The sequence below is a fragment of the Paenibacillus sp. JT31N11 genome (assembly GCF_056269285.1).
Genome location: NZ_JBWDNQ010000028.1, coordinates 1 through 57,158 on the forward strand (window position 1 = coordinate 1; position 57,158 = coordinate 57,158).

A 57,158-nucleotide genomic window follows, 5' to 3' on the forward strand; every position below is an offset into this window, starting at 1 on the left:
CATGCCGTTTCATCAGTGATTTCCAACCTTGTATGACGTCTTGGGGCTGTAAGGTACACACGTCCTCGGGTGTAGGAAAAAGACGAAGTGTGGCCAATGAACCCGTGCACATGATGTTTTTGAAGACTTGCCGCAGCTCCGGGAAAACCACGTCGACCCAGCGATGAATTTGGTTCTTCGCACTCACGAGTCTCTTCACGACAAAGTCGCGATTGGAGAGAAAGACACGTAGTTCTTCAAAGGCTGCTGGTGTCGTACGAGTGAAGGAGTAGTATCCGTTTTTGACCATGTCAGCGATGACCAGAGCATCCTTTTTGTCGCTCTTGGATGGTGTATTGTCGCGGTTCTCCTTGTTCTTTTTCACCAGATGTGGATTGACGAGAACGACTTCAAATTGGCGATCCGAGAGCCACTTGGATATGTTAAGCCAATAATGTCCGGTAGGCTCCATGCCAACTATGGCCGCCGTTAAAGCATGGGCAGATTGCAGCGTCTGGATCCACCGAAGAAGATTGTGAAAACCTTCTTCATCATTCGAGAAGGATAGGGGATTACCAAGCACAATACCTCGAAAGTTCACAGCTCGTGCGACATGTGTTTGCTGGGCGATGTCAATCCCGACAACTAGATGTTGGGCCGAAATTTTTTCAAGGAGTTGATTTTGTTTGTCCTGCGATTTAAACTTCATAGTAGAGCGTCCTCCTGGATGATGGGATTTAAAGGGCTATGACCCGTTGCGTACTCCCATCGTACCGAGGCGCTCGTTTTTTTGCAAAGCGGTAATTTAACGCTCTACAGGAATGCTATCGTACCCGCTAGCTTAAATCAGTGTAGTAAATATCCTTTTGTTTAAGCCAGTTGACGATTATATTTTTAAAAGTTTTTGTTGGCAATTCGCAAAATGCTTCATTATCAGAATAAGGGTCCATAATCTTTACAGATGTATCATTAAGCTGAATTATAAAGTATTTCACATTGGTGAGAGTTGTATCTTCAACCTTCCCATTTAATATTTCATTTATTGATTCGATTAGACGGACACCCTTCTCATCTTTATCTTGAAGATTTGTCCCAATAAATGCTTCTAACAAATCGTAACCTTCACAAGTTCATCCCTTAACCCCTGAGAATCTTCCTATTTAAACTCATCTTATCCGTGAGGAATTCATGTAGTGATACTGAAGCCTCTTGAGCCATCGGCGATAATCGTAGAGATATGGATTGCATTCTGCAGCAGCTCCGCTGACTTGTTCGGACCGGAGGCGAATAAGCGCTTCGAGTCTGCCCGTTAATTCAATAGAAAAAGGAGCACAGTATCGCCCAGTGCGGCCAGGTTATGCGCCTGCGCTACTGCCTCGGCTAGCCCTTCGCAGTGAACGATAGGCGGGCAAATCGGCACTTTGCGCGCTGCAGCCTCGATTTGATGGCCGCTTCCTTACGTCTCAAACACAAAATCCTTTAATGTAGATCTGGCATAACGAATTCAGGGACTATATGATAATTATCTAATTCATCCATATGGACCCACTTATTAATAAAACCATCTTCAACACCTGTAAACTCACTTTCCTGAAGATAAATTGAGAAGAGGCAAATGAAAAAGCCTCGGAGTAATTCCCCCGAGGCTTCCGTCTCACCGATTTGTATCTGCTTACTGTTGACTAGCCAGGTAATTGGCAAGTTGCTCGAACGTGCCTTCGAACCCTTGTGCAACCATCGGTGCCATCGCGTCGAATGCTTCCTGTTCCTCAGCAGAGGCATTGAGCGGTCCGCCCTGCAGCGTCAAAACCGTCGTTCCCTCGTTTTCTTCGAGCGTTAGAATATTCAGAATCTCAAGCGGCCAGTTCGGATTGAACGGGGCGCGAACGGTGTTCCCTTCTTCATCGGAAAAGGATTGGACCCATACCAGTTTCTCCGGCGCCTGCACTTCCTGGTAAACGAACTTGCCCCACATGGCGTGCTGCCCATCTGGAGACTTCTGGCAGCCAAGGAACATACCGCCGGGACGGACGTCCATCTTTCCCACTTCAAGCGAGAAACCCTTGGGTCCCCACCAATTGCCAAAATGCTTCGGATCGGTCCACACCTTAAATACCAGTTCACGAGGGGCGTTAAACTCACGTTTTAATAAAAGTCCTTGTTGTTGGTTGTTCATTAGATTTCCTCCTTGGGATTTAGGGATGATTCGTTCTTTTCAAATGAATGAGATAATCGGATAGACGTTCAAAGCGTTCTTCCCACATGCCGCGAAATGATTCAAGCCAATCATCCATCTCTATTAAGGGTTCCGGGCGCAGTCGGTAGATTCGCCGGTTGGCGTCCACCCGTACTTCAACAAGACCTGCTTCACTCAAGATTTTCAGATGTTTGGAGGCCTGCGGTTGCCGAAGTTGCAACCGATCCGCTATTTCCCCGACCGTAAGCGGACCTTCGCGCAACAGTTCGATGATCTGCAATCGGTTGGGTTCCGCGAGCGCGTTCAAGGTTGTCGTATTCATTGGCCCCTCCCGATGAGATGATTTCTGTTACAGTGTGCTGGAGGCTTGCTTCAGAAGCCCCGACAGCAAGGCAAGATCCGGAGTGTCGCCTTCCCGCAATTTGATCCACTTCCGTTCGGCAGGCCCTTCAAATCCCTTCGGAAAGTCGATGCCGTTTGCATTCATGATCATGAACGCAATGGCGTCCTTTGAAGGCGAAATAACCGCTGCATACTGTCCGTTTTTCAGAAAATGAGGTTTCTTGTACTGAATGCGTTCTTCGGCTTCCGGAATCGTCTCATGAACCATGTCCCTCAGGGTCGAACTGAATCCACCCTGCCATTTCGGCAGATTTTCGATGTAGGCCGTAACTTCCTGATTCATTTTGTTTTTTCCTCCTATTGGATAGTTCATTGCTTATGGAGTAAATATACCACTCCCGGAATATTCCCGTCAAGGAATATATAAATTTTTCCTTATTTATGCCGATTCAACCTGAACTTCTCCCACCGCGTAGTGCCCGGACTTCTGAAAGACTGCCACGTTCCTATGTACTGGAGAAGTGAAGATCGGGTCTAATGAATTTTTACATGCTAACCTGCCCATAAGAAATAGGCTGCCGCCGGCGGCAAAAATATAAGAACTCCCCATGTCTGGAGAGTTCATTTTATGAGTAATGTATCAATATTTTACCAATTAAATTAAGGCAGCTAGCCACTTTCAAACATTCACGTTTCCTTGCAAATCAAATGCACCTAAGCTCATTCCCGGTGGAGAAGCATTACTATAGCCTACCGGAAATACCGGGTCTACTGTGTCGGTCGGACTTCCGTACCCGTTGGGAAAGTTAAAAGTATTCGTGTATACTTTTATTTGATTTGCTGAAGGAATAAACGTTCCCCCTCCTGCAAAATATACAGCAAGTCTTGTTGGAAAGATATTCACAATGGAATTGTTTTGGATCAGAATATTATTCATTAGAGCGTAATTCACTCTAGCAAATAAAATAATGGAGCTACCCGAACGATCTTCATGATCTACGCTGTTGTTCTGAATAATTAAACTAGTCGGACCTTCAAGAATACAGAAAAAGTTTACGAACTGAGTAAATCTGGTCATCGTGTTACCTGTTACATTTATTACGCCTGATACCGTATATGAAGCTATATTAGGTTCAAATACGATAGCTCCTATACTGGTACTTCCTCCCCTAAACGTATTATTGAGGATATTCGTTGTCCCTCTTACCATTTGAAATCTCAAACCTTGGGTATTAACAGCATTATGAATGAATTCATTGTTATCCAATGTCATATTTTCCGCCCAGATATATCCACTACGTGTTGTCCCTTCGATTATACTATTCCGAATCGTTATATTATTGTATAGCTGCGCCAGCGTCCTGAGCGGGACTCTAAACACTGCGTTATCTCCTGTCACTGCCCTATTGCTTATAATATGCAAGCTGTCGACCATAACCTGATCAGCTTGGATGACGAGTCCATTCAGGTTCGTTGAGGGATCGAATACGATCTGCGGAGTGGAAGCTGCTAATGTTCCGTTTAAAGATAATGACTTGGAAATGATGAGCTGAGTGGCTATGTTGTAAATACCCTCCAGGACATATACGGTACCACCTTGTGCCACAGCAGTGATTCCTTCCTCGATGGTTCCGAAAGGAGCTTCCAGGCTTCCATTACCCCCAAAGGAACCCGCTCTTACATAAATATTAAAAGGATCCGAAGTGATTTGAGCAACAGCATTCAAAGCCCGGTTCGTCACTTGTAAGGTCGTTATATTAACGGAAGCGGTCGCCATTATTTCAATTCGGTAATTGTGAATTCCGGGAGGAGGACTATCCAGCCATGTGATATTGGGAAAATAGGTATCACTCGTTGTGGTAGCAGTACTTAATTGTCTGACACGATTGATAGGTGCACTTGTAAGCAAGGTCGGTAAAGTGCCTAATCGTCGTAAAATATAGGAAACATCAAGTGTATGGGCAGTAGAGTTTGAAGTGATGAAGAACAATCTGAATGTGGAATCCAATTTGATGCTCTCCCCTTCAACCGTCGATAAAGGCGGGAGCTCGAGAGAGACTACCGTATTTACTGGAAGGAGGGAGATTGTATCGTTCGCTTGTGCTGCGAATAAACTAGAGCCCACTCCTGACGGTCCTTGCTCTGGCCCTGCTTCTCCCTGAGTCCCTGCTGGTCCTGCTGGTCCTGCCAGTCCATCTGCACCAATTGCTCCTGCAAGTCCTGCTAGTCCTTCAGGTCCAAGTGCTCCTGCAAGTCCTTCGGGTCCAAGTGCACCAATTGCTCCTGCAAGTCCTGCTAGTCCTTCAGGTCCTAGAGCTCCTGCAAGTCCTTCGGGTCCAAGTGCGCCAATCGCTCCTACAAGTCCTGCTAGTCCTTGGGGTCCAAGTGCTCCAGCGAGCCCTTGAGGTCCAGCTTCTGCAATTGCTCCCGCAAGTCCTCGAAGTAATTGCTGTCCTTTAGGCGGAGGACACTTTTTACAAACTATCTTTTTAATTACTCGAAGACGACGTTTCTTTTTTTTTTCTTTTGGATGATACACAATTATGGTTTTCTTTTTACAACGTTTTTTTTTATCGGGACAACTCAATAACTACACCTCCCTATAAGATGGTTCAGTGTACGTGAGTTGTTTAATTTAGGTATGGACAAATAACTGGCTATTGGCTAGACTAAAAACTATTTCTGGAAAAGATTAGGCGTTTGTAAACAATATTCAAGATGTCCGGGCTCGAGCATGCTGCTGATCCCACCAAGCAAGCGGCCGCGCAGCGAGCTGCTCTTTTTAGATCTTCACAAAGTTAAAAGGTAACAATGATGAGATACTTCAACTCCTTTTTCTTTCGCTTGTTGTTCCATATACAATCACTTCACAATTTGCGATAAATTTCACTAGAATTGCTATTTTACTTATTGGGACGTCTGATCCTATTGCTATTAGCGGCTAGGGCTTTCTAGTTATTCACCCACACCGATTCTTTTGGTTCCACATATGTTGTGAGAGTACACACCAATCGAATTGAGGGAGTGATAGCTATGCCCGGACTGCTACGCACAGTCAACGGAACGACCACCCTTTTTGCAACAGCAAGCATAAAATCCAAGCAAGAAGGCATATTAAGCGCGAATATCGAATTGGTTTTAAACGCCAGTCGAGGTGTCTCCGACATCATCCTAAACATTACGCAGAATGCATGTAACTTAGTAACACTCAAAATACAATCTCTGAATCGCACAAGCAGCAGACTCACTGCTTCCTTTGGTAAACAAGTGAACGGCGTCTCCAGTGCCAACATCATTCTCCAAGATAAGAACAGCAATATCACTGCTAGAGGATTCATTAATAAGAAAGCAATCGTTCCCGTTAGACTTGAAAGCGGCTGTAAATGTGGTTGCTCTTCCACCCGTACAAAAAAAATAAGATTCAAAGACGGCACAACATTAAAGATCAGCATCGATAAATCGCTCCAACTTGCCCTGAAACGACTATTTACTAAACTTGAGCGTGTATTAAAAAAGCTAACTCCGCAGAGAGGCAAAGGCGCGACCGCTGATCCCGAATGCAATGCAAGATGTATTCGTATTGGAAACTCCTGCCGGGCTGCATGCGGCATCTTCGCTGTCTTATGCACTCCAATATGTTTGAGCGCGCAGGCGGTTTGCCTCATTAGCTGTTTGCCGACATAGCGGTTGAATATCACTCGTTGCCTATTTGGTTCGTTATAACGCGAAAAAGGCCAGCAACAGACCACTTGCTCATAAACTGTCATAAATAAGCTCCCATCGATAATAATTATTTTATCTCTTACTTGTAGTGATAGGCTCTTATATTTTGCCTGCTCCACCAGAGTAATATGAAATAAGAGAGAAGTTCTATCCAAAGAAACCACTCCATTGGCAAGAGTGGCTTTGTCTTTATATGCTGATATAAATATTCTGGTCAAAATAAACTTTGTGCTTAGATACATTACGGTGACCCTTATCACAATAATGATAAATAGTCTTTCCACCACGCTCTACTGCCCGTTATCGTAGCGAAGGGCTGCGCGCGGCAGCCCTTCAGCATTGTGCTATCGTATCCGTCGTATTAACTCTGCGCTAATTCAACACGATTCCGAACCCCATACTCAAAAGGACCACGGACATCAGACCTAAGATAACTCCCAGTGCCAACGATTTAAGCGTAAACCAGCGGAATTGCCCCGGCTCTGTTTTATCGATTTTGTGAATGCGGTATAGGATGGCCGAGTTGCCCACTAGGGTAAAGATTAAAACTAGAATAGCCATAATCGTCCAAAACCCGGACACATCCCGAATTTGCATGGGATCGTCATCCCTTATGCGAGTAAAGGCCACTAATTGATTCCCTAGCAACAACGTAAAGGCAAATAGTCTCACGATCCGCCCTTTTCGATCTTGCTTCTTGCCTAACTTTTCCCGTTCATATTCCGCAATTTCACGCATAAACCGGGGGCCGTGCATGAAGAGCAGATGCTTCGGAAAAAAGAGGCTCCAAATTTCAAAAAGCAACAAGGCCCCATACAAAAAAACGCCTACAAGATAAGTGTCCGAAGGCGACGGCTCTAGAACAAGTAAGAGACCGCCGGTTAATGGGATGAGGATGCAAACACATGCATTGATGAAAAAGATTTGTTTCACGCGCAAGGATTTAAGTCTACTCGTGTCCAGGCTGACCCACTCCTATCCGGCCCATTTTACAGCACCGCCCCATTTTACCATATGAAGGAATTTTGGGGGATAGGAGATTAGTCAGGACCTGATGGAGGGTAGCGAATTATTTCTCCCAAAAGTGTAACTTTGCCGCAACAACTTAGCCCCACTCGACCCTTCAGCACGTAACAACTCGCACCCACTCGCACCTTATTTACTGGTTGACAATAACTTTATCCCAATCCCGATTTGTCGCCTTGTTCGCCCGTGAATTTCCAAAAGAACCAATATGCATTAATTGGTGGCTATCTTAAAAATCTTGTTGAGCAAATCCGCCCTCTTGCGTAACACGGCTGCCGATCACTGACCGGCATGAATACTACGGTCTACCAAGCTGCTTCCTCCGCCAAGATACCTTGAAACAACTTGATGGCATCCGCCTTGGTTTCTTCCCCTAAATCATCCCTGATCCACACGTTTCGAGCGCACTCAATTAGATCCTGAAGGACCCTTTCCAAGCGGTAGTAGGTGAGCGCCTTCTCATCAACCTCTACGGCTCCGTACCCCTGAAAAAATGCCTGGTCATGTGGATGACTGACAAAGATGAAATCACGCTCTTTGGGAGCGAACATCACCTCGTCCCAATCGATTACAAACACTTGCCCAGCCTGATCTCGGATCAAATTGGCCGGATGCAGGTCCGCGTGACATATTACATACGGGATTGTTCGCGATTGGAGCAACCCTGCCAGCTTTTCCAATAAGGTCAACTTCGTGTGTATCATCAACCTATGCTCTACCCAAGAAGCATGAAGTGTACGCTCCAATGTACTTCCGCCTTCAAAGAGTGCAAGTTGATCCTCAAAGGTTCGTATCCATCGAACATATTCCGTCGGATCAAAGGTCTCCTGCCGGAGCGATTTAAATCCTTCAGGAGGCAAAATGATCTGGTGAATCCGTTTAAAGATGGTCCCCAACTTATTCCACTGCTCGGCTGACATCCCCTTGAAGCTCGACTCCCCATTGATAAAGGGATAGACAACGACAGTCCAATCCTCTGAATGAGTCCACAGGATACCGCTTCTGGTAGAAATGGGAGCCACGACACATGTAATCCCCTGATCGTTGAGATATCGAGGAACCAGATATTGTGGTTCGTATAAAGGCCTGGACGTGACTTTGAGCAGATAGGCAGTTCCCTGCTCGCTAACCATATGATACACTGCGGAGCTGTAATCAAGTCCCAGCGGAAGAAACTCAAGTGTGGCGGGAGTCAAATCATACTGCTCCTTTAGACAGGATCGAAGGTGTCCCTCTGAAATCCTCGGTGAATTACGCATAGCTCCATTCATCCCTTACTGTATATAGTTAAATATCTCATAGCACGTATATCATTAGTCTAAAAAACTCCATAATTGGCAAGTAAGCGGCAAATAGCTGCTCCGATCCCTGCTGTTCGAGGAAAATAAGGTTTTAGACTGCCGCTTTCTCATTCAACTTTATCCCATAAATATGGAATTATCCAGTTTAGGCAAATCAGGCATTCTCGGACGACTCCTTCGATTTGGTTGTTGTATACAACATAATTAGAATTTCGGCGTTCGATCTGTCAAGACATTTTTAAATACCTGACGGAGGCGGGCTTTCTGCGCACAAAAAGCCGCCTCTTTCGGCGGCTCTCCGGTCAATATGCAACTGTCATCTTGCGACGGCTGGTTAGAGATTAAGTACTAGGCTCTGATCCTGAGCATCCGGACAATAGCCGATGCAGCTTCCGCTCGGGTGGACAAAACCTGCGGCGCGAATTTGTTATCCGCAATGCTCCCGGCAGCGATGATGCCGTTTTCTCCGGCCGTGGCTGCAGCGGCTTTCGCCCAATCCGGAATATCCGCATCGTCGGCGTAGCCGGTGTGCTGCGAAGGGCTCATTGGGAGTCCGGATCCGCGCATGACCATTGCAATCATCTCCGCGTGCGTAATGTTCGCGTTCGGCCGGAATGTGCCGTCCTCATATCCGCTTATGATGCCGAGCTGCACCGCCTGAGCGACCGGTCGGGCTGCCCAGACTCCGATATCCTCCTTATCCGCAAAGAAAAGCGGCGAACCTTCCGCTGCCGGCATCAACCCATTCATAAGCATGACCGCAAATTCGGCACGGGTTACGCGGTTATCCGGCCGGAACGTGTCGTCCGGATACCCGTTCACGATTCCGATTGCTGCTGCTTCGGCGATTTCCGTACTCGCCCAATGACCCGAAATATCGGTAAATCCCGGAGCGACGACAGGTTCTTCCCCAGCCGGAGGCTTACTTTCCGGTCTTGCGGTTACCGTCACGATGCAGTCGAAGGTGAATCCTCCATCCTCCGTCTTGACGGTTATTTTGGCCGTGCCCGGTCCGATTCCCGTCACCTTCCCCGTTTGATCCACCGCAGCCACCGTATCGTCGCCGCTGCTCCATCGCACCCGCTTGTTTACGGCGTCTTCCGGGACGACGTTTGCCGTCAACGTCGCGCTGTCGCCCGCCTGCAGAGTCATAGTCCGCTCGCTTAGTCCTACGCTGCTTGCGGCGACGGTACCGAGCGCGAACAAAGAATCAAACGATGCCGTATAAACCGTGTTGTCGCTTCCGACAGTAGGATCGAACGCCCCGAAACCGTTCGCATTTTTTTCCCACTTTAATTTCCCCGAAGAATCCACCGCGTACAGCATCGAGTTGTCGGCTCCCGCATAAATCGTGCCGTCCGCGCCGATCGCCGGAGTCGTTCTGACTTTATTATTTCCGGTCCCCAACGCCCATTTGATCGTCCCGTCCGAATGGATAGCCATCAGCTGCTTGTAGTTGCCGGCATACAGCGTGCCGTCCGCTCCGATGGCCGGAGAGCTGTACAGCTCGTAATTGTAGCTCCAATTTTTCGTACCGTTGGGACTGATGCTGTAAAGCATAGCTCCGTAAAAATTTTTAAACGAATTCACATAAATCGTTCCGTCGTCTCCGATTACGGGACCTTGATATATGGGCTGATTTGTTTGATAGCTCCATTTCTTCAAGCCATTCGGTTTGATCGCATAAAGATTGCCGTCGGTCGTTCCCGCATAAATCGTACCGTCCGGCCCTACCGCGGGGGAGGCTACGGAGCCTCCCGTAACATATTCCCATTTCTTCGTCCCATCCGGATTGACGGCATACAGCTTCGTATCATCGGATCCGCCTACAAAGACCGTCCCATCCGCCCCGATTGCCGGCGCGGAAAACGATCTTGAAAGTAGGGGAACAAGACCCGATCCTCCTCTTATGAATTCCCATTTCTTCGTCCCGGCGGGATCAATGGCGTACAATTTATGAATATTGTTTGCATTCACGTAGATAGTGCTGTCCGATTCGGAGACGGAGATGTCTTTCGGATAATCCTCCAGTTGAATCTCCCACTTTTGCGTTCCGTCCGGCCCGATCGCGTACAATTTATAGTCGTTCGTGCCCGCATAGATCGTTTTGTCCGGACCGATGACCGGAGAAGCGGTCAGGTTGCTGCCCATTTTCTTTTCCCATCTGACGATGCCCTGAGGATTGCCGTTTAATAAGGAAGGATACGGTTTGGTGATGGATTCGATCAAATTGGGTTCAGCCCGTTCAGACTTTACCTGGAGCTTCCCCTCCGCCACCGCGGCAGCTGAGGGGAGCGATCCGGAAATCGATGCCGCAGCCGACAAGAGGAGCAGCCATCTTAACCGCTTGACCTTCATGCAGTTTCATCCTTCCGTCATGTATTGAACAGCCGACCGTACAGACAACGACATCAAGCTTGGCGATTGTATTCGGACTAAATAAAAAATCCCCCTTTTGATTCATCCTAAAGGAGGGAGCGCTTCAAAAGCGTTTCAAGCCGTATAAATAATGATCGATCTCTTCCAGCATTTTCGGAGTCATCCTTTAGGAGCGCGTGTAACCGGTCAGCTGAAATCAAAAGGCAGACCCTCCGAGGATCTGCCTTCTCTCTGTTTCGATGACCAGTCCAATGTTTAACGACAAGAACATTTAACGTCGTTTCATCGTTGGCCTGGTTCATTCAATTTACTCATCCCATTTGGAATGAAGGACATGATGGCAAAAGTTAGGGCGCTTATATCCCGCTTTCGCACACGTCGGCGTTAATCGATTGCAAATTTTGAAGCTGCTTCTTCGGCTTCTTTATATGCTTTCTGTAAGACTTCATCTTTATCTAATATAGAGGTTCCTTGAACCCGAAGTATTTCATAATCCTCAATACCAAGAAAATTAAACATCGACTTCAAGTACTTATGTGAGTATTCAACTTCGGTATACCAGTCATTATTGGTATAAATTGCTCCACTTCCTTGTATGACAATCATACTGCGTCCATCCTTAAGAAGACCCACTGACCCATTTTCGGTGTACTTGAATGTTTCCCTTGCAATCATAATATTATCCATATAATCTTTTAATTTTGACGGAATATTAAAGTTATGCATTGGATATGCGATTACATATTTATTTGCGCTTTTAAATTGTTGTAATACCTCGTTCATACGCCCGGTTACTTCTTGCTCTTCGCTTGTTAACTCTTCTCCATTTCTTTGTCCCCATGCGCTTAAAACAGTTTGGTCTATCATGGGTATAACGTCACTGTATAAGTTTATTTGTTCAATAACCTCGTCATTAGAATGATGCTCTTTATAGATTTTCAAGAAGTAATTTAATACATTTAGACTGAATGAAGAAGTAGAGTCCACTTCTGGGTGTGCATTAATGACTAGCAGTTTGCTCATTGAATGGTTCCTCCCTTTGTTTTTAGTTTGTCCATCAAAGAAGACAACTGAAGAAACATATCTGTGACAATGATCTATAAAAAATTTAGGATTGCCTTTCGAACAAACGGGCAAACGGGCAGCACCTTGAAGTTTGTCCGGATTCATCATGACATATACACGAGAAATGGCCGAACCGTCAGGATTTAAAGCGAGGGAGTAAACGGCGAACGGTTTACCATCAAACATCACCATAAATCTGTCATGGCCATTGACCACTACCTTCTTGAATGGAATAGGTCAGCAAATCCTGGACGCGATTCCGGCCAGTAATCGGGTTAATGGCAGCTCTTACTTTGCCGCCGCCGTCTGTCAGCAAGATGGCGTCTTTACTAAGTAATTCAACAATGGTTGCGGTATCTCCAGCGCGAAAAGCTGCGCTGAACGATGCACTAAGTGCCTGGAATTCAGGTTTTAATGGCGAAATCGGCAGCCCGGCTCTGAATTTTATCCGTACCCTATGCTGTAATCTTAAACTTAAGAATAAAGAAGGTGGCAATTGGATTTCCAATTGCCACCTTCTTTATTCTAACCAACAAAAATGACTCCCCCATATTCATCTATTCCTTAAACTAAGGGGCCATCTACGGTATTTCCATCTTGGTTTGGCATTTCAAAGATAACTGACCAACAAGGATATCTACTTTTATTAATCTTCAATAGTGTCAGTTTAAACGCAGGAGACCGGTTCTCATTATTGCCCCAATAAACGGAAAGGCGGCTCAGCTCGTCCAGCCGACGAACGTTGAAACTGCTTGGGACCGGCAACACGTAAGGAAGATGTCGGTGCTCCAGCTGATAGACAATTCGAAATAGAAGCAGGGCAGAATATGAAAAAACTGCCCTGCTCTTCTTATTACCCAATCATTGATTCTCGATTCTATTTTATCCTACCGACTCCGCATATCCGATATCCCGGAATAGCTTCCGTTCGGTGCAGCAATGCTCAAGCGTTTTCATAACGTCTTCGGGTATACCCTGCGGATAAATGCGATCCAGATCCATTAACAGCGCCCCGACTACCGGTTCGAACCGTGCGTTTATACAGTATGCCCCGGGTATTTTTCCCTTGAGGTGTTTTTCAATAAGTTCCTGAATGATGTTGTCGCCCTTACACACGCCTCCCGAAATGACCACAGGCAGCGGACTGTCAACGATATTCAGTTTTTTTGCGGCAACCACTACATAATTAGCCAAAGCGGCGCAAAATTGATCAATGTACTGCAGCGACACGGCGTCTCCGAGACGTATGGCCTCAAAAAGCAACGGGCAGAATTCCTTATACACCGGCTGTTTGGGAGGCTCGTCTTCGGTTCGGCCCGTCGTACAGAGCATATAAAACTCCTCTACGGAGGAAAAACCCGTAAAATCCAGCAAAAGGCGCGTTAGTTCGGTTTCCGGCGCAAGGCCGGCGCTGGCGTCCACCACAGCGTCCACAATGAAGCGGCCTATGGCGTCGCCGCCCTGATGTATGTTCTTTAAATAATAGGCATACTCATAACTCTGGCCTTCCTTGTTATAGACCGCGCAGTTGGCGCCTGAGCCCAAGCAGATGACTGCGCAATCGCGCCCGATAATCTCAGTTCCGCCCCTAAGCGCGCCTATGCAGTCATTAAAGTAAGAAACATTCTGGACGCCCAAAGTCTCGCGAAGATGTCTGACTCCAAGGGGAAATTCAAACGACCAATCCGCTCCGGAACAGTTAGCGGATACCCGATCTATTTTTGACATGGGCAATCCTGCGTCGGCGAGAGCTTTGTCCGCGGCGAAACGGATACGTACCATTTTAAATATCCGCCTTTCCAGCGCTTGATATATCCATTCCTTGTCGTCTCCAAAGCCCAAAATATTGCCCTGGTGGTCGGCGATGATAGCATGGGCTTTCGTTCCACCTAGATCAACAGCTAATATCAATGACATGATTAACACTCCATTTTATTTACTGAAAAAGTTCGGCAGGTATGCGCGGTTAGCCTCCAACACACGCTTTAACAGTTCTTCCGCCACATCATAGTCGCAAGAGTAAGTGACAAAGCCAGTACGGCGGTTTCTTAACCATAGAGACAAGCCCCCAAACCGCCCAAGACGGTTTTTGAGGGCGTTTTTTGATCGAATTCAGGGTGGGCGCTTACATCGAGTCCAATGGGATTTTAGCGATGACGGCGCTTCTTACGTCATCATGCTCCTGCATGGTACAGGCGATATACAGGAATCCTTCCTGCTCGCAGGCGCAGGGATAAAACCAAATCCCCCCCCGGCCATCGAATTCCGCAGCCCCGCCTTCGAATAACTTATAAACTTTTGTGTATTCCACCTCTCCCGGTTCGGTGAGAGCCATGCAGAGCAGACCGCGTTTAAAGTAGCCCTGATCGTTGTTGTAAATCATGTAGCGCCTGCCATCGGACAGGATGCCTGCGAACATTTTGCAGTTTCCGACCGGCATGTTAATTTTGGCCGGCTTTGACCAGCTCTCACCGTAATCCCCGCTCGTAAAGACAAAAGACGCTCCGCTTGTGGGATCGCCATGCTTGCCCTCGTCATTTCGGACATAAGCGGTGACTGCGCTTCCTTGCACGACCAAAGTAATTTCGGGGCACCTGATCTTCACGGCGCCTGGAGCGAGCGGATCATACAAGAAAGAGCATCGCCACGGCTTCGCGATATCCGAGCCCTGGCTGATGAGCACTGCCGGAAAAGCGGGAGTTTCCCCCTTCAGCGGCATCCACACGCCGGCAATGTAATCGCCCGTATCCATCAGGATTGGGGGAGAATTGCTAAGGAACCCCCCGGATATGACGGAGACTCTTCGCCAATCGTCAAGAGAAGACTGCGGAGCCTCGAACAGGTCAAGAGAAATCGACAGATTCTTGCCGCCCATCTCGGTGATCAGAGAAAACAGTTTGTCTTCGTGCACAAAGAAGCTCGCCGGCACAAAGTGCTCCTCGGCGCTGCCGATCTCGCCCACCACGTTGAATACCTCCGACCAGCTTTCCCCTCCGTCCTCGGAATAGCGCCCCCGGATCAGGGAAGAACCGCAGATTTCCGCGTCGGTGGAGTTATACCAGCCCAAATACAATCTGCCGCCGTGCGAGGTGATCGTGCAATCGTGAAGAAAGGGCAACAGATCGCGCCGTCCATCATGCGCGAGTATCCTTGTCATGCCGCTGGGATAAGGCATTTCGGATGGTTGGGGGTATGGGAGCTCCTCCTTCCAGACGGGTAGTTTCATGCCTTCCCCTCCTCCGGCCGACTTGTCCAAAAGCCCGGATCCGGCTCATCCCCGGCGATGGCCTGCCATACGGCGTCAAATGCGCGCCCAGAGTTGCTCATCCATCCGGAACATATTTTTTTCGCGGTGTCGATATCCCTGACGATAATATTAATTTTGAGGACAATCCTTGAGCCCTCGCGGATGGAAAGGAATACGGGAACAACCCCGGTGGACGACTCGGTGTACTGGGCAATATAGTCTTTCTCCTGCTCAAAGACACGCTTGTACTCCGCGCTTTTGGCGGCTACGTCCGCTTTTATCCGCGCAAGCGCCGCGTCGCCGCTCACCAAGGTCCGGCCGGCGTCCGTGATTTCGTAGACGACGCCACGCAAATTCACGGCCTGACAAACAAGTCCCTGCTCCTTGAGAGAGGTAAGCGGCAGCTTGAGATCGGTTTCCGCGACAAGGCTTGTTTCAAATAAAAAACGTGAAAGCTCTCCCACACTCAGCTGATCCATCTGCGCCAATGCGCACAGGACATACGATTCTTGGCTCGACATGACGATCCATCCTTTCTTTGTTGACAACGGTTGGGGCGCACGCATAGCGTTCCTCCCCTATGGTAGTAATTATAGGCATAATGGCCTTGCCGCAATTATAGGCATACACGCCCGGGCAGTCGAGGATGAATAAATTCACTCCCCTCGCAAAAAACCGATTTGGTAGGAAATTTTATCATTCTTTATTATCTGAAAATATTTAGTTAAAGTGTAAAAAATGAGATATGCTCTTTTTCCGGAATTGCCGGACAAAGGCTCGCTCCATTATCAACAGCATGGGAGGAAGGTACGGATGAAAAAGACCCTGCTTGTCATGATGACCTTTTTACCTGAATTTCGCGCTAAACTGGAGGCGCAAGCGCCCGGGCTCGATATCGTTTACTGCGAGAAGCAGCCTCCTTCGGAAGAAGCGCTCAAACGAGCCTCCTATATCTGGGGGAACCCCAACGAAGAGCAGCTTTCCCTATGTGAGAGATTGGAATGGCTGCAGCTCCAGACAGCCGGGCATGACCAGTATGTGCAGCCGGGCGTGCTGCCGAAGGACGCTTTGCTGTGCAACTGCTCCGGCGCTTACGGGCTTGCCATCTCCGAATTTCTGCTTGCCCATACGCTCGTCCTCATGCGCAAGCTTCACCTGTACCGCGATCACCAGCATGAGCGCAGTTGGAGTCATCTGGGACGCATCGGGATCGTAGCGCGCTCTTCCGTGCTGGTCGTCGGCATCGGCGATATCGGCGCCTGCTATGCTCAAAAAATGCACGCGCTGGGCGCGAGGGTTTTCGGCATTCGCCGGCAAGTCGACAAAAAACCCGATTATCTGGAAGCTCTGTATCGTATGGATCAGATTGACGACATCCTGCCGCAATGCGACATTGTAGCTCTGTGTCTGCCGAATCACCCGGACACGGAGGGCTTGTTCAGCCGCGAGCGCATCGCGAAGATGAAGCAAGGGGCTTTCCTGCTCAATGTGGGACGGGGTTCAGCCGTCGACACCGAGGCGCTCTGCGACGCGTTGGAAAGCGGCGCGCTGGCGGGCGCTGGCCTCGATGTGGTGGAGCCGGAGCCTCTTCCTAAAAGCCATCGCCTGTGGAATATCAAAACGGCGATGATCACTCCCCATTGCGCCGGCGGTGACGAATTCGGTGAAATCTATCCTTCCATCATCGAGGTCTGGTTTGAAAACCTGCTCCATCTGCAGGCGGGCGAACCCCTGCTTAACCGTGTTGACACTGAAACGGGATATCGCGTGTAATTGCGAGCCGCCCCTTGCCGCCCGGAAGCACGCGCTGGAAGTCGAATAGATCCCGTGTGCCGGATTTGACGCTTATGCGGAAATGAAGAATCAGATGCCCTTGTAAACCTCTGCAATACTCCACATTACGCGCGCAGTGCTACACACCCATACCTCCTTATAGGTGCAGTTGTTTTGCATGGGCATGTATGGCTCGTCTTCGTTTTCGAAAGTCTCGAAGCCGACAGGCACTGCGCCCACAGGTTGGCCTGCAAAGCCGCCGTAGAGCAGAGGATAATCATAGCCTTCTCCATACATGGTGCTCATGGCGAAGGGGTTGAAGCCCAGAACATATTCCAGTTGCCTGGCCGCTATGTCATAAAGCTCGCGGTCGCCAAGGAACCTGGCCAGGGTGAAAACGTTTTTGGCCTTGCTCAGTAAGGTCGCATGAAAGCCACGGAACTGGTAGGACACCGGAAATCTGCGCAGATACGTGTTTTCGTTCAGCTTGATCCCGTTTTTCACCTGCGCATTATATTCTTCGAGCGTCGGACCGCCAATGTCCTTTGACCCCTCGTGCGACATCTTGGAATAATCGGTGTTGCCGACTTCGTATACGCCTGCCGGCAATATGCCGTAGGGCTCCATTACGTGTGCGGTTTCCTTGATGTAGTCGGTGTAAGCATCCACGCACTGCCTCCACAACCCAGCATCTGCGTGATCCGGTGCGTCGACGAGCAGCAGTGTGAAGCCCTTCATGAAGAAATGCTCATAACTGCGGTGGTAAAAGCTGATGGGCCTTGTTTTATCACGATCTTCGTAGAAGTAGCCGTGCAGCGGAAGGGAAAAGTCCGTCCTGCGCTCCAGCTGCTGGCATTGGGCTAGCTGCCGCGCACGGTTCGCCGCCGCATCAAGAAAGCGTGTCTCGCCAGTCACGCGGTAGAGCATGGCAGCAGCGGAAGTGGCCACTGCGATACGCTCAGACATCAAACTGTTATCATTCGAAGCTGCAATCGTATCTTCGGCAAAGAAAAAGTCTTCACTGGCGCACTTGACACACCAGTCGTAGAAATTCCTGTCCCATTTGTAAAACGGCGCGCCGTAGGCGCAGGTATAGGCGGCGGTGTAGTTATGAATGGCGGTATTCTTCGCCTCCCCCGTCATGTCGTCCTTATCGCCTCGGTAATTCTTGGTCCAGATGCCCTTAGTGAGGCTGGTATGACGGTAGCCGTCGCCAAAACGGGTGCGCATCGCCCAGTTTAGTCCCCAGCGGGCTTCTTCCAGTACGCGGTCGGAAAGGTCCGGCTGCGTTTCACGGGTGGCGTCGCCGAGGTCCAGCATGGCGACAATGACATCTGCGGTTTTATCTATAGCCTGCGATAAATCTGCAGCATCGTGCCAGCCGCCATGTACAGGTATAGTGCGCCCGTCGGGGTGTTTGCAGAAGGTATCGAGGTGGCATTCTATGTGAAGCTCCGGTACTTCGAAGCCGCAGCGCTCGGTGAAGAAGAAGCTAAGGCTCTTCCAGGCGGCGGCGAGAAATGCGTCCGGGCCGATGGGAAAGGCTTTGGAAGTGAAATCCCCTGCAGTAATAGTATAGAAGCCGGGTGTTTTAAAACCGGAGAAATCCACAAGGCCAAAGCCGTTTTCGCAAGTCGTTACTTTGCCGGTATACACGGCTTTACCCTTGTCATCGGCCAATGAAAAGGTTTCAGCATCGGAGCCCTGTACCAGCGCCTGTTTGCGCGCATCACTCAGGTAGCCGCTGTGACAGTATGCTATGGTACCTGATGGAAGGTCCCAGCCGCGGCTCTTTTCGGGCTCTACCGTTTCAATCCGCAAATCGTCAATATAAAGGGACATGCTGTCCGAGGCATTCATGGGTGATCCGGGCAGGAAAGTGTATACCGAGATGCCGGTGACATTGTCGCGGTAGATATCGGGGAGTTCCCAGATAATCTGTGTCCACTGGCCGGGCGTCATGTCAGCGTGATGCATGCCCTCAAAACGGCCGGGCACGGGCATGATGTGCTCACCCTCATTGTGCAGTGCCACCAGGACAAATTGGTTGGAAAAACCGGGAGAGTCCACATAGACCCACAATGAGATGCGGTTGTACTCATAGAGGTTTTCGTGCTGCAGCGGAAATAATATGCCGGGTTCGTCATATCTGCGGTTGTTTGGTCTTTTGATGGCGGTTGAAGTGGGTGTGTCCAGCCGGACGCTTCCCTTGCCGGATATGGTGTTTGTAAAATCCCTGTGTATGGTGCCTGGGCCCTTTTGGATCAGGGTATCAAAATTTTCGCACAGTTGAAGCTCACGGGACTTCAAAATGGGCTTCTTGCGCCAGCGTTCATAAGCGGAATCCGATTCGTCCACTTTCATGGACCTGCGGATGTACCGGCTCTCCTTGAGCTGATCGAGTAGGGGTTGATACATTGTAAAACCACCTTCCTTTTTTGTTAAATCCGGTCGTACGTTTCAAAAGGGCGATCGATCGGGCCGTTCGTGAAAAAAACGGCCCATTGATTCGGCGAAATCGGATCATTGCGGTATCGTTGCACAACAACGACGTTAATCGGGTTTCAGTGGTTAGAATGATTCATTCGAAATTCAGCTATTCCAGCCCCATATCGCGCTTCAAATACCGAATGAGCTCCTGCTCCCGGGCCTTGGTCATTTGCGCGGAAAACGCTTCGTCCCACTCGTAAAAGCCGGCGCCGGTTTTTAGCCCGTACTTGCCGCTGTCAACCAGCGCGCGCATAGCGTCGAGCGATTGATCGGCCTTGCTCAAATCGGAGAACAAATAGCCCGAAATGGCGTCAAACACTTCAAGACCGCCCATGTCGGCCGTCATGAACGGACCGGTTATGGGGAGCCGGCGCCCGAGGCTGTACGTCACGGCGGCGTCGATATCCTCCATGCTGGCGATGCCCTGCTCTAAAATATACTGCGCCTCCCGGAACAGCGCATACTGAAGCCGGTTACCGACCGATCCGAGCACATCCTTTTTCACGAGAATCGGTTTTTTGTCCATAGCCCGCATCAGCTGCATCGCCCGATCCGCCGTCTTGTCGTCGGTTTTCTCCCCGCGTACGACCTCGACGAGAGGCAGCAAATGCGCAGGATTCCAAAAGTGTGTGACGACCATCCGCTCCGGCCGCTTCATCCGCTCGGCAATCGCCGTCGGGCTCAGCCCGGACGTATTGCTTGCCAATACAACGCTTTCATCGCACAACGCATCCAACTGCTCGTATAGCTGCCGCTTCAGCTCCAGCTGCTCGGGAATCGATTCGATAACGAAGCTCGCGTTCGCTACAGCGTCCGGCACCGAAACCGTTGTGCGGATTCGCCCGCGCACCGTCGCAATGTCCTCCTGCTTGATCAGACCGTTGTCGGCCAGCAACGCCAGCTTGTCGCAAATTCCTTTGTCCGCGCGCGCCAGACCGGCTTCACTGTTCCCCTGCAAAACGACCGAAAAACCGGCCCATGCCGCCGTCAGCGCGATGGAATGGCCCATCAGCCCTGCGCCCAGCACGCTTAAGGTTTCTCTCAACCGTTCCCCCTCCTTGTTTCTTCCAAATACTACATGTTCAAGAACGTAAGAAGAAACGGGTCGCCGTCCTTTGGTGGCACAGTAAGTTTCTTCCCTCAGACCTTATAGAAATGAATAAATGTGAAACTTATAAATTCTATAAGGTTAAGAAGAAACGGCTCTGCCGTCCTCTGGCGAAAGAGTTAGTTTCTTCATCAAAAATAGAAGCAAAGTATGACGGAATTTTATACTTTCTTATATTTCAAGAAATCGCGCCAAAATGTTTTTCTCCTGGCGAACAGGACGAGCGGCTGGAAGCCAAGCCCGTCCGTTCCCGGCGCGCATGTAATAGATTTTGTACGAATCATGCGCATGGATTTCGGCTATCAACCCAACAGTTCCTTCCGTGCATCCGCTATCGATGTCGCCAGGATGTCTATGAGCGACTCCACCTGATCCTTCTGAATGGTCAAAGGAGGACATAGGGCTATAATGTCCGTATTATCGATCGTGATCGCGCGCGTGATCAGACCTTTTTCCTTCGCCTTGTCGAATACGAGCTGCGCAGCCTTCTTGGCTGCCGGAAACGCCCGTTTGTCCGCCTTGTCTTCGACGAGCTCAACCGAAGCGAGCAGCCCCCGGTACGTGACGTTGCCTACAATATCCGAATCCCGCTTCAACTGCTCCAGTCCGGCGCTAAGAACTTGGCCCATGGCGGCAGCATTCGCGACCAGATTTTCCCGTTCGATGATCTCCAGATTTTTAAGCGCCACTGCGCAAGCGGTCGGATGTCCGCTATAGGTATATCCATGAGGCAATACCGCGGTGGACAGCTCCGCAAGTTCCTTATGCAAGCCGTCGTTCAAAATCACGCCGCCAAGCGGAACGTACCCGCTCGTAATCCCTTTCGCGAACGTCATCAGGTCGGCAACCACACCCTCGTGCTCCATGCCGAACCATTTCCCGGTTCGTCCGAAGCCGGTAATGACCTCGTCGGCGATCATCAGAACGCCGTACTTGTCGCAAAGACGGCGGATTTCTTTCATGTAGCCGGGTGGCGGAACGATGACCCCGCCTGCTCCCTGAATCGGTTCGACAATAACCGCCGCCACTGTGTCAGGACCTTCCCGGAGAATCGCCTCCTCCATACTTTGCACCGCGCAGGCGGCGCCGCCTTCGGCGCAAGATTCGCACTTGCCGCAGCGATAGCTGTATGGAGCGTCCGCTTGCACGAATCCATCGGCGAGCGGTCCGCCCATCTGGCGGAATACCGGGATGCCGGTTGCGCTCGTCGCGCCCATCGTCACGCCATGGTAGGCGCGATAGCGGGCGATGATTTTATAGCGGTTCGTCTCGCCCTTCAATTTGAAATAATGGCGAATCAATTTAAATACAGTATCGTTCGATTCCGAGCCGCCCGATGTGAAATGGCAGACGTTCAAGTCGGCTGGCGCGAGAGACGCTATTTTCTCGGCCAGCAGGATGGCTGGCTCATGGGAAAACCGGTTGAAGGAGTGGCTGTAGGCCAACTTGCTCATTTGCTCCATAGCCGCTTGCGCCAGTTCCTGCCTCCCGTGGCCCACATTGACGTTCCATAGGGAGGATAACCCGTCGAGATACTGTTTTCCTTCGGTATCGTACACATAAATGCCTTCGCCCCGCTGCATGATGACAGACGGTCCCTGTTCGTAATGATCCTTAATCGGGCTGGTCGGATGCAAAATATGCTTACGATCCAGTTCCATCAATCGTTGATTATCAGCCATCTTTCTTCTCCTCACGCCGAATTTATAATGAAAAGGGTACAATTCAACCCATTGCTGCTCTCTTTAATTCAAACGACGAAGCCTTTCCCGGATCGCTTCCCCGACCTCTTGCGTCGATGCCGTTCCGCCGACATCCGCCGTACGAATCCCGCTTTCCATGACATCTTCGATGACCTGAAGAAGCGAGGTTCCGAGTTCCTCTTCGCCAAAATAGTCGAGCATCATCTTCGCCGTCCAAATCTGGCCGACGGGATTTGCGATGCCTTTGCCGTATATATCAGGCGCGGAACCGTGTACCGGCTCGAACATGGATGGATATTTGCCGTCCAAATTGATATTGATGGAAGGGGCGATTCCGATGCTTCCCATAATGGCTCCCCCAAGATCGGTCAAGATATCGCCGAACAAGTTGCTGGCCACCACCACATCGAACAGCTGCGGACGGCTGACAAAAAACGCGGCAAGCGCATCGATATGATACGAGCTGGTTTTCACTTCAGGATAGTCGGTTTGCACTTCCTTGAAAATCTGATCCCAGAACGGCATCGTATGATAAATCCCGTTCGACTTGGTTGCACTCGTCACATGTCCGCTTCTTTTCTGCGCCAACTCGAAGGCATAGCGCATCGCCGCTTCGGACCCTTTGCGCGTAAATACAGCGTTCTGGATCGCGACTTCATCCTCGCCTTGATGAATCCTCCCGCCAATCTCGCTGTATTCTCCTTCGCTGTTCTCCCGAACGACAATCAGGTCGAAGTTTTTGGGGTTCACCAGCGGCGAAGCGACGCCTTTTAATTGCTTGGCCGGGCGGAGATTGATCGTCTGGCGGAAGCCTTTGCGGATTTTAAGCAGCAATCCCCAAAGCGAGATGTGATCCGGCACGAGCAGCGGATCGCCGACCGCACCGAGAAAAACGCCATTGAAGCCCGCAAGTGTGTCCAACCCGTCATCCGGCATCATTTTGCCCGTCTCGCAGTAGTATTCGCAGTTCCACGGAAACTCGACAAAATCGAATCGAAGACCGCCGTGAATCTGTGCGATGCAGCGCAGCACTTCGAGCGCTTCCGGCATCACTTCCTTGCCGATGCCGTCGCCCGGCAGGACGGCGATTTCTAAAACGTTCACGTTGTTAACCCTCCACTCCCGCTCCCTATTTCCCTGGGATCCGGTTTATTTGGTGTTTACCAGCAGTATCTTCTCGTAAGGAACGTAAGGGAAGCCGAGATCTCTTGCGACCGGAGCGCAGGTGACCTGTCCTTCCGTTACATTCAAGCCTTTGGCCAAGGCAGGATTCCCGTTCACCGCGCTTGCCAATCCCTTGTCCGCGATTTCCAGGACATAAGGCATCGTAACGTTGGTAAGTCCGATGGTGGAAGTCCGCGACACCGCACCCGGCATGTTGGCGACCGCGTAATGAACAACGCCGTGCTTGATATAAGTAGGATTGTCATGCGTCGTCACGCTGTCGACCGTTTCAAAAATACCTCCCTGGTCTACGGCGACGTCGACGATGACGGAGCCGGGTTTCATCGTCTTGACCATTTCTTCCGTGACGAGTCTGGGCGCTTTCGCACCGGGAATGAGTACCGCTCCGATGACCAGATCCGACTCCTTCACGCATTCCGCGATGTTCGCCGGATTCGAGATCACCGTGTTCACGGATTTTCCGAACAGATCATCCAACGCGCGAAGCCGATCAGGATTGGAATCGATAATTGTGACTTCTCCGCCGAGCCCGATCGCGATTTTGGCCGCATTCGTTCCGACGACGCCGCCACCGACAATTGTCACCTTGCCGCGTTTGACTCCCGGGATGCCGGACAATAAAATTCCGATTCCACCGTGCGGCTTTTCCAAAAATTGCGCGCCGATCTGCACCGACATTCTGCCGGCCACTTCGCTCATCGGGGTAAGCAGCGGCAACCTCCCGCCTGTCTCCACCGTTTCATACGCAACAGCGGTAACGCCGCTATCCACGAGAGCTTGGGCAAGCTTGCGCTCGGCTGCCAAATGCAAATACGTGAACAGAATCAGCCCTTCTCGAAAATACATGTACTCCGACGGCAGCGGCTCCTTGACCTTGAGAATCATCTCCGCCTGCGACCAAACATCGGACGCCGCCGCGATCTGCGCTCCGGCCTTCGAATAATCCTCATCCGCAAAACCGCTGCCCGCTCCGGCGCCCGACTCGACGAATACCTGATGACCTCGTCCGACCAAGCTCAACACTCCGGATGGCGTAATGGCGACACGGTTCTCATTATTTTTGATTTCTTTTGGAATCCCGATAATCATGGTGAATCCCCTCTCATTGACGGGCGTGCGTTATATTATGGTTAATCACGATCAACTTCATTTCCGTCAATTCCTCAACGGCATATTTGACTCCCTCGCGGCCCATGCCGCTGTCTTTCACGCCGCCGTAGGGCATTTGGTCCACCCGAAAAGAAGGTGTATCGTTGAGCATCACACCTCCGACATGCAGTGTTTTTGCCGCGCTGAAAGCATTATGCATGTTCGAGGTATAAATGCCGGCTTGCAGTCCGAAGCGCGAGTCGTTGATGTAATTCACGGCCTCCTCAACGGATTTCACCTTATTGATTAGCACGACAGGCGCAAAAGCTTCCTGGCAGGAAACTTTCGTCTTCGGATCGACTCCGAGCAAAACCGTAGGCAGAACAATATTGCGTTCAGCGGTTCCCCCTGTGGCGATCACCGCACCGTTCTGTTTGGCTTCCTCAATCCAGCTCAACGTTCGCTCGACGTCTTTCCGGCTGATCAAGGCGGAAAGATCGGTCCTTTCGTCCAGCGGGTCTCCGATGGTCAGCTTGTGTGTCGTTTCTACGAACTTGTTGACAAACGTGTCGTAAATCGCTTCATGAACGTAAATCCGCTGCAGCGAAATGCACACCTGCCCCTGGAAACTGAACGAGCTGATGACGCAACGGGCAATAATTTCGTCGATGTCAACGTCCCGATCGACGATCAACGCCGAATTCGAGCCGAGTTCCAAGGTCGCCCGCTTTAACCCCGCTCTGCTGCGAATTTCCATTCCGACTTCCGGACTTCCCGTAAACGTCACGGCTTTGATACGCGGGTCCGTCACGATCTTGTCGCCAACTGTCCTTCCACTCCCCGTCACAACATTTAATGCTCCGTCGGGGAGACCGGCTTCAGCAAACAATTCCGCCACGAAAAACGAACTTAGCGGGGTTTGCGAAGCGGGTTTCAAAACGACCGAATTGCCGGCTGCAATCGCAGGCCCGACCTTATGGGCGACAAGATTCATCGGAAAGTTGAATGGCGTAATGGCACCGACGGCTCCCAGCGGCTCCCTGACGGTGTAGGCTGTCCGGTTTTCCCCGCCAGGCGCGGCGTCAACCGCGAATTGCTCACCGTGAATGCGCCTTGCTTCCTCTGAGGAAAACTTATAGGTCATGATGGTACGCTGCACTTCCGCGCGGGCCATGGCAAGCGGTTTGGCGGCTTCCGCGGCGATCAGCCGGGCTGCCTCCTCGGCTCGCTCGGTCAGGAGCGATGTAACTTTACCCAAAATTTCGGCTCTCTGATGGCTCGACATCGCAGCCATGACCTTAGCGGCACGATCGGCGGCGGCGATAGCAGATTCGGTCTCCTGTATCGTAGCTTGAGGAATTTCAGCGATCGTCTCCTCTGAGTAGGGCGATTTGAGACTCTCGTAGTTTTGAGCTTCAACCCACCTGCCATCAATGAATAACTTCTTTCTTCCGCTCACTCCACATCGTCCCTTCGGGGTAGTTGGCCGTTCTACCATACATAGCAACAATTTTCATGCCAACATTACCCCCAGCTGCAGGTTTATTATCCTGCAACCGGGGGCTTCTTGTTTATTGTCTGTTTTACCGGATCAATCAAACGGGATGGTGTTTTTGACTTTTCTCTTTATCTCCTATTTTTTCTTCATCGCGGTAAGCTCATCCAGAACAGGCTGAATCAGTGGCATCTTTGCTTTGACCCAAGCTTTCCAGTTGGCCTCTACATCAGGTCCTTTCAGAACAATTCCCGCTAATTCTGCATTGAGGTCCATGACAGCGCGGGTACGCGCGGGTGAATTATAAAAGTATACGTCCGGGTCGAGTTTCGCAAAAGTCTCGGGATTATTGAAATCAATGACCTTGGCTTTCTCAGTATACTGATTGAGGCCTTTATCGCGCCAAATCTGCGGCAATGTCGGATTAACCAACTGATAATCGTCGCGCAGACGGACCAGGTTGGGCCATAAGTCCTGGATACTCTTGTATTTGTCGGAAATTTGGATGTCCCCGTTCAAGTTAGCAATCGTGCCGTCGGGCTTTGTTTCCCAGTCAGTGCCTTCAATACCCATGTTAATGAGTTTCTGCCCTTCCTCGGAAGCGGACTCGTCGAGAATGTCGAGTATGCGTTCAAACTTGGCATCATCCAGTTTCGGGTTGAATATAAGACTACCGGCGAAGTTGGGGGCTTCACTGGCCCGATATGTGCCCTTGTCATCCGTAATAAACGCAAAGTTCAACGCCTCGTCAGGATCAACGTCTAAATTCGTGCTCATAAAGCTGGCCTGCCGGGTGCCCACGGAGCCCATACCCGAGGAGGCATTCATCGCAGCAACGCCGGCGGTACTCAGTTGCGCTTCCGTTTCCCTTCCGCCTGGCAGATTGTAGAATTCAGGATGCAACAGCCCCTCGTCATAGGCCTGCCGCCACAGCTTCAACCCTACCAGGATATCCGGATCGGCGAGTCCCCAATGAAACACTCCGTCAGCATCCTGGTAGAACTGAGAGACATCCCGGTAATGTGTAGCGTTGGGGTGAATGAAGAGATGAGGAAGGTCCGATGTGGGAAAGATAATAGGAATCAGCGCCTTGCCTACTTTACCGGGATCCTGCTGCTTGACCTTCATCGCGATATCCATGAGTTCAGTAATGCTGTAAGAATCCTTTATTTCGGCGCCAACGGCACGGAACCAATCTGCGCGGTACCACATTCCCGAGTTGTCGATCAGCGTGTCAAGCGGATAGTTGTCACCCATGATAGGCTTAAACAGAATATTGTCACTGCCCACTTGATCCGAAACATATTTGGCAATTCCTGTCGCATCTTGGGATGCGGCGAGGTTCGGCCACTTCTCACGCCAGCCTTCAGGCAATTCCTTAAGCAGTCCCTGCTTTACATAAGATACATACTCTGAATGATTATAGTTCCAGCTCCCGATATCGGCCATATCGCCGGAATTGATCCAGATGCGAAATGTTTCACTGTTGTTATTGGATGCTACCGGCCTGATTTCCCAATCAAAGTTGAACTTATCCTTCCAAATTTTCGCAAAATCATCGTCGTTTACTTCAAGGTTATTACTGCCGACGGCATACGAAATTGTCATATGCTCGGCATACTTATTTTGTTCTTGCCCCGTGGCTCCCGACGGCGCCGGTGCGGATGCGGCCGGGGACGTGGTCTCATTTGACGAACATGCTGAAACAACACCGGCCAGCATGACCGTCACAAGCAGAGACGTGAGTGTCTTTGTTTTTTTCATAAAAAATTATCCTCCCTTTTTTTTATATATTACAATTCGGCGCAATATTGTTATTTTACCGCGCCGACCATAATACCCTTCACAAAGTATTTTTGCAGGAACGGGAAGAATAGCATAACCGGAAGCATGGTACATATGATAGCGGCCGTTTTTACTCCCATAGCGAAATTTGACGCCAGCTCGATCGTGTTCCCGCCGGTTTTCACCATGTCCATTTGCGCATCGATTACAATGCTTCGCAGCACCAGTTGCAGCGGTTGAAGCTCCCCTCTTTGCAAAAAAAGCATAGGGTGAAACCATTCATTCCAGCGGTCCACTGTGTAGAACAAGGTTATTGTGGCAAGTACGGGCGCGGACAGCGGCAAAACAATATTGGCAAGAATCCGCCATTCCCCCGCTCCGTCTATCCTCGCTGATTCCATAAGCGAATCAGGCAGGGCTTTGAAAAAATTGTGCATGAGAATCATGTAAAAGGTACTCACTGTGTTTGCCAGAACAACAGCCCATAAATTATTGGGCACCAGGTGCAGATCCTTCATTAGCATATACAAAGGGATGATTCCGCCGTCAAAAATCATAGCGATCAACACAAAGTAGAAGATGAATTTGCGCCCGGGAAAATTTTTGCGGCTCATCCCGTAAGCAAAACTTGTGGTAAGAAATAAACTGAGCGGCAACGACATTGCCAGGAGCTTAAATGTAGTAAAATAACCGCTCGCGATACGCCCGTCCTCAAATATCCGTTTATACGATTCCAGCGTCGGTTCCATTGGGAAGAGAAGCAACGGGGTTTTAATGTATTCGGCCTCTGATGTAAAGGAAATGACGATAACGCTGAAAAACGGAAACAAAACTATTAATCCCCATATAATCAAAATAGCAGGAATAAGATAATCGCCTATCGTCTTTCTTTTCAAGCTTTTAGTTGATTTCATATGACCCTCGCCTCCTCTCTAGCCCATTAAGCCATCTTTACCCATCAGTTTTGCGATGCGGTCAGCCGCCAATAACAATGCCATATTAATTACGGAACGGAAAAGGCTTACCGCCGTTGAGTAAGAAAAATCCGGCGCGCTTTGGAATGAGATTTTATAAATATACATATCCAAAGTTTCAGCTACGCCGCGTACCGCGTCATTGCTCAGATTGAAAATCTGATCAAATCCTGTGGACATCAGACCGCCCATGGTGAGGATAAACATAACAATGATCGTGGGCATAATACCGGGCACCGTAATGTGAAACATTCTTTGAAACCGGTTTACCCCATCAATGGCCGCGGCCTCGTATTGCTCTGCATCAATGCCAGATATGGCCGCCAGGTAGATGATTGCCCCCCAGCCTGAACTCTTCCAGATCTCAGTAATGTACAGCAAGGGGACAAAAATGGATTCATTTCCTAAAAAATTAAAAGATTTAAGGCCAAACGCCTTAATAATGCCGTTAACAAACCCGTCGTAAGACAAAATAGTAATCAGGACGCTTGATAGTACCACCCATGATAAAAAATGCGGAAACGTGAGTATCGTTTGCAAACTTTTTTTCATCCTTAGGAAAATCACTTCATTTAAAAGAAGGGCAATCACAATTGCCATCGGGAACTGAAAGACCATTCTTCCCAAGTTGATTTCCAAGGTACGAACTACCGAATGTATAAACGCCTGATCCACAAATATATATTTGAAGTTCTCCATGCCAACCCACGGGCTGCCCCATATTCCGCCGCTCACCTGATAGCTTTTAAAAGCTAAGGTAAGTCCACCCATGGGTCCGTAAACAAAAATGATATACCAGATAAGGCCCGGAGCCAATAAGGTGTAAACCATCCTGTATTTCCAAATCAATCTCAAAAGGTTTCTGAATTTTTGCGTTTGCGTTCTTTCCGTAAATGAGGTGCTCAATACTCTGGCCTCCTCCTATTGGTTATTTTTCCTCAAGCTCAGTTATAAACGGTATTCCGCCGCCTAAATAATCCAAAGCCATCTGGGCCGCGCTGTCCGCGCCATCAACCTGTGGACATACCAGGCTGGAATTAGGGTATTCCTGCAAAAAGAGCCGCCTGTACTCATCCGCAAAGATCGCTGAATCATGAAATACGCTACCCCACATTCCACACACAAAAGCGGATTCTTTTTCAAATTCCAGCTTCTGAACCACTTCCCGCGACACATTGACGAGTTCCCTGGCACCTTTGCGCAAAATATCCACGGCAGCCTCGTCGCCATCGATTGCCGCGCTATATACCAGAGAGGCCATTTCAGGCTTAATCAAATTGCGTCGGAGGCTGTTTGCGCACTTAATCAGTTTGTTTGAGTCAAATCCGTGGAAGTGTTCGATCATATTCATAACCAATTTTGTGGTGGGAACGCTTTCATCCACCCACCTTGACATATGCTTAAGGGCCATAACGGCGAGCCACTGAGCGGAGCCTTCGTTGCCCATAATGGTGAGAGGATATCCTCCTGAGCGCGTTATTTTTCCCGTTTCATTCCGACCGACCACAATAGAACCCGCGCTTGAAATTGCCACGACGCCGACGCCTCCCGTCGCCCCGTATAGCGCTACCTTTCCGTCGTTCATACAGAAGATGGGACAAGGAAAGCCCAGTGCTGCGTAAAAACTCTCTACGACTAAAAGGTCTCCGGACGAATCAATACCCACCGCGCCGACGACAACGCATTTGCAGTCTTCTATTTTAGCGCCGAAATCATTCAAAAGAGCTTCGGTCACTTCGGATACTAAGCGTTCGGCTTTTTTCTCTCCTACTATTTTGCGGTTGATCGCGCCTCTCGATTTTTCCGCCAGCGTCCTCCCTTCCAAATCCATTGCTTTAATTACATATTTTGTCATTCCGTCATCTACGCCGATTACGTATTTCATACAGAACCATCACTTCCCCGAATCCGATGTCTTAGTGTCCATATCAGAAGTTATTGAACGTATGGCAGGGTGGCGGACTATCCCCAGCTCCTGGGTTAGTAGCGACGATATAAGCTGTCCAAAATAAATATCCACGAATGGCGACATGAATTTACTGTCTCCCGCGTTCAACCGAAGTATATGATCGCCCTGCATGGAACCGGTTCGATCAATAATGTAACTGTTTTTGCTGGCCTTGCGAGTGATGTCCGCCATTTTTTTCATCCGGACGCTGTCTTTGTCTCCAGAATTGAAGAGGAATAAGGCGGTTTCCTCATTTATACAAATAGGCGGGCCATGCAAGAATTCCTCAAACTCATATCCGGCGCTGGGTAAGCAAAGGGTTTCCAACACTTTCAGCGCGTCTTCCTCGCCCACGGCCGCCGCCGGTCCCTTACCCACAAACAGGAAATGCCGAGCTGTTTTCAGATCGTCTAGATGAACGCGGTAAAAGTCCTCGCACGCCTCCAAGTTTTGCTCGCCATATCCTATCGTTTCTTCCAGCAGTCCGATTTCTTTGCCATACCCCGCCTCGCTTAAATTCCCGCATAACAGCGCAGCTTCGAGCGTGGCAAGGTATAGGCAAAGCACCGTTCCTGTAACACCTCTGGTTTTTGGGCCTACAGTCTCGTCGCCCACCGAGATGTCTACAGAAAAATCTGCTATGCGCGCAACGGGATTGTCAACGCCCGCTGTAAACGATACGGTCTGGACTCCGCCTCGCAGCTCTTCCAGCAAAGTCACGGTGTTAGACGACTTGCCGCCCTGAGATACCGCCAGAACAAGCGGGCGCGAACCCCGGATGACCGGCGGATTGCTGGGCGGCGCGCAGGTTATTTCCACCCCCAGGATAGTTTCCATATATTCACTTGCCGCTTTGCAGGCATTCAGGCTGGAACCGCTTCCAATCAGGTAAATCCGATCCGGTTTCTGTTCGTTATAAAAATGTGCGAAACCCCCAACTATTTCCTTTCTTCTAGAAAGCAGTCTCTCCATATATGAAGGCTGGCTGCGATAATATCTGTACATCTCCCGCAACATATCATGATACTGCTGCATTGCCTGTTCCATAAGAATCGTCCTTTCGATTGGTTGAATTTCATGATTTCATCTTAATTTTCAAACGACTTTATTGTAAAGGATGAAAAAACTTGCGAGCATACCCTTATCTCCAAGAACTATTAAGTTTTTCACAGATTAAGTTTTTCACTAGCTTTGATGTTAATAGATTGATAATATTGAGCATGTTTTGTGCATTTGGCTTAATTAAAGCATTATTAATTGAAATTTTATGCTAACTTCTACTTGTCAAGTATGAATTTTCATTAGACTTTTTGGATCTATATTAATAGAATAGAATTTATTTTGGAGCCATCCCGCCTTCAAGTCGTTCATCTTTCCTGTAAACGCTTCCAGATTCGTTTACTCTCTTTATCTAGCGCAACCTGCTGCCTACACAACTTCGTCAGGAAGGTGATCTCATGAAGACGACTGTTAACCCTATAAAAGTTCTAATTGTGGACGGCTCGGAACAAACGCGGAATAAGCTAACACGCATTATGGCTAACAATCCGGCTATTGTTTTGGTTGGTTCTGTTGGTAACGGGTATGAAGCGGTGGCTTTCGCCGCCAATAACGCTCCTGACGTTGCGGTAATGGATATTGAAATAGAGTCCAGACTCGCGGGGCTTTACGCTATGCGCGAGATAATCAAGCTGCGGCCAAATACCAAAGTTATCATCTATACAGTCCAGAATTCCGACTATTACATCTCCAACGCGTTTCTATTCGGCGCGTCCGACTACCTCATAAAAGGGGTCTCTGAACCCGATTTACCCGACACCATAATACGAGCTGCGCAAAACCGCTCTATCATACACCCGGAAGCCGCAGAGTATTTGAGGAAGGAATATATCCAGTTGAAAAACGCCCAAGAGAACCTTTCATATACTATTCAGGTAATTCTGAAACTCACGCCGTCAGAAATGGATATACTGCACTTGTTGCGATCCGGCATGAAGTATAAGGAAATAGCTGAAGTCCGTTTTACTGAAATGACGACATTGAAGACCCATATTTCAAACCTTTTAAGGAAATTTGACAAAAAGAGTGTTGTAGAGCTGCTGGAAACCATTGAGCATACAGGGTTCTTTTTGCTGATAGACAAATAGAAGCAGGGCAAATTACGAGCGATTACAAGCAAAATTAAACGGCCTCAGTCCCATGGCATTCAGGACCAAGGCCGCTTAAGCGTTCTTTATTTTTTGTACTGTCTACTTGACGGGGTACAGTTCAGAATCCCAGTAACAAGAGAGGTGGACCAATGAAAACCGATAAAGGGCAATAGTTCTTTCATATGTTGTCAAAAATCCAGGTGCGCTGCCATGTATTGCTTTGACCCGGCGCAAGCTCCAGCTTGTGAAAGGTTTCTACGCTTACTATATGATCTGCGCACCACATCGTCATGCCGCAGATATCAATCTCGTCCTTTACGTCTACACGGGCGCCGGAGGCTTCATTTATCATCGACCATTCAAATATTTTGGGGTTGCCTATTTGTATCTCTTCCAGCGTCACCTTTGCAGAGGCAGGTGAAGGTGAATATTGCGCAAAGGTAAATCCATGTCCATCACCTTTTATATGCCCGTTTAGCACGTCTTTCCCCATATCTTTGATCGAATCCATTCGTATTTTGTAATCCGGCCCAAGGGCCATTGAGTTTATTGAAAGGAAATTATGGCAATATTCGCGGATGCTTATCGGCTTTTCTCCCTCGTTCTTAACCGTGATTTGCATGATGAGCATGTTATCCTTAACCGATATATCTTTCTTTTGGCTTATTGCATAGCCAATACAAAGTCGCGGTTCCGTTATGAATCTGGCGCTGCCCTTACTTTCCTCAACACGAATGCGGTACTGCTCGACTTCGTATCTTTCCCAGAATTTATACGGTGCGTTTTCGAACTTCTTCAAAAGACCGACGCCGAATTTGGGAAAAAACTCACCTATCTTTGCCTCTGCGCTGACATCGAATAAATATTCGCTGCAAAGCCCGCGTCCACCGGAAGACGGATGGGAGAGATTATTAGGCTCCGTGGCGCAGAAACGATGCACTTCATCAAGCACGATTTCGGTTATAAATCCCGCCCGGTCGAAACGCGTAGTTATATTTGGTGCTTCATTCGGGTGCGCAATCTCAACACGCAAACGATCTGATTTTATTTCAAACATCACTTCCGCTCCTTTTTATTCATACTTTTGTGATAAAACCTTCTTTGCATAAGATAGTAGAATACAGGGTTACCATGAAATCGGACTCTCCATCCGAGTCAAAATGGGGTTGTGGTGACCATCCATACCAACACGGAATGCCATTTTCGCATCCAGAACACCAGCTTTGATGACATCTGGTTCCGACATATAAAGGAATTCTGTTCTCTTGCTGATATTCTTTTCTCCTTTCGAGCGTTAAAGAAATATTAATTGCGATGTATACATAACAAAATGTACTGTAATTTGAAAAAAATAACACGACATAACCCATAATGTCGAGGATGAATTATTTTCGCTGTGTTTAGGATTCGTGAATAAGAATTATTTTTTATATGCTTGACACTTGCAGGTTCACTTTATTGTAATAAGACATTTTCCGGTACATATTTGAGGAGGCGTTTGAATTGCACGGGTGTTAAACCACAACACACCTCATTGCAATTGAAAGGAGATGGAAAACGTTATGGAACATGAGCTGTATATATTGGAAGCAGTCCAACAACTCGGATCGCTGACCTATGAGCAGTAAGGAATAGATATATTATCGAGACTGAACGTATTGAATCCGCGCGGTTTTTCTAATTACAACACCGTGAGACTCCGAAAATAAGTATTAGACTGACTCAAAAAACGAAACAGCAGCAGCCATGGACGAGAAATAAAGTCCTGGACTGCTGCTGTTTTATTGAACAAAAGTACCCGTTAGCATGATGCGCCCTGCTACTTAATCATGAGAACACTAGCGACGAATAATGTGGCGATTGTCATCTCATTTTCGTGAAGAAGGCCACTGATCTGCAAAGATCCGCTCTGGCAAGATCAATACATAAGAAAAATGAGGGAGTGTTCAGAATGATCGGAAAAGCTATGCAATTCTAGTCGTTAACTGAACAAAGGCAACCGTTCATTCAAGTCAATTACTCATCCCATGGGGAATGAAGGACATGATGGCAAAAGTTGGGACGCTCAAATCCCGGAAGAAGCAGTTCGCACACGTCGGCGTTAATCGTTCCGTAGGTGGTTTCCGGTTTGTGCTTGAAGCCTTCCAAGAATGCATGTAAGATGTCGTGTTTGAACTGGTTGCGAGGAAAAGCCTTGACGACTTGCTGCCGCGCTTCTGCTGAGATGAAATCGAAGTTCTTCCCGACCACATCATAACCGACGCCAAAATTCATAAGCGCCGCTTCGGTTTCCTTATATTCGACGATTCCGATGGATGTATGCAGGGCAACAGCGTCCCATACAAGCCGAATGGAATCTTCCGGGACGCCGCGACTTTTAAGAAAATCGCGGGCAGCATTAGCCCCGTCGACCTCAAAGCGTTTGTCCGTGCTTCGGAATGCGGGAGTAAGGCCGAGATCGTGGAAAAGCGAACTGATATAAAGCAATTCAGAATCGTATTTCATTTGATTAAGGTTACCCTTCATAGCCGAAAACAGAAATACCCGGTTCGAGTGGTTCCACAGAAGGTCGTCGGCATGCTCACGCAATAATTCAGCCGCTTCAACGGCTAGTTTACTATCAGGAATCTTTATATCTGCGATTAAATTCGTCATCAATAACTTCCTCCTTAAACTTGCTTTTAGTTTGTACATCAAAGAAGACAACTGAAGGAACATATCTGTGACAATGATCTATAAAAAATTTAGGATTGCCTTTCGAGCAAACGGGCAGCGCTTTGAAGTTTGTCCGGATTCATCATGACATATACACGAGAAATGGCCGAACCGTCAGGATTTAAAGCGAGGGAGTATACGGCGAACGGTTTACCATCAAACATCACCATAAAACTGTCATGGCCGTTGACCACTACCTTCTTGACAGTCCCTTCCCGGAGATAATTAGAAATGGAATAGGTCAGCAAAGCCTGGACGCGATTCCGGCCAGTAATCGGGTTAATGGCAGCTCTTACTTTGCCGCCGCCATCTGTCAGCAAGATGGCGTCTTCACTAAGTAATTCAACAATGGCGGCGATATCTCCAGCGCGAAAAGCTGCGCTGAACGATGCACTAAGTGCCTGGAATTCAGGTTTTAATGGCGAAATCGGCACCACGGCGTCGTTATTTTTTGTGTCCAGCTTGCGTTTTCCGCGACTGAACAACTGCCGGCAATTAATCTCAGATTTACCGATCCATTCTCCAATTTCCTCGAAAGCGAAGCCGAGTGTTTCCCTCAGTACAAAGACGGCCCTTTCCATCGGCGTCAGTCGCTGCATCACGACTAGATAGGCGTAGGCGATGTCATCTTTAAGCTCAAACGCCTCCTCGGGATTGCCTTCTACCGCAGATACGATCGGCTCAGGCAGCCATGGGCCGATATAGGTGGTCTTTGCCTTGCGCGATGATTTGAGCTCGTTCAGGCAGCGATTGGTGACAAGTTTACAAAGATACGCTTTTATATTAATGAGTTCACAACTATTCTGTTGTTGTAATGCTACGAACACGTCCTGAACGATATCTTCGGCGTCCTGAGACAATCCGAGCATCCTGTAGGCGATAGAGAAAAGCAACGGGCGGTATTGGTCATAAAGGGCATGGTAATCATACATTTCGTCCAGTTCCAATCATTCAGGATTTAAAAGCTTTTTTGTTTGAAGCGAATAGTATCGCTCGCGACTGAGAATAACACGATTCAATATAGAATTCCCAATTTTACCGTGATTATTTTAGAATCAAAACGCAGCCGAACATGTTGACCAGCTGCCATATCACAATACCCGCTATTGGAACAATCCTGACCGTTCGTTCAATAGAATTTATCAACGTTAAATATCGAATAACCTTCTGCCAATCAAGTTTGCAGTAACCGGCTTCTTTCCAATTTCTCGCGACCATACAGACAATTGACCGATATGGTGGATCTCGTGGGCGATCACGTGCCGCATCACTTCCCCGTATTTATGGGCTTCCCGTTCCCCTTCATCCGTGATATCAATCATAATGCTGTCTTCCAGGCTGTCATTCCAACCATAGACAAATGGAGCGAGTTCCACGTGGCAACGGTCGGAAAAATCTTTTATTTGCTGCAAGCTGGCCACTTCCTCGAACGGAGGGATTTCAACCGCTTTTTCTTGTATTCCACCGCATATCCAGCCATACTCGACTGCCACAATATGATATAGCGTGGGAAGGATATATCCTATGCCGCCGGTCCGTTTTTTCATCAACTCTTCCTCGCTCACCGTATCGCACCAGTCAAACCAATCTTTGCGAACTTGCCAGTTATACTCGAATAATTTCAACATAAGCAGCCTCCTGTAATCATAAACTTTGTTACTCCTACCATTCGCGAAATAATTGTAATATTTATGCAAATAAACTGGTCCACTGGAAAAGCTCCACAGCACAGATTATGGAAGTAATTCTGATCCTCCTTGGAGCTCTGGATATAAATAAGGTAACCTTACATATCTGATATACCTGGGTTCCAGCCCGCTTCTTGCGACCAAATATGAGCTTTCTGTATAATATCCCAAACGATCTGTCCTTTTCCTTCAACATATTTTGGGCGTTCATTCTTAAAAAGCTCCATTAATCGATGCTTTTCCTGAGCGTACCTTACACAATCTGCAGGGTGTACGCGTAAATAATCTCTAAAGAGCAAAGTAATTTGTTCTGAAAAACTACCCGCTTGCCTTACATGAATATGAGTTCTTCGAGAGCCTTGCAGTTCCCGAAAATACCTCTTCGTTTTGTCTGGATTTTCTCCTCTTAATACGAAACCTACTTTTTCAATCTTGGTCTTATAGTTTAAAACGTCATAGCAATTTAAAACAGATATCTGGATATCAATGATTGGCTTTGCATCCAAACCAATAATCGAAGTGGAGCCGACATGATCAATACGAATTGCCAAATTTCCCAATGAAGTTCTTAATTTTGCAGCGATATCATTGAACAGCCTTTTCCATTCTGGATCATGTTTAGCTATCCTCCATTGCTCATCCATTGTAATCTCCTTTCATATTAGTTGTTAAAGAAAGCTTAGCTCAATTTTACCATTATCCGGTCAATCGTATTACACATAATGCTGGATCGGGACCGGCACTTCCATCACCAGTTGGATCTCTTCACTTCGTTCCTTTCGCAGCAAGATGACATCCGGAATTTCGCTGCTTTCTGTAGCAGCCTCCTCGATCTCATGTAATAAAACGTACGGGAGCGTGATATGTATACAAGCCCAACAAAAAAAAGGCAATCCCCGGCAAACACCGAAAAAGATTGCCTATCGCGACTGCCTTTCACCATTGAACTATCGTGCCCAGTTCGTTGAATCCTGTTATGGATTATTCGAGGTTACCGTAAAACCTGGAGAGTAAAGAACGACTGACGTCTCGATCTGCGCACTTCGTGTCAGCTACGCTGGTCATTCCCTATCTAGCTTAGAGAACCAAGCAATGGGTCGAACAATGGCTAGGACAGCGCGTCAATTGACACCTGCCACAAATGCGTGGCCGCTTCGGGATCAAGGGCGTAAGATGCGACGCCGGTTCGAGTTCCGGGCATATTTGGTCTTGCCTCGTTACAGTCCTCGAAATATCGGCCACCGATACCGTCGAGCAGAGGCGAGGTTGCCAACAGTACAGAGGTAGCTGCTCCCTGTTGGGGTGTCTTCCATACGAAGTCCTGGCCGCTCGCCCGTTGCTCGGCGGTGATCTGTAATCCGGCAACCCCTGGAGTATGAATGGCACCGGGCATCAACGCGTTAACTGTGATGCCATCGTCGGCCCAGCGTTTCGAAGCTTCAACGGCGAATAGTATGTTAGCAGTCTTGGATTGCCCATAAGCAAGAAATGGGTCGTAGGGACGAAGTAGGAAGTTAATATCGTCGAACACGACCGGTGAACGGAGGTGGCCTGCGGAGCTAACCGACACGACGCGGGCACTACCGGCTGCCACCAATGCCTCATGAAGGCCATTAGCCAACGCGAAATGTCCCAGATGATTGGTGGCGAACTGAAGTTCCCAGCCTTCAGGCGTTCGCGTCTCTGGCGTTGCCATGACGCCGGCGTTGTTAATCAATATGTGAAGCGGTCCATCCCACGACGCCACGAACGAGGCCACCGACGACCGATCGATAAGGTTTAACAGAGCCACCTCAACGAGCTGGTTGCCGGTAGTTGCAGCAATATCTTCGGCTACGCGGTTGCCAGCATTGAGGTCGCGAACAGCAAGCGTTATATGGGCGCCCGCCTCGGCTAGTGCTCTAGCCGTCTCAATGCCTATTCCAGACGCTCCGCCAGTAACGATGGCTCTACGGTTGGTGAGATCGAGCCCTGCAACAACATCGCTGGCAGTGGACGAAGCATCAAATGGTGAGGTGATAAGTGAAGTTTCAGACATTGTGATTTCCTTCCCTTACGTTAGATTTAATCGGCGCACTCCTAGCGTGGATTCGCTTCGCAAGCACAGTCTAACGATAATCAGAGGTGTGGACGACGAGACGTTTGCATACCTGTCTATTTTGGCATAGAAATGTCCGCAAACCCGACTTCAAAAGTTGAATCGTTGCTCTAAAAATTGCATCTCGCTTTTTCTCATTTTTGTATCTCGTGACTGTATAATAAACGATCATTCGATTTTCGTCAATAGAAGGTCAAGCTATCTCAAAACCTGTCCCCCCACAAATTTACACAAGTTTTTTTATTTTTTTACCAAAACTGCCCGTTAGCGGAGCACGCCGCAGAGATCATTTAGTCGGTGATGCTGATTCGAGGGGAATGGAAAAAAAGAAGGGACCATAATGGTCCTTTCCTATTGAACTCCCTCGGTACGATTTATCGTGCTTGTTATAAACAGGAAGAATGTCTGTCGGAGCCTCATGTAAGGATTTCCCAATACCGTGACTGCACAAATTATTTATAACTTTATATCCTCCTTTTTCAGCTTCGGTTTCAATAATCCTGCCGATTTCGTTCAGTTTTACTCCCTGTTTGAGTGAAGAAATAACCTTCATCATTGTATTGTGGGTATAGTTGCAGAGACGCGTTAAAGAAGAATTGTATGGAGGCATTTGAAAAGAATGCCCCGAATCTGCAAAATAGCCTAGCCGTTTAGCGGAAACATCAATATTTATTAGGTCGCCCATACCATGAGCAATTTCACGGTTAATGCTGATACACGTGGTGCCAGGAAAGTTTTTGGTTGTTTTTGGAGCAGACACTGCCCCATGGCTAATTAAAAACCGTTCTCCGATATCATCCAATGGGGTTGTAACCTCCCCCTCTATTTCCTCACGCCTTCATGTTGTCCAGGTCTACCACGTGAGTTCTCTTACTATTTTTCTGTATTTCTGGCAAGGGTGAAATCCTGCGAATAAGCGAGCATTCGTGAGAAAACTAAATCGTACCGAGGGAGTTCAATCAAAATTCACTCCATCTTATCCTTATCTTTTTGAATATTAATTAAAATGTCAAGCCTTTCAATGATGCGTTCATCATTCTCTAAATTTTTCTTCAACTTCCCATCGATATTGAGTATGGCTAAAACGATTACTGCGCACGCAATGATAATAATTATGCCCATGAAATCCCCCCATATATTCCCTTGCGAGACTCTCATACTACATCAAAAGTTGTAAAATTTATCCTATCCCTCTCAAGGTTAAACGCGTTAATTTAGATGAAGTTGCACTAAGCTGACCTTAGGGCATTGCGCTATCGTACCCCGTTAGCTTAAGATAGTGTCTGGTTCTCGAAACCGATTATTACTTCTCCCTCATGATGAAATTCGATAACAAATCTGGAAGGAGAAAAAACGAACGTGTCCGCACCAACTGCCAATACATCATCAATAGCGCTTAATACTGTTCGAAGTTGGGACTTCAAAGCAGGCTGGCTTCCAGTACTCCAGAGAACAAATACTTCCTCTTCAACCTCTCCGAGTACTTGATTAATCTGTGGTACAATCTCGATTATATTTTCAATTTTTATTTTGCCATCAATTTGTCCCCAATCTATCCGAGCTCAAGAAGTGATTGGATATGATTTTTGAAGATAATGATACATCTCTTTGCTCTTATCTTCAGATAAGATAGCCGTTGCCGCCCCTAGTGCCTCGATACATTCATCAAACAATATTCCAAATCCAATAACATCTTTCTTCTTCTGTTTATTAAGGAGCTGTTCAAGTCTCCACTTTCTTGCTTTTACCTCATCCATTTTAGTACCTCACTATAGAAAAACAAAATGTACTTTTCATATTCGTTAAATCATTTAACTATCCTGTCCGTTACTTCAACGAACGACGGCAACCGATCGCGCGACCGGTTGCCGTCATGTCGTGATGCTATCGTCTACCGATAGAGCTCAATAACAACAATGGATTAGGGAACAGAACAAACGAAGATCGATTGCTCTTTCATCCAAGGCGAAACGCGCTCTGCCGTCCTTTGGAGGCAGAGCGCGTTTCGTTATTCTTATGATGCTTCCGTATATCGTTTGAAACTATCCAGAATCGCTTGCCAACCCGCCTGTTGGAATTCAACGGGGTTAGTGCTCTCGGCGTCGAAGATTTCAACGACCTTCGTGGCCTCGCCTTGATCGACGAACGCAATATCCACTTTCCGTCCGTCTCCCAATGTGTAGGCAATCGTCTCATGCAGCTTCACTTCGTCGTAAATACCGCTAAAATCAAAACCCATGCTGCCATCCTTCGCTTCCATCCTTGTCAGGAATTCGCCGCCGACCCGCAAATCGTTCTCCGCTCTTGGCGCATGCCATTCCTCGGAAGGTTGATACCACTTCGTAATGTGGTCCGGCTCGGTCCAATAGCTCCATACTTTTGCTACAGGGGCTTGAACGACGGTCTCTACGGTTACTTTCGTTGGATTGCTTGTTTCCATTGTGAAGGACACCTCTTTACGGGAATTTTGTTTCTCACTAATATAGACGAATGCCAATCTCCGAATTCATCGGTCTATTTGTTCCGGAAGCCCTAATCGGGAAAATAATTTTGCATTTATGAAATTTTGAACATGGAATATCCGATTATCTTTCACTTCAATCACGTGAATGCCCCAAGGCACCAGGACGGATGCCTCCTTACCCGGCACATACTGCGCCAGAGCGGGATAACCGCCATTCACTATAGTTGGCAAAAATTTGGACCCCTCGCAATGCCAGCGCGTAAGCGCAAAAAACGCGGACAAATCTTCTTGCCCGCTTATCCACATGGCGAAAGGCGGCATGGACATACAACCTTCCTCATGGAACAACGACACAAGCGCATGGATATCGAATTGCTCAAACGCTTCCACATACCGCGAGAGAAGATTCTGGTCGGGATTGACATCCATCTTACTAAATTCGTCGGAGCGAAGCCGCGTTCGGTCCATCGTATCCCTGGCTCGTTGCAGGGCGCTGTTCGCCGCTGCCGGCGACATTCCCAACGTTTCCGCAATTTGTTTCGAAGACCATTCAAAGACATCCTTCAGAATAAGAACCGCGCGTTGACGAGGCGGCAAGGTTTGCAAGAGTGCGATAAAGCAGAGCTGAAGGGTATCCTTGCGAACGAGAGCATCTTCCGGATTTTCTCCAAATTCGGGTGAAGGCCAAATCCAGGACGAGTCTGGCAGCGTTTCGTTCGGTTCGACAATCTTGATCGCCGGGTCGGACAGGTCAACGGGAAGCGTACGGCGCTTCGCTTGCCTCAGCTTGTCCAGGCATAAGTTCGACGCTATGCGGTAGATCCATGTTTTAATGGATGAGTCCTGTCTGAATCGATCCCAGCTCTGCCATGCCCGAATATAGGTTTCCTGTACAGCATCGTCCGCATCATCAATGGATCCCAACATTCGATAACAATACGAGGTTAACCCCGGCTTGTAGCTCTCAAATAACTTCATATCAAAAGCGGCTTCGTTCATCTTCGCCTCCTTAGGTCGATCTACTTGAAACGTCCTCCTTCCATCATATTCGAATCATCCGGCAGCCACAAGGCGAAACGGCTACGTCGTCCTTTGGCGGCGGGACGCATTTCGAACCAAGAAGTATAGAGGATTGTCCTCATGTTCATGTCTGGTTAAGCTATTGTACCCAGTTAGCGCAACAAGGGACTATGATCCACCATAGGGATTGGAATCTTGTTCAGCCACGGAAGGGTCTTTTTCCACAATCGTAATGGTTCTCGTCTTGCCGCTCCAGTCGACGTACATGCGGCTCAGCATAGCAATAAATCTGACGCCGATCATTGTGTGGTTATTCACGATTTTCAGCTCACTAGCACTGTTTGTGGCACTGTGTCCGATGTTGTCAACGACCACGACTCCGCTTCCAAATGGTATTTGGATACGTTGAGCCGCAGTTACAGCTTTCACGGTGCGTGTTTTAGCATCATAGTCGACCTGATAGCCCAATTTATCGAACAGTGTACGAAATTCTACGTACGTTTTTCCGTTAATAACGACTGGGTTTAAGGCAAATGAAATTTTCTGTCCGTGCACCGTCAATCGGATCGGCTGAGATTTTGCCGTAGTCGCCGCCGATGCAATCGACGCAGTACCGCTTATTAGAGCGGAAGCAAGAACGACAGCACAGCTTGAAATGAGGAGTTTCATTTTAAACATGTGTCTTCCTCCAATTTTTAAATTTTTTCCAATTATGATGTAATGTTCTGACACATTTCAAGCGAGTTAAGTTGCGTTAAACTCCCTCTATGGAGAAACGTTTTTCTCTTAAATACTCACGTATTCTTAGAATTTGATCGTAATACGAGTGTACCAGATAAAATTCTAGTGGAACTAAATTGAAGATGAAGAAATATGTGGGGCTGGAAAATGCACAAAAAGTCCTTACCTAGACCACTCGCTGTAAAAAGTGGCTCCTTCGGTAAAATATGGTTGCACTTATTGGATCTCCACATCTGCTCATGGAGGTCAACCCTCCCATGTCTCACAGAGTCTATGCTCCCACATTCCTTCATTCAACCTGTCCATGAGGTGGAGGTCAGATATGCTGCCCGGCAGGATCTTCGTCCGTATGTTAGCGCCGTCCCGACTCATCCGTGCTTTTTTTTATCTGTTGTCGCTACGATCTCAATGTCTCGTCATTCCTGCATTCAAGCTGCCTCCAGTAACGCTGCGAATCGAGGGATATCTTGCATCATCTTGCTTTCATTGAATTCATGTCCCTTTTTCAATATGCCGAACAGCACCCGAATGAGCTTGTTGCATAAGGCGATGAGCGACTGCATCTTTTTCAAGGGATTATCCGGCCGTTTGGTATAATACTCGTGTAATGCTTTAAAGGCTCCGTTCTTAGCAACCAACGGCATCATGACTCGAAAGAGCAAGGCGCGAAGTCGCTTCCTGCCTCTCTTCGTAATTTTGGTTTGCCCTTTGTGTTTGCCCGAGGTGTTTTCTTTCAGGTTCAGCCCAGCGAGCTTTATGATCTGCTTTGGATGCCGGTATTGCTCAATGTCCCCTACTTCAGCGAGAAATCCAGCTATGGTGTCTCTGCCAATCCCTTTAATCGCTAATAATTACGGGACATACGGAATTTGCATCAGCTGTTCATCCAAGTGCGCTTCCAATTCTTCAAACTTCTTTTGGAGCCGTTCATATTGGGTTAAAAGAAGACGCAGCTCCATCTTGGCAAGCTGTGAACCTTGTTTTATGCCCACGGAACGGCTGGCAGCTGCTTTCAAATTCCTCACGCGCCCAAGTCCGAGTCCACGCTTTGCAACTTCTCTTAGATGCTGCAGCAAGGTTTCGTCCGACAGAGAAACAAGCTCATGCGGCAGTAAATAAAGGCTTAGTAAATGGATGGCCGATTTGCACTCCCAATCTTTAAATACCGTAAGGAACTCGGGAAAGTACCGATCCAGCCAATTATGAACACGTCCTTGTACCACGCTCAGATCACTCGACAGATGATCGCGAATTTTCATCGCTTCCCGTAGTTCAGCGTAGACGCCCTGAGGAAGATTGGGTACAGCGTACCTTCCGTCTTTGACCAGCTGAGCGATTATTTTTGCGTCCTTGATGTCATTCTTCGTGGGCGAGTTGTCGTCCAACTCTTTGCTTTTCTTAACGTGTAGTGGATTTACCACACCATACTTCACTTGCTGTTCTCTTAGGAAATGAGCAAGATTCAGCCAGTAGTGGCCTGTAGGCTCCATACCGACAATGACGTCCTGGAAGCCTTGCTCCGTACCCAGTTTCTTGAACCAATTAACGAAGTATTCAAAACCTTCTCGATTATTTTCAAACGCAATTGGCTTTCCGAACTCGACTCCGCGGTAGTCTTGTGCAGAGCCACATGTTTGAATTTGGCGATGTCTACACCGACAATTAAGGGTGAAGAACTGATTTGATTAATTCGTTCATTTTGAGTAGAATGCATGTTGTAGTCTCCTTGGTTTGTTTTTGGATCCGGTCGCTCACCAGCTCTAGGACCCACAAACATCATACCAAGGAGTCTTTTTGTTTCTCAAATCTCGTATTTCTTCATAATAGGAATGCTGCCCGTTACTTCAATTGAACAGCAGCCAGTCGCTTTGACTGGCTGCTGTCGCTTTTTGATTATGCTATCGTTACCCGTTAGCGTAATAATGTTTGGTCTAAAATTACTACAATTTTATTAGCGATGCTTTGATATTCACTATGACTGATGTTTAATTTGCCATCAGGATAATACATTTGAAGAATTGTGCAGATAGCTGATAATCAGTTCAGGATTTCTAGTTCTGCTACTCTGAATACATTTTAATATCTCAAATGATTCTATCCCATATATATTATTGGGTTTCAAACCATAGGGGTCCCACTCTTCAATAATCTCTTTTAAATTCGTTATTAAATTCCCCATTATGCTCCCCCGCGTTTATACTCTCATTTCCCTAAGTATTCGGTGAAGTAATTAAACTATCCTGCCCGTTCGTATTATGAGGTCACCAGATCTTTCTGGTCGACCTCTTTTTAGTATGGTCGTAAGATAGCGGTAGCCGGGGGTCGAACGATTCTGCCCGTGGGAGTTGGATCCCGAGAGCTATTCAGTTCATCCCCCCTACTTGTTCAACCATGGTTAGGCTGGTTGGGACGTTGATCCCGTATCACATGCGATAGTGTGGAAAACAAGAAGGTTAGGGGCTGCCGGTGAAAATACTAGGGGAGTGATGAAATGAATCCAGTCATAGGTTTGGATGTGTCCAAGGGAGAGAGTCATGCACAAGCTTTTTTAGACCGTGGGATACCTCATGGGAAGATTTTTAGGTTTAGTCATGATCTTGAAGGGTTGGCGTCTTTTCTAAATGTTTTGAAAGGAGTGGAGTCAGCTGCAGGGGTGCGTCCCTCCATTGTAATGGAAGCAACAGGCCATTATCATAGCCCTGTTGTTCAGTTTCTGGATGAGCACCAGTATGTGAACATCGTCATTAATCTTTTAATCTCACATAACGCCAAAAAAACCAATTTGCGACGGGTGAAGACGGATGCTGCTGATGCCCATCTATTAGGGACGCTATTCTATAAAGAAGAGCTTGAACCCTACAAAAAGCGGGGTCAGCATCTAATGAATTTACGCTATTTAACACGACAGCAAGAATCTCTAACGGGGATGTACGTTCAAGCAAAACTACAATTCCAGGCCATTCTGGATCAAGTTTTTCCTGAATATCATGGCGTGTTTGGTGACCTTTATTCGAAGGTTTCCCTTCGATTTCTGGCTTTACACCCAACGTCTAAAGAGGTCCTAACCATGTCCGAGTTGGAGATTACAACTGCAATCGGGCGTCTTACTGGACGCGGCAAATCCGTCTCATGGTGCTTGGAACGTGCTCAAAACCTAGCGGCTGCAGCAAAGCGAAATCCCTTTAGGGAGACGGCTTTTCCAAGCCATTTGATCTCCATGCAGTTGCTCATCCAATTGCTTCTTCAATACCAGGACCATCTAGCAACTCTTAATAAATCCGTAGATGCCCTGGCTGAAGAGTTGCTTGAATATGATTTAATCCAATCGATTCCCGGTATTGGTACTAAGATTGCGGCAACAATTTTAGCTGAGATCGGGGAAATCGATCGGTTTGATCACGCGAAGAAACTGGTGGCCTTTGCCGGTATTGATCCAAGTGTTTTTTCTTCTGGCAAGTTTACAGCAACAATAAATAAAATCACGAAGCATGACTCCAGGAAGCTTCCTACAGCCCTCTACCAAGCTGTACGGTGTGGTATTCGAAGCAATAGAAATAAAAAATTAAGGGCTTATTATGATAAGAAACGTGCTGAAGGGAAGCTGTTTAAAGTAGCGGTAATTGCTTGTGTAAACAAACTCATCCACTGGATTTTTGCCATCCTGACTAAGAAAGAGGCTTTCCGTTTGGAGTAAGTAGCATAATTTAGAAATATATGGTAAAACTGCCTGTGCGATAAAGGACGGTTCTTTGCCATACTCTTTTTTCAGTATATCACCTCATGGCATGCTTATTAATAATTAAATATTGACAAGCTATTAGCTGGAATAGTTGAATGACTTCTTCTTGTTTGAGATTATTATTGGCTATTCATTTTTTGACAAAACTCCAGTTAGCAACCAATCGCTGCTGTTTTTTCAACCCGTCTTGTCCTCTCTTCATATCAGTCTATGAACGAGGCGGGAAGGGTGCCATAAAGTAAGGACGACTAACTCAAGTAACGATTTCGGATGACCCCCATGTGATGAAGCTCGTGTCCTGCCATGCCGTAAGCGAGGGCGCGCGCCGTAATGCTTACGTTGTTGGCTTTGCCCTTGCGGGACCACGCCTCCGTCGGTAACCCGCGCAGCAGTGTGATCGTCGATTGCCGTACGGCCCGGTAGTCTTCGGCCAATTGAGCGGTTGTCCAGCTTCCGAAAGGGGGAATGAACAATTCCTGGTCGAAACCGGGCAGAGGCGTCTGATCCCCTCTTGCAAATCGGAGCAGGCGGTAAGACATGACGCGTTCACTGTCTGCGATGTGGCCCACGACTTCTTTCAGCGTCCATTTTCCTTCCGCATACCGATAGACGCTCTGGCTTTCGGTCAACGATGCCAGCAGCTCGGTCATTTGCTTTTCCTGGGCGAGCAGAATGTCGATGATGTTGCCTTCCGGCACCAACCGGATATACTCGCCGGCGTCCCCGGCGTATTCTTCTTCTGACGGTCTTTGGTTCATGCGTAATCACCTTTCTATGAAGATATAGAAAACTAAAATGTTCTTTCCAATGCTCTACCGCAATTTTTTTGCGAAATTCGTAACTTCGGCATATCTAATGAATTCGCGAAAGAATAGAACTTACCTTCCAACAATTGAGAGTAAGCAACCACTTAGTTGGTTGGCCGCCACGCTAAACTGCCAGTTAGCTTAATAAAAAGAGCAGGTCGCCACAGCACCACCTGCCCCTTCCTGCCCATCCATTTGTTATTCAACTATCGTACTCGTTAGTTTAAAAACTTTTTAATTTCATCTTTAAAACTTTCAGGCTCTTCAATATGTGGGCTATGATTGCTATTCTCAAATACCTGAAACTTTGACTCTGGCACTATACGGTGTATTTCCTCAGAAAAAGAAAGTGGACACTGAGCATCATATCTACCGCACATCACTAAAGTTGGCGTTTTAATTAATTTCAAAGATGTTCGAATATCAAACGAAGACAGATGCCGATTATAATAATTAAGCCGCTTATGAATAGTTCTACCGCTGCTTGGCTTACTGAAATATTCATTCCATCTTTCTGGATGATACAACGACATTTCAGTCCACTCTCGTGCTGCCTCTGCTTTTAATTCATCAGTTGTTTCGGTGGAATTTAGAATTGAAAAGATTTCCCTCAGACGTTCATTTTGAGGATTTTCTTTGCAATAAATACTATCTGAGGACTCCATATATTTGTTAGAAGCAGCCGCACCTACAATGACTAACTTATTAAGAGTATCTGCATGATTGATGGCATAAATAAGACCTAACATCCCACCAGTTGAATGTCCAGCAAACGACCATTTATCATAACCAAGTGATGATCTTATTGCCTCAAGATCCTCAATTGACTCCATCATACTAAGCTCGTTTTCTTTCGTAATGCGGTCGGAATTACCACACTCCTTTAGATTCACCAATATCACTTTTCCAAGTTCTGTGAACAAGTCTGCAAAATAATTCCCCCGGTTCGTGAAAGCCGAATAGTAATGTGTTACGCATATAGGATTACCCTCCCCAGCAACAAACATTTCGAAGGAACCCCGATTAGTTGTAATCATTTCCGATTCCCATGCAACCAAAAAAACACCTCCTATGAATTTAATTATAAAGTTTTTTTTGTTAATGCCTAATGCTTAAATATCATAACCACTTATTCGTTTTTAACTGCGAAAAACCAAAAGAAGGAACTGCCGCGGCAGCTCCTTCGTCACATGACCTTTGTTAATCTATCGTACCCGTTAGCTCAATGATCCGACATGATGCGGTTATGTGGTGCTGATGTGTTCGGCAGAATTCATACTCCTGTCAATTGCTCCATGATACCTGTCATACTTCGGCCGGCCTAGCGGCGAATGCTCCGAAGCATCTCATCATAGCTCGGTAGTTACCTATTTTTTAATAACCACAGGTCTGAATCCATGATCGTTAGTATCTCGTCTATCTGGTGGATAAAACAAACGCTGAGTACCTCTACTTGTATATGCCGGACTGGACCAGGAGCCGCCTCTCAATACCCTACAGGGCGCGTGTCCAGGACGACTTCCATGCTGTTCCGGACCCTGCGGGTTCTTTCGTTGGCTTCGAACATAATAATCTGGATCGTACCAATCTATACACCACTCCCGTACTTGTCCAGCCATATCTTGGACACCACACCAGGTTACATCTCTTTTATAAAATGCTGCGACAGTCGGCCCTTCAACTTGAGCGATGTGTTGCCCAAGCCATGAAGACGCAGGGTGTCTACCATTCGAGTCCCTTCCTGTCCCGATTAGCCAAAATCTCCATTCATCGTTAGAACGAAAAGATCGGTTAGCAACATCATCACCGCAACGGCATGCATGTTGTTCCCATAAGTCTCCCCAAGGAAAGATTCGGCCTTTAGGTCCCCTAGCCGCGTACTCCCATTCTGCTTCATAGGGCAGTCTCCCCCCTACCCAATGGCAATAAGCAACCGCATCTTCCCAGGAAGCAGAACTAAGGGGGAGTTTTTCTGTTCCATTCACAGGTTTTCCATCTTGCCACGCACTATTCCATGAGCCATGTATCGTTGCATCAACCGGTGCAAGATGTCCTGTGTCTTGCATAAAATCATAGTATTGACCAATCGTTACTAAATCACGATACATCCAAAACCCATCGATCTCAACTTCATGTGGAAATAATTCTCCTACCCAATCCTTACCTCCCACTTGTGCATTAAACCATTCTTCATGCCACTCATTCTCCCTCCAGAGTTGTCGAACTTCTGACTCCGTACTTCCCATCACGAACGTGCCAGATGGAACCCAAAGGAGGGCTGCGCCATCTTTTGGATGGATATGAATATCCAAACATACCGCCTCCAATCAGGTAGGGTTTTTAAAATCATTAAGTAATAATATTCGGGAAATTAAAATTATTCCCTTTTTCTACCTTTGATGAGTTGAGTACTTTCATTTATCTACTTACACAATGAAAAAGGAGCTGCCCGGGGCAAGCTCCTCACCTATCGTACCCTTTACTTTAATGACCTGGTTGTTGCGCTAACGTACCCGTTAGCGTAACGAATCAGCCATTTGTTTCATTTCAATGGTAGCCTCGTGATGCCTGCCAGTTAGCACAATAACCACCGTTCAGTTAGACTCTATAAACACAAATCGAACAAATAGGTGCACTCGATTCATCCCAAATCTGATGATAGTCATCAACATCCTTTAATTCAAATCAGATCCCTTTGACATTTGCTATCTTCACAACATAAGACTCGTGTACAGACATACCGAAATGCTTTTCTACATCCGAGATAGTATCACCGAGTCCAATTTTCTCTTCATACTTCCCAAGGAAACCGTCAAGTGCCATTATCTGATACGTCTTATTCTCTTCATCTAACCAAAACCACATTGTGGATGTTTTAACGACTTTGCAGTTGGATCTTTCCTCAATATGATACTTCTCAAGCAAATTTATTAGCTGCTCCACATTCATATTTATTTGAAATGCTCCTATGCTTTTCCCTGGTACAACATCTCCATAATTCAAAGCATCTATAGTGATCACCACCCAATATGTCTTTGGTTCATTTTAGCGAAATGCTTTCTCACACAGTGAACATCTTTTTAGTTTTCGAGATAGTTTGAATTATTGTGCCTTGTGCAACCAAACAAATAGCAGTTGCTTTCGATGCTGGGTTTATAATCTAACGGCGGGCACATGTCATCCATTATTTCTTTTAAAACGGTTGTGTATAAGGAAATATCGGCTTTTAATTCTGCGATGTACACCGCTTTTTGACCTTTTTCCCAGTCCTCATCATCATCCTTATTCGTCTCTTCAATTTCGTTCTCGTTAAAAAGCAGCACCTTGTCAAAAACTTCATTCATCTTCGCTTTATCGCCACACTGATGTAGGGCATACAAATACTGAGGGACCCAATAAGCGGCATAACGTAATTTGGTGTGCTGATACAATTTTATGACAGTGGCAAAATCATCGATTTCGTAAAAAATTGATGCAACGTCATCTTCATGCAAATCCGAATCCGATTCCTTCCAAAGATGGAGCAACTCATTGGCGACTTGCCTTGCTTCGCTTTGTTTTCCTAGTCGCGCCAAACAGATTCCGTAACTAAGCAAAGGATGCAACCTAGAATTGTTCTCCCCTCTCAAAAGGCTAGCCTGATAAAAACTATCAGCCGCCTCGTTTAGCCTAGAAGTGAAATAAAAACAGACCCCAAGGTTATTTAAATTTTCGAGGGTTGCTTTAAGTGTAATTGCTTGTTCAAGCAGCGGAATCGCTTTTTCGTAATCTTCTTTTCCGGCATAAATTCTCCCTAACAACGAATAGGGGAAGTGTAATGTTGGTTTTTGTTCAATGGCTTTTTCAAGAAGCTGGGCAGCTTTATCTTCGGAACTCGCCCTCCATCCATCTTCTGTGGGCTCGCCTTCCGCGTAATAAAAATACGCTAAGTTATGTAGAGTTTGAATAGAGGGATATAGCCGAGCTGCTTGTTGAAATTGTTCAAGCGAATCTTCATATCGGAGCACTTCCATCAGGGCTATCGCAAGATCATTCAGGACAATGATGTTGTCAGGTTCCTGTTTCAGTTTTTTTTCAAGCTCTTGTACAAGTTCGTGATAATCTGTCACGGCTTCACCATACTCTCGATTTAACTTAAACAACAATCTTGAACGAAAAAACAAATCCGCCACTTTTTTTGAACTATCGTATCCTGTAGTTTGACAGCCCAGGTCTTCATTGGACTCTAACAATTAACGTTCCGTGGAGCTTGTCATCAACATAAGCATTAAGTTTCCATTGTCCCTTTGTTGGTAAAATGACAGTAGAAGGGCTCGAAGCTGTTGCTCCCCAATTTGTTCCACCTAAAATGGACTCCACCACTGTCATTTCCTCACCCGTTTGGCTAGTTGAAGTTACTTTGAATGCTTTTCCAACCAGTTCATTTTTATTTCCCCATAGTAACCACATATATTTTTGTCTTTTTCCAGCAATAAACGGACTATTACTGATTGCTAATCGTCCTTCTTCTCCAATCCATTTAGTTTTAATTTGTTCTCCTTTATCATTTATAGTCGTTAACTCAAGTGTGCTTGTATCTTTCCAATCCTTAGATGTGATGGATACTTCTTTATTAATAGATCCAGCCATAAGAGTAACGACAACCATGAAAATCACCGTCGTCAGCATCCGATACAATTTGTACACCCCCATTACAATAATCTAATCCGTTCCAAATACTTCGGCAGTATACTGCTTAAACACCCTAATTTTCAAGTCATTTAACTACCAATATTATACTCTTTTAGGATTTGATTTGTTGCATTATTCTGCTCGTTAGCGTGGAGAAGGGCAGCCTCGTGGCTGCCCTTCTCCATTGTGCTATTGTACCCGTTAGCGCAATGAGCTTGGTGAAAATATCAACTTTAATCATTTCATATTTCCCCTGATTTTAGGTTAAGTTCAACATCTTCAACTTCTCCATCTAGTTCCTTCTTATATTCATCCTTACTGTTTTTTCGATCACCATCCGTCTGGTTATCACAAAGGAGAGGTGTACTTTACTGATATCATGCTGAAACGGACGCTGGATGGATGATTTAAGGTGGATTTGTTCATAGGAAAACGGTATATTATTTTGGGGTTAATAGCGCAGGGTGTTCGTGTTCGATATGTGTTATTGGGATAACGTGCAAGTCGGGATATACGTTTAGGCTCATATTATTTATATTTGGGGAGGGCGTCGGTATGGACAAGAATTCTGTTTATAAAACAAACATTATAGGCGCTGGCGAGGTTGGCTCCGCCATCTCGGTCGACATGAACAAGAATTCTGTTTATCAAACAAACAGCTTCTATTGGGATACAAAAGGAAATGACTTCTTAGGTGCAATCGTGCTTCCGTATTATGGAGCATTTGTCTCTGAAGAAAAATGCCAGCTTTTTGGCGATGTCTCAGGGAAAAAGATGCTGGAGATAGGCTGTGGAGACGGTCAATCCTTACAATATCAGGGGGAACGCCAAGCATCTGAACTATGGGCTGTGGATATGTCAGAAAAGCAAATCGAAAAGGCAACGCAGCATTTGAAGGCATGCGGTCTATCAGCAAAATTGATCTGTTCTCCCATGGAAGAAGAATGTGGCATACCAGTGGATTATTTTGACTTTGTTTATTCGATTTATGCCATAGGCTGGACCACCGACCTTGTGGGTACTTTTTGCCGGATCGCTTCTTACCTTAAAAAAGACGGTGTATTTATTTTCAGCTGGTCTCACCCTATACACAAATGTGTTGCTGCAGAAAATAATAGGCTTGCTTTTAAAAAAAGTTATTTCGATGAATCGTGGTATTCGGTATCGCTTGATGAAGGGGCGCTGACTTTATCGGATCGCAAACTATCAACCTATGTGAACGCGCTCGCAAAAGCCGGATTTGTAATTGAGCAAATGATTGAGGAATCTGATGATGACATTTTGCAATCGCGGGACGATCATAGTGATTTTGCAAAAAAAGCAAAGATGCTCCCTGTCACTTTTGTAGTCAAAGCAAGAAAATTATAGTTCTCCGTTAACGGAGGGAGGCTGCCGCTCGATCATGCGGCAGCCTCCTTGAGCTCAATAACATCTTTTTTCTCCAGTCCCTGATAGGGGCTTTTTTAGTTCTCCTTTAACAGTCTAGGCGATGCTTTTCCGGGTTGGAATGGAAAATAGGGAGGACCATTATGGTCCCCCCTTATTAAGCTATCGTACCCGTTAATTCAACACTCAGCAGTACATATGTACATAAACAAGCTTTTGTTTTTGAGTATTTGTCCCTCCCACCGAGAACATAACATCGGTGCAGATCTGAGCAAATCGAAGGAAACTGACGTGTTAGAAGTCGCTCGTTCTTGAACCAGCTTTTCCAATCACTTCCCCATTAACTTTATATGCGATACCACTCCACTGAAGCAAATAACCTCGACTACGCATGCCTTGTGGATTGCCTGAATTAAAACTTCTCCAATCCAAATTACCGCCGGCAGGAATCATGTTATATGCGTTTGGAATAACGGGAGTTGAGACATCCAAGATCGATAAATCTTTTAAAACGACCGCTTTTCGCATCAAAAGCATATCTAGTCAACCTACTGAAAAAGGGGCACGGACATCCCATACGAATCGTCTCTATTAATCATATAGTAGAGTATGCATTGACTTGATAGGGAGGTGTTTTTTTTGGCAGTTTATGATACAGGACCGATTGATAATAGGGACGCACCGCGAACGACCCAGTTAACCATACGTCTTTTTAATACGGGACGTATGCCTGCGATTGCGGGTATAGAAGCATACCATATTAATCCGACAGGAGCTGGGTTTGGGAGTGAAACACTTTATGTGGTTGAACTCGTTTCCCTTAATCCATTTGGAACCTCCGGCTCTTCTTTTACGGTAGACAACGTCTTTGCCAATCTTGATGTGTTTGGAGTTCGAGTGCTCACCAGCGGGCTTGGTGCAAATGATATCGCCATTACCATTTTGGAAAAAGAGGCAAACGGGCAAATCATCGATAAACACGTGCTGGAAGGTGAGTTAAGTCAAATTGAGGAATTACTGTTTGCCTATGTCGCAAATTCTGGTGATTCTACGGTTTCAGTGATTAACACGGGAACCAATACGACCGTCGCTACGATTCCTTTGCCTGCCGGAAGCGGTCCTCAAGGAATCGCAATCACCCCTGACGGCTCACTCGCCTATGTTACAAATGCTGGTTTTATCGGTAATTCGGTTTCGGTGATTAATACGGGAACCAATACGGTCATCACTACGATTCCTTTGCCTGCCGGAAGCAGTCCTCAAGGAATCGCAATCACCCCTGATGGTTCACGCGCCTATGTTCCAAATTCTGGTGATGATACGGTTTCGGTGATTAACACTGCAACCAATACGGTCGTCGCTGCGATTCCTTTGCCTGCCGGAAGCATTCCTTTTGGAATCGCGATCACCCCTGACGGCTCACGCGCTTATGTTACAAATGTTGGTAATGATACGGTTTCAGTGATTAACACAGCAACCAATACGGTCGTCGCTACGATTCCTGTGCCTGCCGGTAGTGGTCCTCGTGCAATCGCGATTACCCCTGACGGCTCACGCGCCTATGTTACAAATATTGATAATGAAACGGTTTCGGTGATTAACACAGCAACCAATACGGTCGTCGCAACGATTCCTTTGCCTGCCGGTAGCGGTCCTCGTGCAATCGCGATTACCCCTGACGGCTCACGCGCCTATGTTACAAATGTTGCAAATGTTACGGTTTCGGTGATTAACACAGCCACCAAGACGGTCATCGCTACGATTTCTTTGCCTGCCGGAAGCAGTCCTTTTGGAATCGCGATCACTCCCGATGGTTCACGCGCCTATGTTGCAAATATCAATGATTCTACGGTTTCGGTGATTGACACGGCAAGTAATACCGTTATTGCAACCTTACCGGTAGGATTAGCTCCTGATGGTCTCGCAATTACCCCAATTCTTTTGTTTTAAGTAAAATTCAAACAAGCCATTTCACAATAACGAAAGGCAGTCTTACGACTTGAAAATTAAGTCGTAGACTGCCTTTTGTTATTGAGCTCCCTCGGTAGGATTAAGTTTTCTCACGAATGCTCGCTTATTCGCAGGATTTCACCCTTGATAGACATGTATGAAGGACGCTCGGGTGACCACTTCATAGACCTGGACAACATGGAGGCGTGAGGAAATAGAGGGGGAGACTATCCCCCCATGTTCTTCCATATCCTGCACGTATTCTCCACGCCGCCCCTGGAGGTTTTCACTCCCATGTCTCAACGGGTCGATGCCCTCTCATTCCTTCGTTACGCCTGTCCAAGGGGTGGAGGCCGGTCTTGCTATCGTTACGGGTCGGTGCCCTTTGGTTCAATGTATCCGGTACGCCGTGCTTTCTTTGAAATCCCGCGAATAAGCCAAAATTCGTGCAACGAAACGGTAGGTATCGATTAAGCTGCTAGCTGGATTGGCATTGTTTTAGGAGGGTTGTAGGCTTCTCCGCTGCGAGCCATTCCAACTAATATTCTCGCTAACTTGCCACACCATTTCATAATGGACCTCATTTTCTTCATCTTCTTCACCTGCACATTGTATGCATGCATCGTTTTAAACTCCGGATTGTTCGCAACTAAACTCATCGTCATCATGAAGATGAAACGTCGGAGTCGGGATCGTCCCCGTTTGCTAATTTTCATCTGTCCCGTCCATTTGCCTGAGCTTGCTTCTGCGAGGTTAAGGCCAGCATGCCGCAGTAGGGCATTACCGTGAACAAAGCCACTTAAATCCCCCGCCTCGCCTAGAATACCAGCCAGTGAAATGGCGCTGATCCCTTTGACAGCAAGCATAAATTTCGCAAATGGAATGCGTTCTAAAACGGCAACAATCTCCGTCTCTACTGTT

Annotated in this window: 49 protein-coding genes and 3 pseudogenes; 5 read left to right on the top strand and 47 right to left on the bottom strand. The window is 47.3% G+C overall.

Annotated features, from left to right (window positions below; genetic code table 11):
- From AC0YNV_RS38390 to AC0YNV_RS38460, 15 genes are all read right to left on the bottom strand, one after another.
- Positions 1-688: IS110 family transposase (locus tag AC0YNV_RS38390; RefSeq protein WP_475772730.1), on the bottom strand; the 688-nt coding region annotated here is incomplete at its 3' end.
- A gap of 127 nt (positions 689-815) precedes the next feature.
- Entirely contained in the window at positions 816-1,091 is a 276-nt protein-coding gene (locus AC0YNV_RS38395) for a hypothetical protein (protein ID WP_475772731.1), read from the bottom strand.
- A 560-nt stretch (positions 1,092-1,651) separates the two neighbouring features.
- Positions 1,652-2,155, bottom strand: a complete 504-nt coding sequence (locus AC0YNV_RS38400) for an SRPBCC family protein (protein ID WP_475772732.1) — start codon at positions 2,153-2,155, stop codon at positions 1,652-1,654.
- 19 nt (positions 2,156-2,174) lie between these two features.
- On the bottom strand, positions 2,175-2,498 hold the full coding sequence (locus tag AC0YNV_RS38405; protein ID WP_475772733.1) for an ArsR/SmtB family transcription factor: 324 nt from the start codon (positions 2,496-2,498) through the stop codon (positions 2,175-2,177).
- Positions 2,499-2,525: 27 nt separating this feature from the next.
- Positions 2,526-2,861, bottom strand: a complete 336-nt coding sequence (locus tag AC0YNV_RS38410) for a DUF1801 domain-containing protein (RefSeq protein ID WP_210046960.1) — start codon at positions 2,859-2,861, stop codon at positions 2,526-2,528.
- Positions 2,862-3,197: 336 nt separating this feature from the next.
- Entirely contained in the window at positions 3,198-5,105 is a 1,908-nt protein-coding gene (locus tag AC0YNV_RS38415; protein ID WP_475772734.1) for a right-handed parallel beta-helix repeat-containing protein, read from the bottom strand.
- A 364-nt stretch (positions 5,106-5,469) separates the two neighbouring features.
- Complete coding sequence (locus tag AC0YNV_RS38420; RefSeq protein ID WP_475772735.1) at positions 5,470-6,483, bottom strand: hypothetical protein; 1,014 nt, start codon at positions 6,481-6,483, stop codon at positions 5,470-5,472.
- A gap of 130 nt (positions 6,484-6,613) precedes the next feature.
- Complete coding sequence (locus AC0YNV_RS38425; RefSeq protein ID WP_475772736.1) at positions 6,614-7,180, bottom strand: hypothetical protein; 567 nt, start codon at positions 7,178-7,180, stop codon at positions 6,614-6,616.
- 392 nt (positions 7,181-7,572) lie between these two features.
- Complete coding sequence (locus AC0YNV_RS38430; protein WP_475772737.1) at positions 7,573-8,463, bottom strand: phosphotransferase enzyme family protein; 891 nt, start codon at positions 8,461-8,463, stop codon at positions 7,573-7,575.
- Positions 8,464-8,916: 453 nt separating this feature from the next.
- Positions 8,917-10,926, bottom strand: a complete 2,010-nt coding sequence (locus AC0YNV_RS38435) for an S-layer homology domain-containing protein (protein ID WP_475772738.1) — start codon at positions 10,924-10,926, stop codon at positions 8,917-8,919.
- A gap of 405 nt (positions 10,927-11,331) precedes the next feature.
- Positions 11,332-11,970 carry an FMN-dependent NADH-azoreductase gene (locus AC0YNV_RS38440; protein WP_475772776.1) on the bottom strand — a complete coding sequence of 213 codons (639 nt, stop codon included), beginning with the start codon at positions 11,968-11,970 and terminating at the stop codon, positions 11,332-11,334.
- 241 nt (positions 11,971-12,211) lie between these two features.
- Positions 12,212-12,520 (bottom strand): hypothetical protein, encoded by a 309-nt coding sequence (locus AC0YNV_RS38445; RefSeq protein WP_475772739.1) that lies wholly within the window; start codon positions 12,518-12,520, stop codon positions 12,212-12,214.
- Positions 12,521-12,894: 374 nt separating this feature from the next.
- Positions 12,895-13,929 carry an N-acetylglucosamine kinase gene (locus AC0YNV_RS38450; protein WP_475772740.1) on the bottom strand — a complete coding sequence of 345 codons (1,035 nt, stop codon included), beginning with the start codon at positions 13,927-13,929 and terminating at the stop codon, positions 12,895-12,897.
- Between the two features lie 208 nt (positions 13,930-14,137).
- Complete coding sequence (locus AC0YNV_RS38455) at positions 14,138-15,238, bottom strand: sialidase family protein (protein ID WP_475772741.1); 1,101 nt, start codon at positions 15,236-15,238, stop codon at positions 14,138-14,140.
- Complete coding sequence (locus AC0YNV_RS38460) at positions 15,235-15,780, bottom strand: DUF4364 family protein (RefSeq protein WP_475772742.1); 546 nt, start codon at positions 15,778-15,780, stop codon at positions 15,235-15,237. Before AC0YNV_RS38460 ends, AC0YNV_RS38455 begins: the two co-directional genes overlap by 4 nt.
- Before the next feature lie 217 nt (positions 15,781-15,997).
- Here AC0YNV_RS38460 and AC0YNV_RS38465 point away from each other — a divergent pair, with 217 nt between their 5' ends.
- Positions 15,998-17,032, top strand: a complete 1,035-nt coding sequence (locus AC0YNV_RS38465; protein WP_475772743.1) for a D-2-hydroxyacid dehydrogenase — start codon at positions 15,998-16,000, stop codon at positions 17,030-17,032.
- Positions 17,033-17,122: 90 nt separating this feature from the next.
- Here the strand turns inward: AC0YNV_RS38465 and AC0YNV_RS38470 are convergent, their stop codons facing one another.
- The 11 genes from AC0YNV_RS38470 to AC0YNV_RS38520 all read right to left on the bottom strand — a co-directional run bounded on the left by AC0YNV_RS38470 (position 17,123) and on the right by AC0YNV_RS38520 (position 31,856).
- Positions 17,123-19,450 carry a glycoside hydrolase family 9 protein gene (locus AC0YNV_RS38470; protein WP_475772744.1) on the bottom strand — a complete coding sequence of 776 codons (2,328 nt, stop codon included), beginning with the start codon at positions 19,448-19,450 and terminating at the stop codon, positions 17,123-17,125.
- Between the two features lie 178 nt (positions 19,451-19,628).
- Entirely contained in the window at positions 19,629-20,567 is a 939-nt protein-coding gene (locus tag AC0YNV_RS38475; protein WP_475772745.1) for a 3-hydroxyacyl-CoA dehydrogenase family protein, read from the bottom strand.
- Positions 20,568-20,932: 365 nt separating this feature from the next.
- On the bottom strand, positions 20,933-22,312 hold the full coding sequence (locus AC0YNV_RS38480; protein ID WP_475772746.1) for an aminotransferase family protein: 1,380 nt from the start codon (positions 22,310-22,312) through the stop codon (positions 20,933-20,935).
- Positions 22,313-22,375: 63 nt separating this feature from the next.
- Positions 22,376-23,437 (bottom strand): tartrate dehydrogenase, encoded by a 1,062-nt coding sequence (locus AC0YNV_RS38485; RefSeq protein ID WP_475772747.1) that lies wholly within the window; start codon positions 23,435-23,437, stop codon positions 22,376-22,378.
- A gap of 45 nt (positions 23,438-23,482) precedes the next feature.
- Positions 23,483-24,607: an alanine dehydrogenase gene (gene ald, locus AC0YNV_RS38490; RefSeq protein ID WP_475772748.1), complete on the bottom strand. Its 1,125-nt coding sequence runs from the start codon at positions 24,605-24,607 to the stop codon at positions 23,483-23,485.
- Positions 24,608-24,620: 13 nt separating this feature from the next.
- Positions 24,621-26,066, bottom strand: coding sequence for an aldehyde dehydrogenase family protein (locus AC0YNV_RS38495; protein WP_475772749.1), 1,446 nt, complete (start codon positions 26,064-26,066; stop codon positions 24,621-24,623).
- A 174-nt stretch (positions 26,067-26,240) separates the two neighbouring features.
- Positions 26,241-27,866 (bottom strand): type 2 periplasmic-binding domain-containing protein, encoded by a 1,626-nt coding sequence (locus AC0YNV_RS38500; RefSeq protein ID WP_475772750.1) that lies wholly within the window; start codon positions 27,864-27,866, stop codon positions 26,241-26,243.
- Positions 27,867-27,916: 50 nt separating this feature from the next.
- On the bottom strand, positions 27,917-28,801 hold the full coding sequence (locus AC0YNV_RS38505) for a carbohydrate ABC transporter permease (protein ID WP_475772751.1): 885 nt from the start codon (positions 28,799-28,801) through the stop codon (positions 27,917-27,919).
- Positions 28,802-28,819: 18 nt separating this feature from the next.
- Positions 28,820-29,767 (bottom strand): ABC transporter permease, encoded by a 948-nt coding sequence (locus AC0YNV_RS38510; RefSeq protein WP_475772752.1) that lies wholly within the window; start codon positions 29,765-29,767, stop codon positions 28,820-28,822.
- 22 nt (positions 29,768-29,789) lie between these two features.
- Complete coding sequence (locus AC0YNV_RS38515) at positions 29,790-30,746, bottom strand: BadF/BadG/BcrA/BcrD ATPase family protein (protein WP_475772753.1); 957 nt, start codon at positions 30,744-30,746, stop codon at positions 29,790-29,792.
- A 9-nt stretch (positions 30,747-30,755) separates the two neighbouring features.
- Positions 30,756-31,856: an SIS domain-containing protein gene (locus tag AC0YNV_RS38520; RefSeq protein ID WP_475772754.1), complete on the bottom strand. Its 1,101-nt coding sequence runs from the start codon at positions 31,854-31,856 to the stop codon at positions 30,756-30,758.
- Positions 31,857-32,266: 410 nt separating this feature from the next.
- Here AC0YNV_RS38520 and AC0YNV_RS38525 point away from each other — a divergent pair, with 410 nt between their 5' ends.
- Positions 32,267-32,956 (top strand): response regulator, encoded by a 690-nt coding sequence (locus AC0YNV_RS38525; protein WP_210046980.1) that lies wholly within the window; start codon positions 32,267-32,269, stop codon positions 32,954-32,956.
- A gap of 181 nt (positions 32,957-33,137) precedes the next feature.
- Here the strand turns inward: AC0YNV_RS38525 and AC0YNV_RS38530 are convergent, their stop codons facing one another.
- The 13 genes and pseudogenes from AC0YNV_RS38530 to AC0YNV_RS38590 all read right to left on the bottom strand — a co-directional run bounded on the left by AC0YNV_RS38530 (position 33,138) and on the right by AC0YNV_RS38590 (position 45,399).
- Positions 33,138-34,016 carry a hypothetical protein gene (locus tag AC0YNV_RS38530; RefSeq protein WP_475772755.1) on the bottom strand — a complete coding sequence of 293 codons (879 nt, stop codon included), beginning with the start codon at positions 34,014-34,016 and terminating at the stop codon, positions 33,138-33,140.
- Between the two features lie 959 nt (positions 34,017-34,975).
- Positions 34,976-35,614 carry an HD domain-containing protein gene (locus AC0YNV_RS38535; RefSeq protein ID WP_475772756.1) on the bottom strand — a complete coding sequence of 213 codons (639 nt, stop codon included), beginning with the start codon at positions 35,612-35,614 and terminating at the stop codon, positions 34,976-34,978.
- Positions 35,615-35,703: 89 nt separating this feature from the next.
- Entirely contained in the window at positions 35,704-36,606 is a 903-nt protein-coding gene (gene sigJ, locus AC0YNV_RS38540) for an RNA polymerase sigma factor SigJ (protein ID WP_475772757.1), read from the bottom strand.
- Positions 36,607-36,822: 216 nt separating this feature from the next.
- A complete protein-coding gene (locus tag AC0YNV_RS38545) occupies positions 36,823-37,302 on the bottom strand; it encodes a DinB family protein (RefSeq protein ID WP_475772758.1) in 480 nt (159 codons plus the stop codon).
- Positions 37,303-37,460: 158 nt separating this feature from the next.
- Positions 37,461-38,006, bottom strand: coding sequence for a GrpB family protein (locus tag AC0YNV_RS38550; protein ID WP_475772759.1), 546 nt, complete (start codon positions 38,004-38,006; stop codon positions 37,461-37,463).
- A gap of 464 nt (positions 38,007-38,470) precedes the next feature.
- Positions 38,471-39,400, bottom strand: coding sequence for an SDR family NAD(P)-dependent oxidoreductase (locus AC0YNV_RS38555; protein ID WP_475772760.1), 930 nt, complete (start codon positions 39,398-39,400; stop codon positions 38,471-38,473).
- Between the two features lie 346 nt (positions 39,401-39,746).
- The gene (locus AC0YNV_RS38560; protein ID WP_475772761.1) at positions 39,747-40,262 is read right to left on the bottom strand and encodes a M24 family metallopeptidase; all 516 of its coding nucleotides are present in this window, start codon (positions 40,260-40,262) and stop codon (positions 39,747-39,749) included.
- 164 nt (positions 40,263-40,426) lie between these two features.
- Positions 40,427-40,582, bottom strand: coding sequence for a hypothetical protein (locus AC0YNV_RS38565; RefSeq protein ID WP_475772762.1), 156 nt, complete (start codon positions 40,580-40,582; stop codon positions 40,427-40,429).
- Positions 40,583-40,731: 149 nt separating this feature from the next.
- Positions 40,732-41,217, bottom strand: a pseudogene (locus AC0YNV_RS38570) (CDI toxin immunity protein).
- A gap of 257 nt (positions 41,218-41,474) precedes the next feature.
- Positions 41,475-41,900, bottom strand: a complete 426-nt coding sequence (locus AC0YNV_RS38575; RefSeq protein WP_475772763.1) for an SRPBCC family protein — start codon at positions 41,898-41,900, stop codon at positions 41,475-41,477.
- A 66-nt stretch (positions 41,901-41,966) separates the two neighbouring features.
- A pseudogene (locus AC0YNV_RS38580) lies at positions 41,967-42,932 on the bottom strand (sigma-70 family RNA polymerase sigma factor); the annotation flags it as partial.
- 180 nt (positions 42,933-43,112) lie between these two features.
- The gene (locus AC0YNV_RS38585; RefSeq protein ID WP_475772764.1) at positions 43,113-43,622 is read right to left on the bottom strand and encodes a copper amine oxidase N-terminal domain-containing protein; all 510 of its coding nucleotides are present in this window, start codon (positions 43,620-43,622) and stop codon (positions 43,113-43,115) included.
- Between the two features lie 491 nt (positions 43,623-44,113).
- Positions 44,114-45,399: pseudogene (locus AC0YNV_RS38590) on the bottom strand (IS110 family RNA-guided transposase).
- 777 nt (positions 45,400-46,176) lie between these two features.
- Here AC0YNV_RS38590 and AC0YNV_RS38595 point away from each other — a divergent pair.
- Positions 46,177-47,379, top strand: a complete 1,203-nt coding sequence (locus tag AC0YNV_RS38595; RefSeq protein WP_475772765.1) for an IS110 family RNA-guided transposase — start codon at positions 46,177-46,179, stop codon at positions 47,377-47,379.
- Positions 47,380-47,672: 293 nt separating this feature from the next.
- Here AC0YNV_RS38595 and AC0YNV_RS38600 read toward each other — a convergent pair whose 3' ends face one another.
- The 6 genes from AC0YNV_RS38600 to AC0YNV_RS38625 all read right to left on the bottom strand — a co-directional run bounded on the left by AC0YNV_RS38600 (position 47,673) and on the right by AC0YNV_RS38625 (position 52,907).
- Positions 47,673-48,182: a DinB family protein gene (locus AC0YNV_RS38600; protein WP_475772766.1), complete on the bottom strand. Its 510-nt coding sequence runs from the start codon at positions 48,180-48,182 to the stop codon at positions 47,673-47,675.
- 266 nt (positions 48,183-48,448) lie between these two features.
- Entirely contained in the window at positions 48,449-49,288 is an 840-nt protein-coding gene (locus AC0YNV_RS38605) for an alpha/beta fold hydrolase (RefSeq protein ID WP_475772767.1), read from the bottom strand.
- Between the two features lie 309 nt (positions 49,289-49,597).
- On the bottom strand, positions 49,598-50,542 hold the full coding sequence (locus AC0YNV_RS38610) for a formylglycine-generating enzyme family protein (protein ID WP_475772768.1): 945 nt from the start codon (positions 50,540-50,542) through the stop codon (positions 49,598-49,600).
- 373 nt (positions 50,543-50,915) lie between these two features.
- Positions 50,916-51,179 (bottom strand): hypothetical protein, encoded by a 264-nt coding sequence (locus AC0YNV_RS38615; protein WP_475772769.1) that lies wholly within the window; start codon positions 51,177-51,179, stop codon positions 50,916-50,918.
- Between the two features lie 131 nt (positions 51,180-51,310).
- Positions 51,311-52,462: a tetratricopeptide repeat protein gene (locus AC0YNV_RS38620; RefSeq protein WP_475772770.1), complete on the bottom strand. Its 1,152-nt coding sequence runs from the start codon at positions 52,460-52,462 to the stop codon at positions 51,311-51,313.
- Positions 52,446-52,907, bottom strand: coding sequence for a hypothetical protein (locus tag AC0YNV_RS38625; protein WP_475772771.1), 462 nt, complete (start codon positions 52,905-52,907; stop codon positions 52,446-52,448). Before AC0YNV_RS38625 ends, AC0YNV_RS38620 begins: the two co-directional genes overlap by 17 nt.
- Before the next feature lie 549 nt (positions 52,908-53,456).
- On the opposite strand from AC0YNV_RS38625, the gene AC0YNV_RS38630 reads away from it, so the two are divergent.
- Positions 53,457-54,269 carry a class I SAM-dependent methyltransferase gene (locus tag AC0YNV_RS38630; protein WP_475772772.1) on the top strand — a complete coding sequence of 271 codons (813 nt, stop codon included), beginning with the start codon at positions 53,457-53,459 and terminating at the stop codon, positions 54,267-54,269.
- A gap of 312 nt (positions 54,270-54,581) precedes the next feature.
- Here the strand turns inward: AC0YNV_RS38630 and AC0YNV_RS38635 are convergent, their stop codons facing one another.
- Positions 54,582-54,824, bottom strand: a complete 243-nt coding sequence (locus AC0YNV_RS38635) for a hypothetical protein (protein WP_475772773.1) — start codon at positions 54,822-54,824, stop codon at positions 54,582-54,584.
- 102 nt (positions 54,825-54,926) lie between these two features.
- On the opposite strand from AC0YNV_RS38635, the gene AC0YNV_RS38640 reads away from it, so the two are divergent.
- On the top strand, positions 54,927-56,237 hold the full coding sequence (locus tag AC0YNV_RS38640; protein WP_475772774.1) for a beta-propeller fold lactonase family protein: 1,311 nt from the start codon (positions 54,927-54,929) through the stop codon (positions 56,235-56,237).
- Positions 56,238-56,707: 470 nt separating this feature from the next.
- On the opposite strand, the gene AC0YNV_RS38645 is transcribed toward AC0YNV_RS38640, so the two are convergent.
- Positions 56,708-57,158: transposase (locus AC0YNV_RS38645; RefSeq protein WP_475772775.1), on the bottom strand; the 451-nt coding region annotated here is incomplete at its 5' end.

What these genes read in the sequence shown, in the direction of transcription:
- AC0YNV_RS38400 (WP_475772732.1), bottom strand. Translation starts at nt 2,155, where the DNA reads ATGAACAACCAACAACAAGGACTTTTATTAAAACGTGAGTTTAACGCC.
- AC0YNV_RS38405 (WP_475772733.1), bottom strand. Translation starts at nt 2,498, where the DNA reads ATGAATACGACAACCTTGAACGCGCTCGCGGAACCCAACCGATTGCAG.
- AC0YNV_RS38410 (WP_210046960.1), bottom strand. Translation starts at nt 2,861, where the DNA reads ATGAATCAGGAAGTTACGGCCTACATCGAAAATCTGCCGAAATGGCAG.
- AC0YNV_RS38420 (WP_475772735.1), bottom strand. Translation starts at nt 6,483, where the DNA reads ATGTATCTAAGCACAAAGTTTATTTTGACCAGAATATTTATATCAGCA.
- AC0YNV_RS38435 (WP_475772738.1), bottom strand. Translation starts at nt 10,926, where the DNA reads ATGAAGGTCAAGCGGTTAAGATGGCTGCTCCTCTTGTCGGCTGCGGCA.
- AC0YNV_RS38440 (WP_475772776.1), bottom strand. Translation starts at nt 11,970, where the DNA reads ATGAGCAAACTGCTAGTCATTAATGCACACCCAGAAGTGGACTCTACT.
- AC0YNV_RS38450 (WP_475772740.1), bottom strand. Translation starts at nt 13,929, where the DNA reads ATGTCATTGATATTAGCTGTTGATCTAGGTGGAACGAAAGCCCATGCT.
- AC0YNV_RS38455 (WP_475772741.1), bottom strand. Translation starts at nt 15,238, where the DNA reads ATGAAACTACCCGTCTGGAAGGAGGAGCTCCCATACCCCCAACCATCC.
- AC0YNV_RS38460 (WP_475772742.1), bottom strand. Translation starts at nt 15,780, where the DNA reads ATGTCGAGCCAAGAATCGTATGTCCTGTGCGCATTGGCGCAGATGGAT.
- AC0YNV_RS38465 (WP_475772743.1), top strand. Translation starts at nt 15,998, where the DNA reads ATGAGATATGCTCTTTTTCCGGAATTGCCGGACAAAGGCTCGCTCCAT.
- AC0YNV_RS38470 (WP_475772744.1), bottom strand. Translation starts at nt 19,450, where the DNA reads ATGTATCAACCCCTACTCGATCAGCTCAAGGAGAGCCGGTACATCCGC.
- AC0YNV_RS38480 (WP_475772746.1), bottom strand. Translation starts at nt 22,312, where the DNA reads ATGGCTGATAATCAACGATTGATGGAACTGGATCGTAAGCATATTTTG.
- ald (WP_475772748.1), bottom strand. Translation starts at nt 24,607, where the DNA reads ATGATTATCGGGATTCCAAAAGAAATCAAAAATAATGAGAACCGTGTC.
- AC0YNV_RS38500 (WP_475772750.1), bottom strand. Translation starts at nt 27,866, where the DNA reads ATGAAAAAAACAAAGACACTCACGTCTCTGCTTGTGACGGTCATGCTG.
- AC0YNV_RS38505 (WP_475772751.1), bottom strand. Translation starts at nt 28,801, where the DNA reads ATGAAATCAACTAAAAGCTTGAAAAGAAAGACGATAGGCGATTATCTT.
- AC0YNV_RS38515 (WP_475772753.1), bottom strand. Translation starts at nt 30,746, where the DNA reads ATGAAATACGTAATCGGCGTAGATGACGGAATGACAAAATATGTAATT.
- AC0YNV_RS38520 (WP_475772754.1), bottom strand. Translation starts at nt 31,856, where the DNA reads ATGGAACAGGCAATGCAGCAGTATCATGATATGTTGCGGGAGATGTAC.
- AC0YNV_RS38525 (WP_210046980.1), top strand. Translation starts at nt 32,267, where the DNA reads ATGAAGACGACTGTTAACCCTATAAAAGTTCTAATTGTGGACGGCTCG.
- AC0YNV_RS38530 (WP_475772755.1), bottom strand. Translation starts at nt 34,016, where the DNA reads ATGTTTGAAATAAAATCAGATCGTTTGCGTGTTGAGATTGCGCACCCG.
- AC0YNV_RS38535 (WP_475772756.1), bottom strand. Translation starts at nt 35,614, where the DNA reads ATGACGAATTTAATCGCAGATATAAAGATTCCTGATAGTAAACTAGCC.
- sigJ (WP_475772757.1), bottom strand. Translation starts at nt 36,606, where the DNA reads ATGTATGATTACCATGCCCTTTATGACCAATACCGCCCGTTGCTTTTC.
- AC0YNV_RS38545 (WP_475772758.1), bottom strand. Translation starts at nt 37,302, where the DNA reads ATGTTGAAATTATTCGAGTATAACTGGCAAGTTCGCAAAGATTGGTTT.
- AC0YNV_RS38550 (WP_475772759.1), bottom strand. Translation starts at nt 38,006, where the DNA reads ATGGATGAGCAATGGAGGATAGCTAAACATGATCCAGAATGGAAAAGG.
- AC0YNV_RS38555 (WP_475772760.1), bottom strand. Translation starts at nt 39,400, where the DNA reads ATGTCTGAAACTTCACTTATCACCTCACCATTTGATGCTTCGTCCACT.
- AC0YNV_RS38565 (WP_475772762.1), bottom strand. Translation starts at nt 40,582, where the DNA reads ATGGGCATAATTATTATCATTGCGTGCGCAGTAATCGTTTTAGCCATA.
- AC0YNV_RS38575 (WP_475772763.1), bottom strand. Translation starts at nt 41,900, where the DNA reads ATGGAAACAAGCAATCCAACGAAAGTAACCGTAGAGACCGTCGTTCAA.
- AC0YNV_RS38585 (WP_475772764.1), bottom strand. Translation starts at nt 43,622, where the DNA reads ATGTTTAAAATGAAACTCCTCATTTCAAGCTGTGCTGTCGTTCTTGCT.
- AC0YNV_RS38595 (WP_475772765.1), top strand. Translation starts at nt 46,177, where the DNA reads ATGAATCCAGTCATAGGTTTGGATGTGTCCAAGGGAGAGAGTCATGCA.
- AC0YNV_RS38600 (WP_475772766.1), bottom strand. Translation starts at nt 48,182, where the DNA reads ATGAACCAAAGACCGTCAGAAGAAGAATACGCCGGGGACGCCGGCGAG.
- AC0YNV_RS38615 (WP_475772769.1), bottom strand. Translation starts at nt 51,179, where the DNA reads ATGAATGTGGAGCAGCTAATAAATTTGCTTGAGAAGTATCATATTGAG.
- AC0YNV_RS38630 (WP_475772772.1), top strand. Translation starts at nt 53,457, where the DNA reads ATGGACAAGAATTCTGTTTATAAAACAAACATTATAGGCGCTGGCGAG.
- AC0YNV_RS38635 (WP_475772773.1), bottom strand. Translation starts at nt 54,824, where the DNA reads ATGCTTTTGATGCGAAAAGCGGTCGTTTTAAAAGATTTATCGATCTTG.